At 70.6% G+C, this 54,030-nt stretch carries 57 protein-coding genes (1 of these 57 only partly in view); 33 read left to right on the forward strand and 24 right to left on the reverse strand.

The features are described 5' to 3' along the window. Positions 1-424: 424 nt before the first annotated feature. Positions 425-2,101, forward strand: a complete 1,677-nt coding sequence (locus AAHM41_RS04950; protein WP_342235406.1) for a sensor histidine kinase — start codon at positions 425-427, stop codon at positions 2,099-2,101. Between the two features lie 3 nt (positions 2,102-2,104). On the opposite strand, the gene AAHM41_RS04955 is transcribed toward AAHM41_RS04950, so the two are convergent. Beyond that, positions 2,105-3,142: a histone deacetylase family protein gene (locus AAHM41_RS04955; protein ID WP_342235407.1), complete on the reverse strand. Its 1,038-nt coding sequence runs from the start codon at positions 3,140-3,142 to the stop codon at positions 2,105-2,107. A gap of 61 nt (positions 3,143-3,203) precedes the next feature. Continuing rightward, entirely contained in the window at positions 3,204-5,171 is a 1,968-nt protein-coding gene (locus AAHM41_RS04960) for a calcium-binding protein (RefSeq protein ID WP_342235408.1), read from the reverse strand. Between the two features lie 113 nt (positions 5,172-5,284). Between AAHM41_RS04960 and AAHM41_RS04965 the strand changes: the two genes are divergently transcribed. After that, entirely contained in the window at positions 5,285-6,139 is an 855-nt protein-coding gene (locus tag AAHM41_RS04965; protein WP_342235409.1) for a helix-turn-helix transcriptional regulator, read from the forward strand. A 5-nt stretch (positions 6,140-6,144) separates the two neighbouring features. On the opposite strand, the gene AAHM41_RS04970 is transcribed toward AAHM41_RS04965, so the two are convergent. Continuing rightward, on the reverse strand, positions 6,145-8,022 hold the full coding sequence (locus AAHM41_RS04970; protein WP_342235410.1) for a potassium/proton antiporter: 1,878 nt from the start codon (positions 8,020-8,022) through the stop codon (positions 6,145-6,147). Between the two features lie 108 nt (positions 8,023-8,130). After that, the gene (locus AAHM41_RS04975; RefSeq protein WP_342235411.1) at positions 8,131-8,721 is read right to left on the reverse strand and encodes a TetR/AcrR family transcriptional regulator; all 591 of its coding nucleotides are present in this window, start codon (positions 8,719-8,721) and stop codon (positions 8,131-8,133) included. A gap of 103 nt (positions 8,722-8,824) precedes the next feature. On the opposite strand from AAHM41_RS04975, the gene AAHM41_RS04980 reads away from it, so the two are divergent. After that, on the forward strand, positions 8,825-9,679 hold the full coding sequence (locus AAHM41_RS04980) for a nuclear transport factor 2 family protein (protein ID WP_342235412.1): 855 nt from the start codon (positions 8,825-8,827) through the stop codon (positions 9,677-9,679). Here AAHM41_RS04980 and AAHM41_RS04985 read toward each other — a convergent pair whose 3' ends face one another. Then, a complete protein-coding gene (locus AAHM41_RS04985; RefSeq protein ID WP_342235413.1) occupies positions 9,680-10,867 on the reverse strand; it encodes a M20 metallopeptidase family protein in 1,188 nt (395 codons plus the stop codon). It abuts the gene before it with no gap. Between the two features lie 261 nt (positions 10,868-11,128). On the opposite strand from AAHM41_RS04985, the gene panE reads away from it, so the two are divergent. Both panE and AAHM41_RS04995 read left to right on the forward strand, forming a co-directional pair. Beyond that, entirely contained in the window at positions 11,129-12,052 is a 924-nt protein-coding gene (gene panE, locus AAHM41_RS04990; protein ID WP_342235414.1) for a 2-dehydropantoate 2-reductase, read from the forward strand. A 95-nt stretch (positions 12,053-12,147) separates the two neighbouring features. Further along, complete coding sequence (locus AAHM41_RS04995) at positions 12,148-12,372, forward strand: hypothetical protein (protein ID WP_342235415.1); 225 nt, start codon at positions 12,148-12,150, stop codon at positions 12,370-12,372. On the opposite strand, the gene AAHM41_RS05000 is transcribed toward AAHM41_RS04995, so the two are convergent. Continuing rightward, complete coding sequence (locus tag AAHM41_RS05000) at positions 12,369-13,436, reverse strand: quinone-dependent dihydroorotate dehydrogenase (RefSeq protein ID WP_342235416.1); 1,068 nt, start codon at positions 13,434-13,436, stop codon at positions 12,369-12,371. The two genes, AAHM41_RS04995 and AAHM41_RS05000, sit on opposite strands and share 4 nt — an antisense overlap. Further along, the gene (locus AAHM41_RS05005) at positions 13,433-13,789 is read right to left on the reverse strand and encodes a DUF952 domain-containing protein (protein ID WP_342235417.1); all 357 of its coding nucleotides are present in this window, start codon (positions 13,787-13,789) and stop codon (positions 13,433-13,435) included. Before AAHM41_RS05005 ends, AAHM41_RS05000 begins: the two co-directional genes overlap by 4 nt. Before the next feature lie 317 nt (positions 13,790-14,106). On the opposite strand from AAHM41_RS05005, the gene AAHM41_RS05010 reads away from it, so the two are divergent. Next, positions 14,107-14,310: a hypothetical protein gene (locus tag AAHM41_RS05010; protein WP_342235418.1), complete on the forward strand. Its 204-nt coding sequence runs from the start codon at positions 14,107-14,109 to the stop codon at positions 14,308-14,310. On the opposite strand, the gene AAHM41_RS05015 is transcribed toward AAHM41_RS05010, so the two are convergent. The 3 genes from AAHM41_RS05015 to AAHM41_RS05025 all read right to left on the reverse strand — a co-directional run bounded on the left by AAHM41_RS05015 (position 14,294) and on the right by AAHM41_RS05025 (position 18,516). Beyond that, entirely contained in the window at positions 14,294-16,291 is a 1,998-nt protein-coding gene (locus tag AAHM41_RS05015) for an MHYT domain-containing protein (RefSeq protein WP_342235419.1), read from the reverse strand. The genes AAHM41_RS05010 and AAHM41_RS05015 overlap by 17 nt on opposite strands. Positions 16,292-16,367: 76 nt before the next feature. After that, complete coding sequence (locus tag AAHM41_RS05020) at positions 16,368-17,840, reverse strand: sensor histidine kinase (RefSeq protein ID WP_342235420.1); 1,473 nt, start codon at positions 17,838-17,840, stop codon at positions 16,368-16,370. Beyond that, entirely contained in the window at positions 17,827-18,516 is a 690-nt protein-coding gene (locus AAHM41_RS05025; RefSeq protein WP_342235421.1) for a response regulator transcription factor, read from the reverse strand. The genes AAHM41_RS05020 and AAHM41_RS05025 overlap by 14 nt, the downstream gene beginning before the upstream one ends. 242 nt (positions 18,517-18,758) lie before the next feature. Here AAHM41_RS05025 and AAHM41_RS05030 point away from each other — a divergent pair, with 242 nt between their 5' ends. From AAHM41_RS05030 to AAHM41_RS05040, 3 genes are all read left to right on the forward strand, one after another. Further along, positions 18,759-19,655, forward strand: a complete 897-nt coding sequence (locus AAHM41_RS05030; RefSeq protein WP_342235422.1) for a LysR family transcriptional regulator — start codon at positions 18,759-18,761, stop codon at positions 19,653-19,655. A 74-nt stretch (positions 19,656-19,729) separates the two neighbouring features. Beyond that, the gene (locus AAHM41_RS05035; protein ID WP_342235423.1) at positions 19,730-20,917 is read left to right on the forward strand and encodes a YbfB/YjiJ family MFS transporter; all 1,188 of its coding nucleotides are present in this window, start codon (positions 19,730-19,732) and stop codon (positions 20,915-20,917) included. 11 nt (positions 20,918-20,928) lie between these two features. Continuing rightward, positions 20,929-21,297 carry a nitronate monooxygenase gene (locus AAHM41_RS05040; RefSeq protein ID WP_342235424.1) on the forward strand — a complete coding sequence of 123 codons (369 nt, stop codon included), beginning with the start codon at positions 20,929-20,931 and terminating at the stop codon, positions 21,295-21,297. On the opposite strand, the gene choX is transcribed toward AAHM41_RS05040, so the two are convergent. The 3 genes from choX to AAHM41_RS05055 all read right to left on the reverse strand — a co-directional run bounded on the left by choX (position 21,294) and on the right by AAHM41_RS05055 (position 24,053). Further along, positions 21,294-22,238: a choline ABC transporter substrate-binding protein gene (gene choX, locus AAHM41_RS05045; protein ID WP_342235425.1), complete on the reverse strand. Its 945-nt coding sequence runs from the start codon at positions 22,236-22,238 to the stop codon at positions 21,294-21,296. The genes AAHM41_RS05040 and choX overlap by 4 nt on opposite strands. A 40-nt stretch (positions 22,239-22,278) precedes the next feature. Continuing rightward, complete coding sequence (locus tag AAHM41_RS05050; protein ID WP_342235426.1) at positions 22,279-22,773, reverse strand: thioesterase family protein; 495 nt, start codon at positions 22,771-22,773, stop codon at positions 22,279-22,281. A 152-nt stretch (positions 22,774-22,925) separates the two neighbouring features. Then, on the reverse strand, positions 22,926-24,053 hold the full coding sequence (locus AAHM41_RS05055; protein WP_342235427.1) for a D-alanyl-D-alanine carboxypeptidase family protein: 1,128 nt from the start codon (positions 24,051-24,053) through the stop codon (positions 22,926-22,928). 369 nt (positions 24,054-24,422) lie between these two features. On the opposite strand from AAHM41_RS05055, the gene AAHM41_RS05060 reads away from it, so the two are divergent. The 6 genes from AAHM41_RS05060 (at position 24,423) to AAHM41_RS05085 (ending at position 29,024) form a co-directional block, all read left to right on the forward strand. Beyond that, entirely contained in the window at positions 24,423-25,052 is a 630-nt protein-coding gene (locus AAHM41_RS05060) for a S24 family peptidase (protein WP_342235428.1), read from the forward strand. 110 nt (positions 25,053-25,162) lie between these two features. Then, entirely contained in the window at positions 25,163-26,005 is an 843-nt protein-coding gene (locus AAHM41_RS05065; RefSeq protein WP_342235429.1) for a branched-chain amino acid aminotransferase, read from the forward strand. A gap of 15 nt (positions 26,006-26,020) precedes the next feature. Beyond that, positions 26,021-26,704 (forward strand): FkbM family methyltransferase, encoded by a 684-nt coding sequence (locus AAHM41_RS05070; protein ID WP_342235430.1) that lies wholly within the window; start codon positions 26,021-26,023, stop codon positions 26,702-26,704. Between the two features lie 10 nt (positions 26,705-26,714). After that, positions 26,715-27,668: a heparan-alpha-glucosaminide N-acetyltransferase gene (locus AAHM41_RS05075; protein WP_342235431.1), complete on the forward strand. Its 954-nt coding sequence runs from the start codon at positions 26,715-26,717 to the stop codon at positions 27,666-27,668. Between the two features lie 94 nt (positions 27,669-27,762). Continuing rightward, a complete protein-coding gene (locus AAHM41_RS05080) occupies positions 27,763-28,341 on the forward strand; it encodes a sigma-70 family RNA polymerase sigma factor (protein ID WP_342235432.1) in 579 nt (192 codons plus the stop codon). Further along, on the forward strand, positions 28,338-29,024 hold the full coding sequence (locus tag AAHM41_RS05085; RefSeq protein WP_342235433.1) for a DUF1109 domain-containing protein: 687 nt from the start codon (positions 28,338-28,340) through the stop codon (positions 29,022-29,024). The genes AAHM41_RS05080 and AAHM41_RS05085 overlap by 4 nt, the downstream gene beginning before the upstream one ends. 15 nt (positions 29,025-29,039) lie before the next feature. On the opposite strand, the gene AAHM41_RS05090 is transcribed toward AAHM41_RS05085, so the two are convergent. Next, a complete protein-coding gene (locus AAHM41_RS05090; protein ID WP_342235434.1) occupies positions 29,040-29,720 on the reverse strand; it encodes a DUF1223 domain-containing protein in 681 nt (226 codons plus the stop codon). Positions 29,721-29,866: 146 nt separating this feature from the next. On the opposite strand from AAHM41_RS05090, the gene AAHM41_RS05095 reads away from it, so the two are divergent. From AAHM41_RS05095 to AAHM41_RS05110, 4 genes are all read left to right on the forward strand, one after another. Continuing rightward, entirely contained in the window at positions 29,867-30,364 is a 498-nt protein-coding gene (locus tag AAHM41_RS05095; protein WP_342235435.1) for a hypothetical protein, read from the forward strand. Further along, a complete protein-coding gene (locus AAHM41_RS05100) occupies positions 30,361-30,858 on the forward strand; it encodes a hypothetical protein (RefSeq protein WP_342235436.1) in 498 nt (165 codons plus the stop codon). Before AAHM41_RS05095 ends, AAHM41_RS05100 begins: the two co-directional genes overlap by 4 nt. A gap of 83 nt (positions 30,859-30,941) precedes the next feature. Then, entirely contained in the window at positions 30,942-31,298 is a 357-nt protein-coding gene (locus AAHM41_RS05105; RefSeq protein WP_342235437.1) for a response regulator, read from the forward strand. A gap of 95 nt (positions 31,299-31,393) precedes the next feature. Then, positions 31,394-31,831: a nuclear transport factor 2 family protein gene (locus AAHM41_RS05110; protein ID WP_342235438.1), complete on the forward strand. Its 438-nt coding sequence runs from the start codon at positions 31,394-31,396 to the stop codon at positions 31,829-31,831. Between the two features lie 11 nt (positions 31,832-31,842). Here AAHM41_RS05110 and AAHM41_RS05115 read toward each other — a convergent pair whose 3' ends face one another. After that, complete coding sequence (locus AAHM41_RS05115; RefSeq protein WP_342235439.1) at positions 31,843-32,370, reverse strand: RNA methyltransferase; 528 nt, start codon at positions 32,368-32,370, stop codon at positions 31,843-31,845. 102 nt (positions 32,371-32,472) lie between these two features. Here AAHM41_RS05115 and AAHM41_RS05120 point away from each other — a divergent pair, with 102 nt between their 5' ends. Beyond that, the gene (locus AAHM41_RS05120) at positions 32,473-33,543 is read left to right on the forward strand and encodes an asparaginase (RefSeq protein WP_342235440.1); all 1,071 of its coding nucleotides are present in this window, start codon (positions 32,473-32,475) and stop codon (positions 33,541-33,543) included. Here AAHM41_RS05120 and AAHM41_RS05125 read toward each other — a convergent pair. The 6 genes from AAHM41_RS05125 to AAHM41_RS05150 all read right to left on the reverse strand — a co-directional run bounded on the left by AAHM41_RS05125 (position 33,540) and on the right by AAHM41_RS05150 (position 38,867). Then, entirely contained in the window at positions 33,540-34,166 is a 627-nt protein-coding gene (locus tag AAHM41_RS05125; RefSeq protein ID WP_342235441.1) for a LysE family translocator, read from the reverse strand. The genes AAHM41_RS05120 and AAHM41_RS05125 overlap by 4 nt on opposite strands. Before the next feature lie 105 nt (positions 34,167-34,271). Further along, positions 34,272-35,312, reverse strand: coding sequence for a hypothetical protein (locus AAHM41_RS05130; RefSeq protein ID WP_342235442.1), 1,041 nt, complete (start codon positions 35,310-35,312; stop codon positions 34,272-34,274). Between the two features lie 161 nt (positions 35,313-35,473). Then, entirely contained in the window at positions 35,474-36,253 is a 780-nt protein-coding gene (locus AAHM41_RS05135; RefSeq protein ID WP_342235443.1) for a GNAT family N-acetyltransferase, read from the reverse strand. Between the two features lie 13 nt (positions 36,254-36,266). Beyond that, complete coding sequence (locus tag AAHM41_RS05140) at positions 36,267-37,433, reverse strand: pyridoxal phosphate-dependent aminotransferase (RefSeq protein ID WP_342235444.1); 1,167 nt, start codon at positions 37,431-37,433, stop codon at positions 36,267-36,269. Positions 37,434-37,768: 335 nt separating this feature from the next. Beyond that, on the reverse strand, positions 37,769-38,032 hold the full coding sequence (locus AAHM41_RS05145) for an usg protein (protein ID WP_342235445.1): 264 nt from the start codon (positions 38,030-38,032) through the stop codon (positions 37,769-37,771). 154 nt (positions 38,033-38,186) lie between these two features. Continuing rightward, complete coding sequence (locus AAHM41_RS05150) at positions 38,187-38,867, reverse strand: GntR family transcriptional regulator (RefSeq protein ID WP_342235446.1); 681 nt, start codon at positions 38,865-38,867, stop codon at positions 38,187-38,189. Positions 38,868-38,978: 111 nt separating this feature from the next. On the opposite strand from AAHM41_RS05150, the gene AAHM41_RS05155 reads away from it, so the two are divergent. From AAHM41_RS05155 to AAHM41_RS05180, 6 genes are all read left to right on the forward strand, one after another. Then, positions 38,979-39,947, forward strand: a complete 969-nt coding sequence (locus AAHM41_RS05155) for a TRAP transporter substrate-binding protein (protein ID WP_342235447.1) — start codon at positions 38,979-38,981, stop codon at positions 39,945-39,947. Positions 39,948-40,014: 67 nt separating this feature from the next. Further along, on the forward strand, positions 40,015-40,539 hold the full coding sequence (locus tag AAHM41_RS05160) for a TRAP transporter small permease (protein ID WP_342235448.1): 525 nt from the start codon (positions 40,015-40,017) through the stop codon (positions 40,537-40,539). Beyond that, positions 40,539-41,819, forward strand: coding sequence for a TRAP transporter large permease (locus AAHM41_RS05165; RefSeq protein ID WP_342235449.1), 1,281 nt, complete (start codon positions 40,539-40,541; stop codon positions 41,817-41,819). The genes AAHM41_RS05160 and AAHM41_RS05165 overlap by 1 nt, the downstream gene beginning before the upstream one ends. Positions 41,820-41,955: 136 nt before the next feature. Then, positions 41,956-42,267 carry a co-chaperone GroES gene (groES, locus tag AAHM41_RS05170; protein ID WP_034840379.1) on the forward strand — a complete coding sequence of 104 codons (312 nt, stop codon included), beginning with the start codon at positions 41,956-41,958 and terminating at the stop codon, positions 42,265-42,267. Positions 42,268-42,315: 48 nt separating this feature from the next. Continuing rightward, positions 42,316-43,968: a chaperonin GroEL gene (gene groL, locus AAHM41_RS05175; RefSeq protein WP_342235450.1), complete on the forward strand. Its 1,653-nt coding sequence runs from the start codon at positions 42,316-42,318 to the stop codon at positions 43,966-43,968. 202 nt (positions 43,969-44,170) lie between these two features. Then, positions 44,171-45,349: a L,D-transpeptidase family protein gene (locus AAHM41_RS05180; RefSeq protein WP_342235451.1), complete on the forward strand. Its 1,179-nt coding sequence runs from the start codon at positions 44,171-44,173 to the stop codon at positions 45,347-45,349. A gap of 82 nt (positions 45,350-45,431) precedes the next feature. Here AAHM41_RS05180 and AAHM41_RS05185 read toward each other — a convergent pair whose 3' ends face one another. Further along, the gene (locus AAHM41_RS05185) at positions 45,432-46,082 is read right to left on the reverse strand and encodes a class I SAM-dependent methyltransferase (protein WP_342235452.1); all 651 of its coding nucleotides are present in this window, start codon (positions 46,080-46,082) and stop codon (positions 45,432-45,434) included. Between the two features lie 61 nt (positions 46,083-46,143). Here AAHM41_RS05185 and AAHM41_RS05190 point away from each other — a divergent pair, with 61 nt between their 5' ends. Together AAHM41_RS05190 and AAHM41_RS05195 are read left to right on the forward strand one after the other, a co-directional pair. Then, entirely contained in the window at positions 46,144-46,386 is a 243-nt protein-coding gene (locus tag AAHM41_RS05190) for a hypothetical protein (protein WP_342235453.1), read from the forward strand. Then, positions 46,383-46,724: a DUF488 domain-containing protein gene (locus AAHM41_RS05195; protein WP_342235454.1), complete on the forward strand. Its 342-nt coding sequence runs from the start codon at positions 46,383-46,385 to the stop codon at positions 46,722-46,724. Before AAHM41_RS05190 ends, AAHM41_RS05195 begins: the two co-directional genes overlap by 4 nt. Here AAHM41_RS05195 and ubiA read toward each other — a convergent pair whose 3' ends face one another. Together ubiA and AAHM41_RS05205 are read right to left on the reverse strand one after the other, a co-directional pair. After that, entirely contained in the window at positions 46,725-47,663 is a 939-nt protein-coding gene (ubiA, locus tag AAHM41_RS05200) for a 4-hydroxybenzoate octaprenyltransferase (RefSeq protein WP_342235455.1), read from the reverse strand. It abuts the gene before it with no gap. A gap of 82 nt (positions 47,664-47,745) precedes the next feature. Continuing rightward, positions 47,746-48,708 (reverse strand): GlxA family transcriptional regulator, encoded by a 963-nt coding sequence (locus AAHM41_RS05205; RefSeq protein ID WP_342235456.1) that lies wholly within the window; start codon positions 48,706-48,708, stop codon positions 47,746-47,748. An 84-nt stretch (positions 48,709-48,792) separates the two neighbouring features. Here AAHM41_RS05205 and AAHM41_RS05210 point away from each other — a divergent pair, with 84 nt between their 5' ends. The 5 genes from AAHM41_RS05210 to AAHM41_RS05230 all read left to right on the forward strand — a co-directional run. After that, positions 48,793-49,476: a DJ-1/PfpI family protein gene (locus tag AAHM41_RS05210; protein ID WP_342235457.1), complete on the forward strand. Its 684-nt coding sequence runs from the start codon at positions 48,793-48,795 to the stop codon at positions 49,474-49,476. A 62-nt stretch (positions 49,477-49,538) separates the two neighbouring features. Next, positions 49,539-50,297 (forward strand): 16S rRNA (uracil(1498)-N(3))-methyltransferase, encoded by a 759-nt coding sequence (locus AAHM41_RS05215; protein WP_342235458.1) that lies wholly within the window; start codon positions 49,539-49,541, stop codon positions 50,295-50,297. Between the two features lie 33 nt (positions 50,298-50,330). Further along, positions 50,331-51,695: a glutamate--cysteine ligase gene (locus tag AAHM41_RS05220; protein WP_342235459.1), complete on the forward strand. Its 1,365-nt coding sequence runs from the start codon at positions 50,331-50,333 to the stop codon at positions 51,693-51,695. 133 nt (positions 51,696-51,828) lie between these two features. After that, complete coding sequence (locus AAHM41_RS05225; RefSeq protein WP_342235460.1) at positions 51,829-53,241, forward strand: circularly permuted type 2 ATP-grasp protein; 1,413 nt, start codon at positions 51,829-51,831, stop codon at positions 53,239-53,241. A gap of 31 nt (positions 53,242-53,272) precedes the next feature. Then, positions 53,273-54,030: the 5' portion of an alpha-E domain-containing protein gene (locus AAHM41_RS05230; RefSeq protein ID WP_342235461.1), read on the forward strand. It continues 181 nt past the right edge of the window; only the first 758 of its 939 coding nucleotides appear in the window; its start codon is at positions 53,273-53,275; its stop codon lies off the right edge, out of view.

Genomic DNA, 54,030 nt, shown 5'->3' on the forward strand with positions numbered 1-54,030 from the left:
GGGGGCCGGGGGGGGGCGTGGGGGGGGGGCGCGGCGCCCCCCCCGCCTCCCCCCCCCCCCCCCCGCCCCCGGCCGCCCGTATCGCGACCGCACGCCGCAAGCGCCAGCGTGGCCGCGAGCACGATCATGGTGGGTTTCAACATCGTCTTCGTCTCCATCTCAAGCGCCGGTTACAGCCGGGCACTTCACCGCTGAAAAACAGGCCGTGCGACAGTTTGTTCCCGTATCCGGCAGTGACCAATCTGCGGCCCGGTGATGGCTTTTCCAAGGCCTGTGTCGTAGAACGCGCCGGCGGCCCGCCGTGCCGGCTCGGCGCGCAGGTCGGGGTTGGAATCGCGCGAGGCTCGCTTCAGGATGGGGCCGATGACGTCGGGGCAGGAAGCATGAGGCCGAGGATCAACGCCCCCCGCCGGCTGCCGTCGCGATGAACCTGCTGTCGCGCCTGTTCCTGCTGGTCGCCCTGGCCGTCGCGCCGGGCATCGCGCTGCAGGGCTACAACGAATACGCGCTGCGCATCGCCCGCACCAACGAGATCCAGGACGATGCGATCCGCCTGGCCAATGTCGCCGCCGGGGCGCAGTTCCGCATCGTCGACGGCGTCCGCCAGCTGCTGGCCGCGATGGCCCGGGTGCCGGCGATCCGCCAGGGCCAGGGCGGCCGCTGCACCGAGGTGGTCGACGAGTTGCGGACGGAGGTGAAGAGCCTGAACGCCATCGCCGTGGTCGATGCCGACGGCAACCTCTTGTGCGGCGCCAACATCACCGCGGCGATCTCGGTCTCGGTCGGCCATCAGGGCTTCTTCCAGCGGGCGCGGGAGATCCGTGGCTTCGCCGTCGGCGGCTTCGCCACCACCGACGCGGTCGGCGTCAAGGTGCTGCACGTCGCCTATCCGATCTTCGACGGCGACAGCTTCCAGGGCGCCGTGGTGGCGGCGCTCAATGTCGACGAGATGGTCAAGGCGATCACCATCGATACCGAATCGCGCAACGCGGTGATCATGATCACCGACCGCGCCGGGGTGGTGATGTCGCGCCTGCCCGGGCCGGACACCGCCTGGGTCGGCAAGCAGCTGCCGAACAAGTTCCTCGACCTCCTGGCCTCGCAGCAGGCCGGTTCGGTCACCAGCGGCGCGATCGACAACACCATGCGGATCTACGGCTACGTGCCGATGCGGTCGGAGGAGCTGGACCTGTTCGTGCTGGTCGGCATCGACCGGGCGGCGGCCTTCGCCACCATCGACGCCGCGACCCAGCGCGGCATCGCCCTGATCGTCGCCGGCCTGCTGGTCTCGCTCGCCGCCGCCGGCATCGGCGGCCGGCTGTTCCTGCTGCGGCCGATCGACCGGCTGCTGGCCGCCGCCCGCGACTGGCAGCGCGGCCGGCTCGACGCCCGCGTCCGGCTTCGCCACGGCCGCGACGAGTTCGGCCGCCTGGCCACCGCCTTCGACGCCATGGCCGACCGGATCGAGGAGAACCTGAAGCAGAAGGACCTGCTGCTGCGCGAGATCAACCACCGGGTGATGAACAGCTTCCAGCTCCTGTCCAGCCTGTTCGGGCTGCAGGCGCGCCGGGCACAGAGCCCGGAGGCGAAGCACGCCCTGGCCGAGGCGAACGACCGGATCCAGGCGCTGGCCATCGTCCACCGCCGGCTCTACGCCAATGTCTCGGTCGACCGGGTCGAGGTGAAGGACTACCTGACCGGGCTGTGCGATGACCTGTCGCGGGCGCTGCTGCCCGAGCACGGCGGCATCTCGATCGCGGTCGAGGCGGTGCCGGCCGAGCTGCCGCCGTCGCGGATCGTGCCGCTCGGGCTGATCGTCAACGAGCTGGTCACCAACGCCGTGAAATACGCCTTCCCCGATCGCCGCGAGGGCAGGGTGGAGATCCGGTTCCAGCCGCGGGAAGACGGCTGGCGCCTGGAGGTCGCCGACAACGGCGTCGGCCTGCCCGAAGGCAAGATGCCGGCGAATGGCAGCGGCCTCGGCATGATGGTGCTGCAGGCCCAGGTGCGCCAGCTCGACGCCGCCATCGACATCGACAGCGGGCCCGGCGGCACCCGTTTCACCATCGACATCCCGGCCCAGCGCGACCCGGAGGCGTGACGATCAGCCCGCCGCCCCCTCCAGCGCCTGCAGCAGGTTCGAGACGTTGACGCCCAGCGCGTCGACGGCGTAGCCGCCCTCCATCACCGTCAGGGTCGGCACGCCCAGGCCGCGGCCCAGGATCTCGCCCATGCGGGTGAAGTCGCCGCTGTTCAGCTTGAACTGCGAGATCGGGTCCTCCTGGAAGGTGTCGGCGCCGAAGGACAGCACCACCGCGTCCGCGCCATAGTCGCGGATCCGCGCCAGGGCGGCGTCCAGCGCCTCGCGGTAGCGGTCCCAGGTGGTGCCGAAGGGCATCGGCAGATTGAGGTTGAAGCCCTCGCCGGCGCCCTCGCCGCGCTCCTCGGCATAGCCGAGGTAATAGGGGTATTCGACATTCGGGTCGGCGTGCAGCGACACGAACAGCACGTCGTCGCGGCCGTAGAAGATCTCCTGCGTGCCGTTGCCGTGGTGGTAGTCGATGTCCAGCACCGCCACCCGGGCGGCGCCGTTGTCGCGGAACCACTGCGCCGCCACAGCGGCATTGTTGAAAAAGCAGTAGCCGCAATAGACATCGGTCGAGGCATGGTGCCCGGGCGGCCGGCACAGCGAGAACACCGGCCTGCCGTCAGCGGCCACCAGCTTCGCCCCGGTCAGGGCGACGTCGACCGAGCTCAGCGCCGCGCGCCAGGTGCCGGCGGTGATCGGCGTGCCGCAGTCGCTGGCGTAGTAGCCGAGCTTGCCGTCGATCGAGCTGGGCACGATCTGGCGCATGTTGCGCACCGCCCAGTTGGTCGGCAGCGCATCGATCTCGCCATGCTCGGCGCTCCACTCGTCCCAGGCGGTCTCCAGGAAGCGGATGAAGCCGCGGTCGTGCACCCGGGCGATCGGGTCGGTGCCGAAGCGCTCCGGCGCCCGCACCTCGCCAAGGCCGACAGCCTTGATCCGGGCCAGGATGGTCTCGGCCCGCTCCGGCTTCTCCACCACCGGGATGAAATGGCCTCCGGTCAGCTCGACCTTGCCGTGCTGCAGCCGGTGGTCCTCGGAATAGATCGTCAGCATCGCGTCCCCGCTGTCCCTGTCGCCGGCGACAGTAGCGGATGTGGCGCGGGGCCGGAACGGGTCAGAGCAGGAAATCCGCCGCGGTCAGAGGGTGGTCGGAGACGACGTTGATGGCGAAGTCGGAGGCCTTGTCGCCATTGACGTCGACATAGACCACCTGCACCGAGCCGTAGGTCACCACCCGCAGCTCGCCGGCATGGCGGGTGTAATCGCCGGTGCCGAAGCTGAAGGCGGTGTCGCCATTGGCCGCGTTGCCGTCGGCATCGATCGCCGACAGGTCGATCCTGTCGCCGGCCGTGAAGTCCGCGATCGTGTCCTTGCCGAGGCCGGAGACGGCGCTGTCGGACAGGACGGTGTAGACGAACCGGTCGTTGCCGGCGCCGCCCTTCAGCACATCGCCGTTGCCGCCGCCGGCGAGGACGTCGTCGCCGGCCATGCCCCACAGGGTGTTGGCATCGGAGTCGCCGGTCAGGATGTCGGCCTGGGCGGACCCCAGCACCTGTTCGATGCCGCTGAGCGTATCGCCCTGGGCATCCCCACCCGAGCTCGCGCCGGTGGCCAGGTTCAGCGCGACCCAGGTGGCGGAGGCGGCATAGTTCGCCGTGTCGATGCCAGCGCCGCCGATCAGCGTGTCCGCGCCGGCCCCGCCGTCGAGGGTGTCGTTGCCGTCGCCACCGTCGAGCCGATCGTCGCCGGCGCCGCCGGTGAGGCCGTCATGGCCGGCCTCGCCGAAGACCAGGTCATTGCCGGTGCCGGCATCGACCGAGTCGTTATCCGCGCCGCCATGGATGGTGTCGACACCGTCGCCGCCGACCAGGCGGTCGGCGCCGTCACCGCCATCGAGGCCGTCGTCGCCCGCCCCGCCGGAGAGCGAATCGTCGCCGTCGTTGCCGGCCAGCGTGTCGTCGCCGTTGTCGCCGCTGATGACGTTGCGGCGGCCATCGCCGGCCAGCCGGTCGTCGAAGCTCGATCCGGCGAGGTTCTCGATATTGGCCAGCGTGTCGCCGGCCGCATCCCCGCCCGAGGCGGTGTGGTTCAGCAGGTCCACGGCGACCGCGACCGATCCCCGGTAGCTCGCGGTGTCGATGCCATCGCCGCCGTCCAGCGAGTCCGCCCCGGCGCCACCATGCAGGCCGTCATCCCCGGCGCCCCCGGCCAGGGCGTTGGCGTTGCCGTCGCCATACAGCGCATCGGCGAGGGCCGAGCCGCTGAGATTCTCGATCGTCGCCAGCGTGTCGCCCTGGGCGTCGCCGCCCAGCCCGGTTCCGGCCGCGAGGTTCACGGTCACACCGGCGGTGGAGGCGGAATAGTCCGCGGTGTCGGTCCCTGCTTCGCCGACCAGCTGGTCCGCTCCGGCGCCCCCGACCAGGACGTCGCCGCCGCCATGCCCGTTCAGGAGATCGTCGCCGGCCCCGCCGGCCAGCCGGTTGGCGCCGCCGTCGCCATGCAGTGTGTCCGCCACGACCGACCCGATCAGGTTCTCGACCCCGGTCAGCGTGTCGCCGCTCGCCGCGCCGGCTGAGACCTGGGCGCCGGCCAGGCGCAAGTCGACGGTCACCCCGGCCGAGGAGTTGGTGTAGCTGACGGTGTCGGTGTCGGCGCCGCCGTCCAGCAGCTCGACAGTGGCGTCGGCGATCAGCGTGTCGTCGCCGGCATTGCCGTGCAGGGTCACGGCGCTGCCGCCGGCGGTCGTGGCCAGCACGTCGTTGAACACCGAACCCTGGAACTCCTCGATCCCGGCGGTGGCGGCGATGGTGCCGATCACGGTGCCGTCCAGGAAGCGGATGCCGCCGTCGATCTCGGAGATCACGACGCCCTGGCCGAAGGCGGAATAGTCGAGGATGTCGTAGCCGTCATAGCCGCCATAGCGGATGCCGGCGCTGGTCCCGATCATGATGTCGTCGCCGCTCAGCGCGGCGACCAGGTCGCCCGGGTTGAAGACGATGTCGGTGTAGCCCGGCGGGGCGACCAGCCCGTCCCCGGCGAGATGGATGAAATCCTTGCCGTCGGTGCCCCAGACAACCGCCATGAACAGCTCCCCTCGATCCGGTGGTGACGGCCCCTCCGGACCGGCGGATTCCAGCCGTCCCCCGTTGCTGCTAGCATCGGCAGGCAAGATCCTTTTCCGCAAGCGATGGATAGATGGATTCAACCGAGACCGGAATTACCCGAAAGGGTAAGGCAGGGGATATCCCGCTCCTCGAGGCCATCGTCGATCTCTACGCCGCCGAGCCGGACCTGCTGACGCTGCCGCAGCTGCTGTTCGCCAGTGTCCTGCCGCTGATCGACGCCGATGCGGTGACCTTTTCCGAGTTCCACCACCGCAGCGGCGAGTTTCGGACCCTGGCCTCGATCGAGGACGAGCCGGCGCGGCGCGTCCGGGCCGCGGAGGCGTATCGCCGCCACATGCACAGCCATCCCTTCTGGCAGCACGACCCCGACTTCTTCGGCGAGTGGGCCCTGCGCGAATCGGATTTCTTCACCGACGCGGAATACCATGCGCTGCCGATCGCGCAGGAGGCGTTCCTGCCGTCCGGGTCGCACCGGGTGATGGCCATCGTGATGCGGCACGACGACTATGTGCTGGCGGTGACCGGCCACCGCAGCGTGAACCGGCCGGCCTACAGCGACCTGGAGCGCGACCGGCTGCAGGCCTTCCGGCCGCATGCGCTGCGCGCCTACCGGCAGGCGCAGGGCCGGACCCTGGCCAAGCTGACGCCGGCGGGGCGGCTGCGGCTGGCCTATCCGGAGTTGACCCAGCGCCAGCTCGAGGTCGCGTCCTGGATCGCGCAGGGCAAGTCGAACGAGGATATCGCCACCATCCTCGGCGTCGGCATCGACACCATCAAGGCGCACGCCAAGGCCGTGCACGGCAAGATCGGCTCCGAAGGGCGCCGGGCGGCGGCGGTGATCGCCCACACCGTGCCGCCCTTCGCCCAGCTGCCGCCGCTGTGGACGCTGGATGTCGACGCTTGGGGCGGCCCCCGCCGGGCGTAGGCCCCCTAGTCCGGCCGGCCGGCCGGCGCCGTCTCGTCCGGCGGCGGCTTCGGCACCGGGGCCGGGGCCGGCGTCCGCCGGGCGCGGCGCTGGCGCAGCCAGCCGCGGATCCAGGCGGCGATCTCCGACAGGTTCTGGAACACCGGCAGCTTCGGCTGGGCGCCGCGGCTCGGCTCCAGCGCCAGCCCGACCTCGGTCACCTCGTTCTCCTCGTCGACGGCGCGGACGATCAGCTCGACCGCGCCGACCGGCAGCCGGTCGCCGACCTCGACCCGGCCGCCGAAGCCGTCCTGCAGGAAGGCGCCGACCGTCCGGGTCTCGCCCGGCTCGGGCAGGGCGAAGCCGTAGCTTTCCGCCACCTCGGCCAGCGGCGCCTCGGCGTGCAGGGTGAAGTCGCCGAAGAAGTCGCGATCGTCCTCGGCCAACCGGGCTGGGGTGGCGAACAGCCGGTCCAGCAGCCGCACCTGCTGCGGCGGGGTGAAGATGTAGACTTGGTCGCCGCCCTGCAGCCGGCCGGCATGATGGAAGTCGATCGACTGGCCGTCGCGCACGATCAGCGCCGGCCGGGCCCAGCGCGGGATGCGCTCGCCGCGCGCCACCGGGCTCTGCCCCGCGATGCGGTAGACCACCAGCTCGTGGTTGGCGCGGCCGGGCAGCTCCAGCTCGACGCGGTCGACCGGCCCGATCCGCGGCGGCACGATCAGGCCCAGCCACTTGGCCAGCGGCCGGATGGTCCAGCCCTGCAGCAGCAGCGAGACGATGACCACCAGGAAGACGCCGTTGAAGATCGTCCGCCCGTCCGGCAGCTGCGCGATCAGCGGCAGGATGGCCAGCAGGATCGACACCGCGCCGCGCAGCCCGACCCAGGCGACGAAGGTGGTCTCGTTGCGCGAGAAGCCGTAGGGCAGGAGGCACAGCCAGACCGCGATCGGCCGGGCCACGAAGGTCAGCGCCAGGGCCACGGCCAGCGCCGGCAGCGCCACGGCAGGGAACTGCGACGGCGTGGCCAGGAGGCCGAGGGTCAGGAACATGCAGATCTGGGCCAGCCAGGTCATGCCGCTCTGGAACCGGCGCAGCAGGGCCGAGGCGCGGAGCGTGGCGTTGCCGGCGACCACGCCGGCGACATAGACGGCGATGAAGCCGGACCCGTGCAGCATGCCGGTGGCGGCGAAGACCAGGAGGGCGAGGCTCAGCACGATCACCGGGTACAGGCCGGGGTCGAGACTGACCCGGTTGATCACGCGCACGATCAGGAAGCCGCCGGCCAGGCCGAGGGCGATGCCGATGCCGGCCTCCAGCGTGAAGCTGGTGAGCAGCGACCAGGTCAGGGTCTCCGCCCCGGTGCCCAGGCGCGCCGCCTCGACCAGCGCCAGCGTCAGGAAGATCGCGATCGGGTCGTTGCTGCCGGATTCGATCTCCAGCGTCGACCGCATGCGGTCGCGCAGGGTGATGCCGCCGACCCGCAGCAGGAAGAACACCGCGGCGGCGTCGGTCGAGCTGACGATGGCGCCGGTCAGCAGCGATTCGTACCAGCCGAAGCCGAAGGCGAGGCGGGCGGCCAGTGCGACGATGCCGGTGGTGATCAGCACCCCGGCGGTGGCCAGGGTCAGCGCCGGGGCGGCGGCGGCGCGGAGGCTGTGCAGCCGGGTCTCGAAGCCGCTGTCGAACAGGATCAGCGCCAGTGCGACGCTGCCGATGAAATAGGCCGCGGGCGCGTCGTCGAAATGGATCTGGCCGATGCCGTCCTCGCCGGCGCCGAGGCCGACCGCGAGGAACACCAGCAGCAGGGGGGCGCCGACCCGGAACGAGATCAGGCTGGTGAAGACGCTGAGCGCAATGAGGCCCGCCGCGACGAGAATGGCGAGGTTCATCGCCTCGATCATCGGTGCCTGTTCCTCACTCCGGGGGTCGCGGCCGCAGCCGCGCGACTCGCCTCCTGCAATCCACCCGAGAAAGGTGACGGAAATCGGGCCCGATGGCGAGGTTTCTGCTCAGTCCAGAACCTTCATTGCGGCGATGGCGGCCGCCAGCAGCTCCTCGCGGGACGCGCCGTCGCGGGCCTGCAGCGACAGCCCCTGCATCACCGTGCCGAAGAAGACTGCGAGGCCGTTGATGTCGGTGCCCGCCGGCAGGTCGCCGTCCTCGATGCCGCGCTGCAGCCGCCGGCGGATCCGGTCGATGGTCTCGCGCCGGAGGCCGGCCAGATGACGGCGCAGCCCGTCATTCTCCGGCAGGCCGTTGACCAGGCCGAGGATCAGCATGCAGCCGCCGCCCCCGGGCGAGGCGAGGGCGATCTCGGCGCTCGCCGTCAGCATGCCGAGGATCGACCTGCGGGCTGTCGTGTGGGTCTCCAGCGCCTGCATGCTGCTGGCGCCGTCGGTGGCCAGGTAGAGGTCGAGCGCCTCGCGGAACAGCGCTTCCTTGGAGCCGAAGGCGGCATAGAAGCTGGGCGGATTGATGCCCATCGCCGCGGTCAGGTCGACCAGCTGCGCCCCTTCATAGCCTTTGGCCCAGAACACCTCGATCGCGCGCCGCAGCGCTGTGTCGCGGTCGAAGCTGCGCGGCCGGCCCCGCGTCGCCATCCGTGGTCCTTTCTGTAGTTGTGTTTACATAATTCGCTTGACGCTCGCCGCGCAAGCCGACAATATTTCTGTAGTCAGAATTACCGAATTCTGGAGATCCGAGATGACGACCGGCCCTGCGCCTGATCCCGACCTGACGGAAGCCCGGCTGAAGGTGATCGATGCGTATTTCCGCGGCACGGACAGCCGCGACCCGGCCTTCCTCGACCTGTTCACCGAGGATGTGGAGCTGTTCTTCCCGAAATTCGGCCTGACCCGTGGCAAGGCGGCGGTGGCTCAGTTCGGCGCCCGGCTGACGGCCGAGCTGGAGAGCCTGGAGCACGACATCCCCGGGCTGCGCACCATCGTTGCCGGCGACACCATCGTGGTCGAAGGCACCGAGGCCGGCGTCACCCGCGCCGGGCTGCGCTGGCCGGACGGGGTGGTGTCGCAGGGCCGGTTCTGCGACGTGTTCGACTTCGCCGGCACGCTGATCCGCAGCGTCCACATCTATGTCGACCCCGACTTCACCAGCGCCGATCGCGACCGCATCCGCATCCTGCGCGGGGAGGCGGCGGCCGGCGGCGGGACGCGGGCGGCGCTCGAGCGCTACATCGCGGCGATGCGCTCGGACGCGACGCCGGAGGCGGTGGCCTCGCTGTTCACCGAGGACGCCGACTGGGACATCCCCGGCGCGGTCGACCGGGTGCCCTGGATCGGCCGCCGCCATGGCCGGGCGGGCGCCGCCGACTTCGTCCGTGCCCTGTGGGACGGGATCGAGCCGATCCGCTTCGACGTCACCGCCATCGCCGCCGAGGGCGACCGCGCCTTCGCCGCCGGCACGCTGGAATCGCGGGCGAAGCGCACCGGGCGGATCATGCGCAGCGACTTCGTCATCGACGCCACCGTACGCGACGGACTGATCTCTCGCTTCCGGCTGCTCGAGGACAGCTTCGCGGTGGCCGAAGCCGCCGGCTGATCAGGACAAGAGCTCGACCGCGCTGCGCGCCAGGGCGGCGGCGCCCAAGCCGATGCAGCGCTCGTCCGGCTGATAGTCGGAGTTGTGCAGATGGTCGTGGCGGCCGGGCTGGCCGGCGCCGACCCGCAGATGGAAGGACGGCACCCGCTCGGAGAAGAAGGCGAAATCCTCGGCGCCGAAGCCGGGCGCGGTCTCGTGCACCACGTCGCCGAACTGCGCCCGCACCGCGGCGACCGACGCCTCCAGCACGCGGCCGTCATTCATCAACGGCGGCACGCCCAGCTGATAGTCCAGCTTGCAGGTCACGCCCTGGGTCAGCTCGATGCCCTGCACGATCCGGCGGATGGCCGCTTCGGCCGCCGTCCGCGCCTCGGGCGACCGGGCCCGCACCGTGCCGCGCAGGGTGCAGGTGTCGGGGATGATGTTGTGGGTGGCGCCACCGGCGATGCTGCCGACCGTCACCACCGCGCCCTGGGCCGGGTCGATGGTGCGCGACACCACAGTCTGCAGCTGGGTCACCAGATAGGCCGCGGCGACGATCGGGTCGGCGGCGTCCTGCGGCCGTGCCGCATGGCCGGACCGGCCGCGCACGGTGATGTCGAAGGTGTCGGCCGAGGCGGTGCTGGCGCCGCGGAGGTAGCCGAACTGGCCGGTCGGCATGGTCGGGCTGTTGTGGAAGGCCAGCGCCATGTCGACGCCGTCCGCCGCGCCGTCCTCGATCATCGCCGCGGCGCCGCTCTCCGGCGTCTCCTCGGCCGGCTGGAACACCAGCCGCACCGACCCGCGTAACCGCGGCGCCAGGTCCTTCAGCACGGCGCCGACGCCGATCAGCGTCGCGGTGTGGATGTCGTGGCCGCAGGCATGCATCTTGCCCGGCACGGTGCTGGCGAAGGGCAGGCCGGTCATCTCCTGGATCGGCAGCGCATCCATGTCGGCGCGGATCAAGAGGCAGGGGCCGGGGGCGCCGCCCTCGATCTCGGCGACGATGCCGGTGCGGCCGATCCCGGTGCGGTAGGGGATGCCGAGCTTGTCGAGCTCCGCCGCCACCACGCCGGCGGTGCGCTCGACCTCGAAGCCGATCTCCGGATGGGCATGGATATCGCGCCGCACCTCGATCAGGCCGGGGGCGACGGCCTCGACCGCCGTGTCGATCGAAGCGCCGATGTCGTTGATGCCGCGCATATCCATGGATCGATGAGCTCCCCTTGGCCGGATGAATCGCGTCGTGCCGAGGGCGGCGGGCAGGGCCGGGGCCGGTCGGGCCGACGAGGACCCGAGTCATTGCACCCGAAGGGAACGGCGTCCACCCCCGCGATTCGCAGCCCAGGCAACGCCCGCGGTCCGGCGCGACGTCGCCGCGCCTTCTTTACATCCTGCCGGGCGGATCCCAGCTTGGCCGGGAGGGGCGCGACCGCCCGGGCTCGGGCCACGGACAGAACGGAGCAAGCGATGCGGTTGTTGGTAGTCGGCGCCGGCGCGACCGGCGGGTATTTCGGCGGCCGGCTGGCCCAGGCCGGCCGCGACGTGACCTTCCTGGTGCGGCCCGGCCGCGCCGCCGCGCTGCGGGCGGATGGCCTGCGCATCGTCAGCCCGCATGGCGACGCCACCCTGGCGCCGCGGCTGGTCACCGCCGATGCAATCGACGGCCCCTACGACGCGGTGCTGCTGGCGGTGAAGGCCTATGGCCTCGCCGGAGCGATGGCCGACCTCGCCCCCGCTGTCGGTCCGGAGACGATGATCCTGCCGCTGCTGAACGGCATGCGGCATATGGAGCTGCTGTCGGCCCGCTTCGGGTCCATGGCAGTGCTCGGCGGAGTCTGCAAGATCGCCGGCACGGTCGATGCCGAGGGCCGCATCGTGCAGCTGGCCGGCTTCCACGAGCTGGCCTATGGCGAGCGGGACGGCACCCTCTCGGCCCGCACCGACCGGCTCGATTCGGTGCTGCGCGGCGCCGGCTTCGACGCCCGGCTGACGCCCGAGATCGAGCGCGAGATGTGGGAGAAATGGGTGATGCTGGCCGCGCTGGGCGGCATCACCTGCCTGATGCGCGGCAGCACCGGCGAGGTCGTGGCCGCGCCCGGCGGCGCCGATTTCGCCGGCCGCTTCCTGGACGAGGTGGTGGCGGTGGTCGGCGCGGTCGGGACCGCGCCCGGCAGCGCCTTCCTGGCGACCACCCGGGCCTTCCTGACCGAACCCGGGGCCGGCCGCACCTCCTCGATGTACCGCGACCTGCAGCAGGGCGGTCCGATCGAGGCCGACCAGATCATCGGCGACCTGCTGGTCCGTGGCCAGGCGGCCGGGATCGACACCCCGCTGCTGGCCCTGGCCGCGACCCATCTCGCCGTCTATCAGCGCCGCCTTGCCGGCGGCTAGGCGATCAGCGTCCCACCGCCAGGCGGGCGACGTCCTGCCAGCGCTCCCAGCCGGCGAGCCGGCTCGCATATTCGGCCCGCAGCATCTCCAGCCCGGTGCGGGCCGAAGAACACCCGCAGCGGCGGCTCGGCGGCATCGACGATGCGCAGGATGGCCGGTTCGGCGTCGCGCCAGCGCAGCAGCCGGCCGACGCCGATGACGTGCTGCTGGCGGCGGCCGCCAGCGTCTGGTCGACCGCCGGCCAGCCCGATTGGCGCCAGCGCTCCGGCCGGCTGCTGCGGCTGGTGCTCGATGGCCTGCGCTACCGGCCGAACGGCTAGCGCAGGTCGGCGCCGACCGCCTCGGCGACCGAGCGGAAGCCGTCGGCGCGCAGCCGGCCGGCCAGGTCGCGCTTGATCTCGCCGACCAAGCCGGGGCCGCGATAGGCCAGGGCGGTGTAGAGCTGCACCAGGCTGGCGCCGGCGCGGATCTTGGCATAGGCGTCGGCGCCGCTGGCCACGCCGCCGACCCCGACCAGCGGCAGCCGGCCGGCCACCAGCTTCGCCATCCGCCGCAGCACCGCGGTCGAAGGCTGCATCAGCGGCTTGCCGCTCAGCCCCCCAGGCTCGCCGGCCAGGTCCGGCGGCAGGCCGGGCGGGCGGGCGATGGTGGTGTTGGACACGATCAGCCCGTCGATGCCGGCGGCCAGCGCCACCTCCGCCACGTCTTCCAGGTCTTCCGGCGTCAGGTCGGGGGCGATCTTGACCAGGATCGGCGGCCGCGCCATGCCGTCGGCCCGCGCCGCGGTGGCGGCGGCCAGCAGGCGCTGCAGCGGCTCGCGGCTCTGCATCGCCCGCAGCCCCGGCGTGTTCGGCGAGGAGATGTTGACGACGAGATAGTCGGCCAGCCGGGCGAAGGCGCGGATGCCGGCGGCATAATCCGCCTCCGGGTCGCGGCTGTCCTTGTTGCGGCCGACATTGATGCCGAGCAACCCTGGTGCGGCCGCGCCATTCAACCGCCGCGCCTCCAGCCGGGCCACGGCGGCGGCGTGGCCGCGGTTGTTGAAGCCGTAGCGGTTGATCAGCGCCTGCTGGTCCGGCAGCCGGAAGGCCCGCGGCCGCGGATTGCCCGGCTGGGCCCGTGGCGTGACGCTGCCGATCTCGACGAAGCCGAAACCGAGCCGCAGCATCGGGTCCACCACCTCGGCATCCTTGTCGAAGCCGGCGGCGAGGCCGATCGGGTTGGCGAAATCGCGGCCCCACAGCGTCACCGCCAGGACCGGGTCGTCGGGCTCGCGGACGACGGGCCCGAGGCCCAGCTTCAGCGCGGTGATGGTGGCCCGGTGCGCCGTCTCGGGCGGCAGCGCCTTCAGCACCGGCGCGGCCAGGGCGAACAGGCGGCTCACGGGGCGGCGATGGTCGGGAACAGCCGCGGCGGGAAGACGTGGCGGCCGTCGACCAGCGGCAGCGGCGCCACGCCCTGCACCGCGGTCAGCGGGAGCTCGGCATAGAGATGCGGGAACAAGGCCCCGCCGCGCGACGGCTCCCACCGCAGGGCATCGCCCAGCTTGTCCGGATCGATCGCCACCAGCACCAGCCCGACCTGGCCGGCGAAGTGGCGGGACGCGGTCTCCTCGGCCTGCTCGGCGCTCGAGAAGTGGATGAAGCCGTCCTGGTGGTCGACGGCGGAGCCGCGATAGGTGCCGGCGGCCTCGGCCGCCGCCCATTCCGCGGCGCTGCAGATCTTGTAGATGGTCATGGCGGCCGACCCTAGGGAAGCGGTCCCCGGCCGTCAATCGCGGGGTCCGATCGATGGATCGTGAGCGTTGCAGAATGCGAATCGTATGTGGCTGTGCGTTGCAAATTGCGAGTGTCACAACAGGTTCAAAATGTGCAGCGAAATGGAAATTTCCGCCTAGGTTAGATTTTTGAAACTTAAGTTCAGATTTGCCCATGTGACCCGAGTCTCACCTGCCCCATCCCTGCCACCAGGGCCGGTCCGGCCACTTGGCACGGCCCTTGCGCTGTTGGCTGGCATCAAACTCAGGGGAGAGGCCCAAAATGGGCGACATTGCGATGACGGATAATCTGGCGGTTGTCGAGCTGAAGACTCCGATGACCTACGCCCTCGACATGGTGACGGCGATGGGCGACCCCGGCATCACCACGGTTCCGACCAAGCCGACCGCCGGCATGCTGGCGGCGGGCGCTCGGGCGGGCGGTGTCACGGTCGAGGTCGCCTGGCGGGTGTTCCAGTCGATGATCAACGCCGCCGACTGACCGGGCGGCCGATGCTGAGTGGCGGGGGCTGGATCACGGCCCCGCCGCCAGCCTCCTCGCCCATGGCCTCCGCGCCGGTCGGCAGCAGGATGGTGATGCGGGTGCCGACCCCGGGCTTGCTGTCGATCATCAGCATGCCGCCATGGCTCTGGACCAGGGCCTTGGCCAGAGGCAAGCCGAGACCTGACCCTTCGCGCGGCCGGCGCGACAGCTTGCGCGCCTGGCGGAACGGCTCCAGCGCCAGGGCGATCTCCTGCTCGGTCATGCCGATGCCGGTGTCGGCTACGGTGATGCGGACCGACCGGGCCACGGCGACGGCGTCGATGGTGACGCGGCCGTCATCGGGCGTGAACTTCACAGCGTTGGTCAGCAGATTGATCAGGATCTGGCGCAGCCTCAACGGGTCGGCGCTCAGCAGCGGCAGGTCGCGCGCCACGTGCTGCTCGATGGTGATGCCATGGGCCTCGGCGCGCTGCGCCACCAGGCTGACCGCGTCCTGGATGTCGCTGGCCAAGTCGATGGGCTCCGGCTGCAGCTCGATCCGGCCGGATTCGACCCGCGAGAGGTCGAGCACGTCGTTGACCAGAGCCAGCAGGTGCTGGCCCGAGCGGTGGATATCCTCGGCATAGCCGCGGTAGCGCTCCGGCAGCGGTCCGAGATGTGCGTCCCGGATCAGCTCCGAGAAGCCGAGGATGGCGTTCAGCGGCGTGCGCAGCTCATGGCTCATATGGGCCAGGAAGGTGGTCTTGGCATTGTCCGCCGCCTCGACCGTCCGCATCGCCTCACGCATGCGGTGCTCGGCCACACGCTCGGCGGTGATGTCGAGATGCGCCACCACGGCGCCGACCGCGCGGCCTTCGGCGATCGGGGCCGCCAGCAGGCGGATGGTCCGGCCGGCCGCCCCGGCGCCGATCATGTATTCCACCGGGGCCGCCGGCTGGATGCCCAGGACCACGCCGGCGAGATGCACCCGCACCTCGGCGCCCGCCGCGCCGGAGCCGCCGCACAGCGCGAAATAGTCCTCGCCAGGGCGCGAACCGCCACCGACGAAGCGCTCGCGCTCGCCCGGCCATTGCCAGGGCGGATTCGCGGTCAGGATGGTGCCGCGCTCATCGATCAGCGCCAGCGGCATCGGCAGCGCGTTCAGGGTGGCGGCGTGGCGCTCGTCGAGCACGTCGAGCTGGCGCTTGGCCTGCAGCTCCGAGATCCGTCGGTCCAGCCGGGTGGCGATCACGGCCAGGGCGAGGACGACGATGGTGGCCGCGGCGATCAGCCCGGCCAGGATCGTGGGTGGCACCGGGGTGCCGGCGACGCCGGCCTGGGCGGCAGGGTCGGGGACGAACCGCGCCGCTGCCATGCCGATGAAGTGCATGCCGCTGATGGCGGCCCCCATCACCAGGGCGGCCAGGATCCGCCGGACCCGCCCGATCTCGGACAGGGCCAGATGCAGCGCGGCGGTGGCGGTGATCAGGGCGATCAGCACCGACAAGGCCAGGGCGGTCGGGTCGTAGGCGATGCGGCCGGGGGCCAGGATCGCGGCCATGCCGACATAATGCATGCCGGCGATGCCGAGCCCCAGGCACAGGCCTCCGGCCAGCAGCGGCAGCGGGGACGCACGGCCCTGAGGCGTGGTCCCGTCCGGCGCCGTCTGGCCGAGCGTGGCCACGGCGAAGCCGGCGCCGGTCGCCACCGCGGCGATCAGCAGCGACAGCAGGGTCAGCGGCAGGTCGTAGGCGAAGCCGACCGGCAGGTGCAGGGCCAGCATGGCGATGAAATGCATCGACCAGATGCCGCCGCCCATGGCCACGGCACCTCCGGCCAGCCACAGCAGCCGCGCCGCGCCGCGGGCGACGCGGATGCGCTGCCCGAGATCGAAGGCGACGAAAGAGGCGAGCACCGCGACCAGGATGGCGAGGGCCACCAGCCAGGGGTCGTGGCCGGGCAGCAGGGAATGGGAGAGAGTCTCGCCGGTGAAATGCATCGCCGTTCCGGTCGGGCGGCCGGAAAAGCCCGGCCATCCAGCGCGTTAGGAGCATATCGCCGGTGCGGCGGCGTGGCTACGGGCGACGCAGCGGCGCCGCGACGGAGCCGATCCCCTGCGGCCGGTCGGCTGCCGCGCGGGCACGCCGGCCTTCCGTCCCGGGCTTCACCGCCGATACGGGCTCGGCCGCCTCGGCGAAGTCGAGCGTCACCGCCAAGCCGGGGTGGTTGTCCGACAGCGCCAGACGGATCTCGTGCAGCTGGGCCACCGCCGCCACCAGGCTGAGGCCGAGGCCGCTGCCGGGGGTCATCCGGCTGGCGTCGAGCCGGAAGAAGCGCTGGAACACCTTCTGCTGCGCCGCCTCCGGGATGCCGGGGCCGGTGTCGCGCACCTGCCCGAGCGGGCCGTCGGGGCCTGGCGCCAGCGACACCGTGATCCCGGTGCCGGGCGGGGTGTGGCGGATCGTGTTCTCCACCAGATTGGCCAGCATCTGGGTCAGGAGCTGGCGGTCGCCGCGGATCCGCTGGCCGGGCGCGACCGTGCCGGTCAGCCGGTGCCCGGAATCGTCCGCGACCGGGCCGTAGGTGTCGATGATGGTCTCGAACACCCCCGACAGATCGATCGGGGCAAAGCCCTCGCGCCGTGCGCCGGCCTCGATCTGGGCGATCCGCAGCAGCGCCGCGAAGACGCCGAGGATGCCGTCGATATCGGCCACGGCCCGCTCCACCGCGGCATCGTAGTCGGCGGCCGAGGCGGCCTTGAGCCGGGCCAGCTCCAGCCGCTGGCGCATATGCGACAGCGGCGTGCGCAGGTCGTGCGCGATGTCGCTGGAGACCTGGTGCAGCCCCTGCATCAGCTGCTGGATGCGGTCCAGCATGGCGTTCAGGTTGGCGGCCAGGCGGTCGAACTCGTCGGCCTTGCCGCGGCTCGGCACGCGCTCGTCGAGATGGCCGTCCATGATGTGGCGGGCGGCGACGTTCACCGCCTCCACCCGGCGCAGGAAGCGGGCGCTGAGCACCAGGCCGCTGGCCAGCGCCAGCAGCACCGTCGCGGCCGCGCCGGCCAGGAAGAAGCGGGTGATGCCCTCCTGCAGCACGTCCAGGTCGTGGGTGTCGCGGCCGATGAACAGGTGCAGCTCGGGCGTCAGGTCGACGCCGAGGCCGCGGATGGTGTGGCGTTCGCGGTAGCCGTCGCCGTCGATCGTCTTCAGCGGGATGTCGGCCCAGCCGGTGATGGCCGGCAGCGGCCGCAGGTTGCCGGCCAGCACGCCGCCGTCGGAATCCTGCAGCGCGTAGTAGAAATAGTCCGGGTCGATGTCGGTGAGACGGTCGTTGATCGCCTTGACGATCTCGGGGGCGGAGGCGCCGGCCAGCGAATCCCGGATGGTCTTCACCTCGGCGCTGATCGAGAGATCGATCTGCTGGTCGGAATACCGCGTCATCGCCACGTAGACGATGCTGGACACCGCGATGATCGAGACGCTGAACAGCGCGGCGAAGCCGGCCGCCAGCCGGAAGGTCGCGGTTCTGACGAGCCTAGCCAGGATCACGGAGGCAGTATCCAACGCCGCGGATGGTGTCGAGCAGGGGCGCGTCGAAGCCGCGGTCGATCTTGCCGCGCAGCCGGCTGATATGGGTCTCCACCACCGTCGTCTGCGGCTCGAAATGGAACTCCCACACATGCTCGAGCAGCATGGTCCGAGTGACGATCTGGCCGGAGTGCCGCATCAGGTACTCCAGCAGCTTGAATTCGCGGGGCTGCAGGTCGATCGCCTGGCCGGCGCGGGTGGCGGTGCGCTTCAGGAGGTCGATCTCGAGATCGGCGACGCGCAGCGCGGTCTCGACCGTGGCGGTGCCGGCGCGGCGGGTCAGGGCCTCGATCCGGGCCAGCAGCTCCGCCAGGGCGAAGGGCTTGACCAGATAGTCGTCGCCGCCGGCGTTCAACCCTTCGACCCGGTCGCTGACGCCGCCCAGCGTGGTCAGGAACAGGATCGGCACCGTGCTGCCATCGCCGCGCAGCCGGCGGGCCAGGGTGATCCCGTCGATGTCCGGCAGCATGCGGTCGATGATCAGCAGCCGGTGACCGCAGCCGGGGCGGGCGGCTGCGGCGCGGGCCAGCCCGTCGGCTCCGGTCAGGCTGTGCTCGACCGTGTGGTCGGCCTCCCGCAGCGAGCCGATGATGTGCTGGGCCGTCTCGGGGTCGTCTTCGATCAGTAGGATCTGCATGGGCAGGCTCTCGGACAGCGGATCGCTGGCGTGACGAACGGACCACGCCGAGAGAGCTTTGCTCCCGCCGGACCGTTGCACGCCGAGACGGTGCCGCGGGCGTTTGACCCGGCCAGGAGAGTAGGAGCAAGGCCGATGGCGGCGTACTTACGTTTTGGTAATCAGGAGTCCATGTCGCCGGACGGGCCTGTCCTCCGATACAATCGTGGCGTCCTTCCCGGACGCGGCTTGCGGGGCGCATCGTGAACGACAGGGATCTCAAGGTGTTCGAGGCGGTGGCCCGCACCGGCGGCATCGGCCGGGCGGCGGCCGAGCTCAACACCGTCCAGTCCAACGTCACCGCCCGGATCCGGGCGCTGGAGGAGGAGCTGGGCACGCCGCTGTTCGAGCGGCACAGCCGCGGCGTGGTCCTGACCGCAGCCGGGCGGCGCCTGCTGCCCTATGCCGGCCGGGTCCGGCTGCTCCTGGACGATGCCGCGCGGGCGGCCCGCGACGACGGCACGCCGGGCGGGCCTCTGACTCTCGGCGCGCTCGAGACCACGGCGGCGCTGCGGCTGTCGCCCGCCCTGGCCGCCTATGCCGCGGCCTATCCGGCGGTCGATCTGGCGCTGCGCACCGGCACCACCGCCGAGCTGGTGGCCGAGGTGCTGGCGCGGCGCGTCGACGGCGCCTTCGTCTGCGGCCCGGTGCATCATCCCGATCTCACCGCCGAGGTCGTGTTCGAGGAGGAGCTGGTGTTGTTGACCGCGCCCGCCGCCGGCGGGCTCGACCGGCTGCTGGCCGAGGGCGCCGCGTCCGGCGGGCTGCGCCTCGTCGTGCTGCGGGCCGGCTGCTCCTACCGCCAGCGGCTGGAGGAGGTGCTGGCGCGGCGCGGTGCGGTCGGCCTGCGCCTGCTCGAATTCGGCACGCTGGAGGCGATCTTCGGCTGCGTCGCCGCCGGGCTCGGCGTCACCTTGCTGCCGCGCGCCCTGATCGGCCCGGTCTGGGCCGCCGGGCGGGTGGCAGTGCACGGCTTGCCGCCGGCCGAGGCGCGGGTCGAGACGTTGTTCATCCGTCATCGCGACGCCCTGGCGACCAGCGCGCTGACCGCCTTCCTCGACCTGTTCCGCGGCGCCGGCGCGGTCCGGGCGGCGGAGTAGGTATCTGCCATGGTGATGGCGACGATCAGAAGTAGCCATTATTCGAGAATGATCGGCCTCCCTATCCTGGCGGCATGTCCTCCGCCGCGCTCCCTCGCCCGATCCTCTCCGCCCTGTGCGCCAGCCTGGTCGGCATCGGCCTGGCGCGCTTCGCCTACACGCCGCTGATTCCGCCGCTGATCGCCGCCGGCTGGCTAACCCCGGGCGGGGCGGCCCAGCTCGGCGCCGCCAATCTCGCCGGCTATCTGGCCGGGGCGCTGAGTGCCCGGCGTCTCGCCGCGCCGGCCGGGCCGGTGCCGCCGCTGCGCGGCATGATGCTGCTCGCCGCCGTCGCCTTCCTGGCCTGCGCCGTGCCGCTGTCGCCGCTGTGGCTGCTGGCGTGGCGCTTCGCCGCCGGCCTGGCCGGCGGAGCGATCATGGTGCTGGCCGCGCCGGCGGCGCTGCCGCTGGTCGAGCCGGCGCATCGCGGCCGGGCCGGCGGACTGATCTTCGCCGGAGTCGGGCTCGGCATCGCCGCTTCCGGCACGCTGGTGCCGCTGCTGCTGCAGGCAGGGCTGGCGGCCACCTGGGCCGGCCTCGGCGTCCTGGCCCTGGCGCTGACGGCGCTGGGCTGGGGCGGCTGGCCACAGGCGGTCGCGCCGATCGCGGTCGAGGCTGCGTCGCCGGCCGCGCGCCCGCCCGCCGCGGTGCTGGCCGGCCTGACCGTGGAATACGCGCTGAACGCCGTCGGGCTGGTGCCGCATATGGTCTTCCTGGTCGATTTCGTGGTCCGCGGCCTCGGCCGCGGCCTGGCAGCGGGCGCCGTCGACTGGGTGCTGTTCGGCCTCGGCGCGGTGGCGGGGCCGGTGCTGCTCGGCCGGCTGGCCGACCGGGTCGGCTTCCGGGCGGCGCTGCGCCTGGCCTTCCTGGTCCAGGCCGCGGCGGTCGGCCTGCCCGCCGTGGCGAATGGCAGCGTGGTCCTGGCCGCCTCCAGCCTGATCGTCGGTGCCTTCGTCCCCGGCATCGTGCCGCTGGTGCTGGGCCGGGTCCAGGCGCTGGTCGCCGATCCGGTGGCCCGGGACGCCGCCTGGCGCCGGGCCACCGTCGGCTTCGCCGTTGGCCAGGCGGCCGCGGCCTACGGCTTCTCCGCCCTGTTCGCCGGCGGCTTCGGCCATGCCCTGCTGTTCGCGCTCGGCGCCGCGGCGCTGGTCCTGGCCTTCGTCCTCGACCTGGCCCTGGACCGCGTGTCCCGCCGGGACCACCCTGCCTTGGCTGTCCGCTAGAGGATCCGACCATGTCCGTCGTCACCCCGCTGATGCAGCGCTTCGGCCTGCGCCACCCGATCCTGCAGGCGTGTCCGACGCCTACGAGGCCGCGATCCTCGCGGCGCGCGAGCCAGGAGACCCGGCTGACCCGCGCCTTCAGCGGCCGGCCGGCCCGCGGCATCGTCAACCGCTTCATGACCGCGATCGAGCCGCCGGGCGAGACGTCGGCGGCGCTGCCCTTCCCGCTGCAGAACGCGCTGACCCGGCCGCTGCGTGGCGCGGCCGGGAAGGCGGGGCGGGCGGAGTTCCTGTCGCTCTGGGCCGGGCAAGGGCTGCGCCTGGCCCGGCGCCAGCCGGCGGCCGAGACCGAGGCGGCGATCGCCCGGCTGAAGGCCTAGCTGCTCTTCAGCGACGCCTTCACGGCATCCAGCCCCGGCTTGCCGTCGATAGTGGTGACGCCGTCGAGCCATTTGGTCAGCAGCTCGGGGTGCTCGCTCAGCCATTTCCGGGCGGCGGCGTTCTGCTCCATGCCCTCGTCCAGGATCATCGCCATCATCTTGTTTTCGGTGTCCAGGTCGAACACCAGCTGCTTGGCGAATTTCCGGAGGTTCGGGCAGCCGGCCAGCCATTTCTGGTTGGCCAGGGTGCGCACAGTGGCGCCGCCGTAGTTCGGGCCGAAATAGGCGTCGCCGCCGCTCAGATAGTCGATCTTGTACTTGATGTTCATCGGATGCGGCGCCCAGCCCAGGAACACCACCCATTCGCCGCGCCGCGTGGCCCGGTCGACCTGGGCCAGCATCGCCTGCTCGCTGGCCTCGACCAGGTTCCAGTCGCCGAGGCCGAACTCGTTCTTCCCGATGATGGTCGACAGGTTCTTGTTTGCCGAGGATCCGGGCTCGATCGAGTAGATCGACTTGCCGAACTTGTCGGCGAACTTCTGCAGGTCGGCGAAGTCCTTGACCCCGGCCTCATAGGCCTCGTGGTTGACCGCCAGAGTCACCTTGGCGTCGTCGAGATTGGTGCCGACCAGCTCGACGCCCTGCTTCAGATAGGGGTCGACCATCTCGGTCTGCGACGGCATCCAGTTGCCGAGGAACAGGTTCACCTGATTGTTCTTGAGCGATTCGAAGGTGACCGCGACCGACAGCATGTTGACGTTGGGCTCGTAGCCCAGACCGCTCAGCACGGTGCTGGCCAGCGCGGTGGTCGAGGTGATGTCGGTCCAGCCGACATCCGACAGCTTCACGGTCTTGCAGGCCGCGTCGTCGGCCAGGGCGCCGCCGGCCGGGGCCAATACGGCGACCGCCGCTGCGGCGAAAAGGAAACGTCTCGCGTTCATCATTGCCTCCTGTCTGTCCTCATGGGAACGGGGGGCGTTGTCAGCCCTTCTCGTCCTCCGCGGCGGCCTCGTGGGCGGCGCGGATCTCGCTCAAACGGTCATGGATCTCGGCCTCGAACGGCGCGACCTTCGGGATGGTCGCGTCGATCGACAGGTTCAGCACCTCGCTCTCGGCCAGCACGGTGCCGGACGCGGCGTGGTGCATGGTGTGGTGGAGGGTGAAGCGCTTGGCGTCCAGCGCGCCCAGCCGGGTCTCGACCGCCACCTCGTCGCCGGCATGGGCCTCGCGCCGGTAGCGGATCTTCATCTCGCCGGTGAAGACGGTGCGTCGGCTGCGCACCCGGTACGCGGCGTCGATGCCGGCGAATTCCAGGAAGGCGTCGGTGGCGTGGCTGAAGATGACGGCGTAGTAGCCGTCGTTGAGATGGCCGTTGTAGTCGGTCCATTCCACCCGCACCGCCTCGCGGTGCAGCCGCAACGGCACCGCGATCGTCCGGTCGGACAGGGATGTCGGGTTGGCCGCGGTCGCTGGCATCCGCCGGTTGGTCCTCACCTGCGGCCCGTCTCTGTTCGGACGGGCTCGGATGCAGGCGATGCTACGCGGCGGAGGCGCGCCTCATTGACCGAAGGCGACGCCGACCTGATCGAAAGCGCCGCCCCTCCGCCGGGACGGAGAGGGTTCGCGGCTCAGAGGCCCAGCAGCAGGCCGAGCTTCATGCCGAGGGCGCGGAAGATCGAGGCCTCCGGCATGTCCTGGGCGGCGACCAGCGGCACCTTGCGCACCGGCCCGTCCGGCGGCGCGATGTCGATCTCGCCCAGCACCTGGCCCTTGGCGACCGGCGCCTCGATCGGCTCCTGGAACCGGGCGGTGACCGTCATCTTGTCGAAATCGGCGGGCTGCATGGTCATGGCCAGGTCTTGCGCCACCGTCACCGGCACCTTGTCCTCGGCACCGAGCCAGACCGTCGCCTCGTCGACCGGGGCGCCGGCCTTGAACAGCGGGTACAGGCGGAACTGGTTCCAGCCCCATTCCAGCAGGCGGGCGCCTTCGTCGGCGCGGGCCTGCATGCTGGGCAGCCCGTTGACCACCAGGATCAGCCTGCGGTTGTCGCGCACGCCCGAGGCGGTCAGGCCATAGCCGCCGGAATCGGTGTGGCCGGTCTTGATCCCGTCCACCCCCATGTCGCGATACAGCAACGGGTTGCGGTTGCCCTGCTTGATCTTGTTCCAGGTGAACTCCCGCTCGCCGTCGTAGCGGTAGTATTGCGGAAAGTCCGAGATCATCCGCTCGGCCAGGATCGCCAGATCGCGCGCGGTCGAATAGTGCTCCGGGTCGGGCAGGCCGTTGGAGGTGACGAAGTGGCTGGCGTTCATGCCCAGCTTTTTCGCCATCTCGTTCATGCGGTCGGCGAAGGCGGTCTCCGACCCCGCCAAGCCCTCGGCCAGCACCACGGCGGCGTCGTTGCCGGACTGGATCAGCAGGCCGCGCAGCAGATCCTCGACCCGGATGGTGTCGTTGATCTGGACGAACATCTTCGATCCGCCGGTCTGCCAGGCCTTCTTGCTGACCGGGAATTTGGTGTCCAGCGTGATCCGGCCGTCCCGCAGCGCGTCATAGACCAGATAGGCCGTCATCATCTTGCTCATCGACGATGTCGGCATGCGCTCGTCCGCGGCCTTCTCCATCAGCACCGTGTCGGTGGTGGTGTCGATCAGGATCGCCTGCCTGGCGATGGTGTCGACCGTGGCCGCATGGGCGGGCAGCGCGGCAAGGGCGGCGAGAAGAACGGTGGCACGGAGGAGGAGGGCCGGCATCGCGATCTTGATCATGGGACGGGGCATGGACCGCAGGGATAGCGTCAACTGAGGCCGCTGCCAACCAAAGCCTGTCACGATGGCCCCGCGGCGAAGCGCACAGGCGCATGGACGCGCCGGCGAGAGGACATACATAGGAAACCTGAACCTATCTCCTTACTCGCTCTCCTATCCCTTTCGGGTCATAGCGCAAAGGTCGCGTCGCTTGTACAATGCCAAGTGTGGTGGGGGCCACGTCTGTCGAATAGGCGAGATGCAACATGGGGGAGCACAGGGCGCTAGGAAAACAAACATATTCATTTTTAGGTAAGTTTTATGAATAATTACGCTCTTACACGTGGCTCAACGCCCCCGGGAGACATTGTTCCCATGCTGAAGCACGCCGACATCTGGGCGGCGATCGACCGTCTCGCCAAGCTCAACGGGTTGTCCGCCTCCGGCCTTGCGCGTCGCTCAGGGCTCGACCCCACGACCTTCAATCCCAGCAAGCGCCAGTCGAGCGACGGCAAGCTGCGTTGGCCATCCACCGAGAGCATCTCCAAGATCCTGGATGCGACCGGCAGCTCGATCGCCGCCTTCGTGCGGCTGATCGACGACGGTTCGGGACTGCCGGCCCGCCGCATCCCGGTCGTCAGCCGGGCCCAGGCCGCCGCTGAAGGGCTGTTCGACGATGCGGGCCGTCCGGCCGGCAAGGGATGGGATGAGGTGGACTTCCCCAACCTGTCCGACCCCACCGCCTATGCGCTGGAGATCGCGGGCAACGACATGGCGCCGATCTACCGGGACGGCGATGTCGTCGTGGTCTCGCCGGCCGCCGGGCTGCGGCGTGGCGACCGGGTGGTGGTCAAGACGGTCGGCGGCGAGCTTCTGGTCGGCGAGCTGGTGCGGATCAGCGCCAACCGGATCGATCTGAAGCCGCTGTCGGGCGACCAGGCGCCGCAATCGCTGAAGCTGTCCGACGTGGCCTGGAAGGCCCGCATCGTCTGGTCGAGCCAATAGGCCGCGCCCTGCGTCGGGCGCAGGGCTGGGCCATCTGCCGGGCGGTGTTGGCGCCGCCCGGCCGCTCGCCTATGCTCCGGCGTCACACGATGCGGGATCGGACGGACGACATGGCGAGACAAGCGTGGACCTTCCTCGACGGCTCCTGGCAGGAGGGCAATCCCCCGATCATGGGGCCGCTGACGCATGCCGCCTGGATGGCCTCGATCATCTTCGACGGCGCCCGCGGCTTCGAAGGCGTGGCGCCGGACCTCGACCGCCATTGCGTCCGGGCCGTGGCCTCGGCCAAGGCCATGGGGTTGGAGGCGACCTTGCCGGCCGAGGAGATCGAGGCGCTGGCCCGCGAGGGGCTGCGCCGCTTCCCGGCCGATGCCGCGGTCTATATCCGGCCGATGTTCTGGGCCGAGGATGGCTGGATCGAGCCCGACCCGGCGGCGACGCGCTTCTGCCTGTCGATCTATGATTCGCCGCTGCCGCAGCCGGGCGAGGACAGCGCCTGCTTCGCCCAGGGGCTGCGCCGGCCGTCGCCGGAGATGGCGCCGACCCGGGCCAAGGCCGCCTGCCTCTACCCGCAATCCGGCATGGCCATGCGCCAGGCCAAGCAGCGCGGCTTCACCAATGCGGTGATGCTGGACCCGATCGGCAATGTCGCCGAATTCGCCACCGCCAACATCTTCATGGCCAAGGACGGCGCCGTGCACACCCCGGCGGCAAACGGCACCTTCCTGGCCGGCATCACCCGCCGCCGGGTGATCGAGCTGCTGCGCCATGACGGGGTCGAGGTGGTCGAGCGCGCGATCCGGCCGGACGAGCTGGCGGATGCCGACGAGATCTTCCAGACCGGCAACTTCGCCAAGGTGCTGCCCTGCACCCGACTGGAGGACCGGCACCTGCAGCCGGGGCCGTTCTACGCCAAGGCCCGCAAGCTGTATTGGGAGTGGGCGCATTCCTGACGCCGAGCAGGCCCGATGAGTGACGCTGTTCCGCCCGAGCCGGTTTCCAAGGACACGCGCAATCTGGTCCGGGTGCTCGAGCACCAGGGCATCACCCTGGTGTTCGACGTCGGCGCCAATGTCGGCCAATACGCGCAGCGGCTGCGGCGCGGCGGCTATGCCGGGCGGATCGTCTCGGTCGAGCCGCTGTCCGCCGCCCATGCCGCGCTGACCGCGGCGGCCGCCGGCGATCCAGACTGGGTGGTCGAGTCGCGGCTGGCGCTGGGCGACGGCGACACGCCGGTGACGCTGCAGGTCTCGGGCGAGAGCGACATGAGCTCGGTGCTCGACTTCACCGCCGAGATGGCGGATCTGCTCGATGGCTCGGCCTATGTCGGCACCGAGGTGGCGTCGCAGGCGCGGCTGGAGCGGATCTTCCCCCGCCATGCCCGGCCAGGCGACCGGGTGCTGCTGAAGATCGACACCCAGGGCACCGAGCGCCGGGTGCTGGACGGCGCGCGCGGCGTGCTGCCGCGCATCGCCGCGGTGCAGATGGAGCTGTCGATCGTGCCGGTCTATGACGGCGAGCCGTCCTATCGCGACAGCATCCAGCACATGGCGGAGCTCGGCTTCGTGCCGGCGCTGTTCATCCCCGGCTACTTCAACCGCCGCACCGCCCGGCTGATCGGCATGGACGGCGTGTTCGTGCGGCCGGGCTAGCCCGAACCCGATGTCGGACGCCCCGCCTCCCGGCCGCCTGCCGGTCATCGACCTGCTCCGCGGCCTGGCGCTGCTGGCGATGGCGCTCTACCACCTGTCCTGGGACCTGAGGTTCTTCGGCTTTGTCGACTGGGACTTGGTGGCCGGCACCGGCTGGATCGCGGCGCGGTACCTGATCGCCGGCAGCTTCCTCGCTTTGGTCGGCGTCGGCCTGGTGCTGTGGCATGTGCAAGGGCGCGATTGGCGGCGCTGGGCCATCCGGCTGAACAAGGTGGTGGCCGGTGCCATCGCGGTTACGGTCGCGACTTGGTTCGCGATCCCGGACGAATTCATCTTCTTCGGCATCCTGCACTGCATCGCCGTCGCCAGTATCCTCGGCCTGCTGTTCCTGCGGCTGCAGCCGGCCGTGACTCTCGTCCTCGGCCTCGCCGTGATCGCGCTGCCGATCCTGTGGCGTTCGACTCTGTTCGATCAGTCCTGGCTGCTGTGGACCGGGCTGGGCACTCTGCCGCCGCGCAGCAACGACTATGAGCCGCTGTTCCCCTGGTTCGGGCCGGTGCTGCTGGGCATCGCCGCGGCCCGCTGGTGGCTGCGGGCCCACGCCCCCGGAGGCGCCGTCGATGGCGGCGCCCCGGGCCGGCCGCTGCGCTGGGTGGGGCGGCACAGCCTGGCCGCCTACCTGATCCACCAGCCGGCGCTGATCGGCCTCCTGCTGCTGATCGGCATGGCGCTCGGCCGCGACCCGCAGGCGATGCTGTCGCCGCCGCCGGACCCGGCGCCGCTGCTGATCGACTGCCAGGTGCAGTGCGAGCAGCGGGGCGGGAGCGCCGAGGGGTGCCACGCCTATTGCGGCTGCATGGTCGATGGGGTCGCGGCCCAGACTCTGTGGCCGGCGCTGCGGCCGGATGCAACGCCCGAGCTCAAGGATCGCCTGCTCGGCCTGGCCGCATCCTGCAGCCGCTGAGCGTGGCGGCGGCCGGCCGAAAATTCGCTCGCCTGCCATCGACCGCGGCCCTAGTCTCGGCGCCGATGTCCGGATTGCCCCGCCGACCGCTGCCATGAGCCCACCTGACGAGGACACCCCGTCCGGCACGGCGCGGGATGTCGGCTGGTCGGCGCTGATGGTTGCGGCGCAGGCGGGCGACCGGGCCGCCTATCACCGGCTGCTGATCGAGATCACCCCCTATCTGCGGGCGCTGGCCCGCCGGTCGCTGCACCGCCCGGCCGATGCCGAGGACGCGGTGCAGGACGTGCTGCTGACCCTGCACAGCATCCGCCGGACCTATGACCCGACCCGGCCGTTCCAGCCCTGGCTGGTGGCGATCGCGCGGCGGCGGATCGTCGATCGGGTGCGCATCCAGATCCGCACCACCGGCCGCGAGACGACGATCGAACCGTTCCAGGAAACCTTTGCCGCCCCCGAAACGAATGAGATGGGGATGGAAGCCGATTCGATCACGCTGCGACGCGCGATCGCGGAGCTGCCGCCGGGCCAGCGCCAGGCGGTGGAGCTTCTGAAGCTGAAGGACATGTCGCTGAAGGAGGCATCGGCGGCCAGCGGCGCGTCGGTGCCGGCGCTCAAGGTCGCGATGCATCGCGCGCTGAAGGCGTTGAAGGGGGCGTTGGGACCGAAATGACGGAGACGGGGCACACTCGCACCGAAGATCTGATCGCGCAGCTTGCCGCCGATGCACGTCCGGTCCGCCCGCTGCGGCCGCCGATGCTGCGGGCCGCCCTGTGGTTGCTGATCGCCGGCCTGGTGATCGCCGGCGTGGTCGCGCTGAAAGGTGTCCGGCACGAGCGGATGCAGGAGATGGCGGAGACCTCCTACCAGCTCGAATGGGCCGGCGCGATGCTGACCGGCATCCTTGCCGCCATCGCCGCCTTCCATGTCAGCCTGCCCGACCGGTCGCGGCGCTGGGCCCTGCTGCCCGTCCCGGGGCTGGTCTTCTGGCTGGCCTCGATGGGCTATGGCTGCCTGACCGACTGGATCCGCTTCGGCCCGGACGGCTTCGTGCTCGGCACCAGCTTCCGCTGCTTCATGAACATCCTGATGGTGAGCATTCCGCTCTGGGCGCTGTTGGTGGTGATGCTGCGCTTCGCCGGCCCGGTGCGGCCGACCGCCACCATCGTCACCGGCATGCTGGCCGCATCGGCCCTTGTCTCCTGCGGCGTGTCGCTGTTCCATCCGCTCGACACCACGATCATGGTGCTGATCTGGCACGGCGGCTCGATCGCGCTGCTGGTCGGGCTGGCCAGGCTGTTCAACCGGCCGCTGTTCGCGCTGTTTGCGCCGCGCCCGGTCGGCCAGGCCAGCTGAGCGGACGGCCCGGCACTACACCCGGGCCGCCCCCAGGATCCGGCCGTCCGCCCCCTGCAGCAGCACGGCCGTCCGGTCGCCCTCGGGCCTGGCCGCGGCGACCGTGCCGCCGGGTTTCCACCCGTCCAGCCGGGTCAGGCTGCGCACGACGTTGCGGTTGACCAGGGTCCGGCCGGCATTCTCCCCCCGCCGAACCGGCGTCTCGTGCCGGTCGTCGAAGCCGACCAGCCACAGCACCGCATCCGCCGGGGCGGCGGGGCCTACCGCCACCTGCAGCGCCGCATCCGACGCGGTCAGCGTCAGCGGCACCGACGGGTCGGACCGGGCGGCGGCGATCGCCGATTCCAGCGCCTCGCGGTCGGAGCCGACGACGTCGCGGCCGCCATCGACCACCGCCTGCGGCGTGTAGACCTGGCTCGACCCCATCTGCAAGGCATAGGCACTTTGCCGCGCCGTGGCCCAGGCGCTCGAGAACGGGTCCACCCAGCCCAGCCGGTTCCAGTAGTCGACATGGAAGGCCAGCGCCAGCACCTCCGGCCGGTCGGCCAGCGTCGCCAGCAGCGCGTCCGCGGGCGGGCAGGAGGAGCAGCCCTGCGAGGTGAACAGCTCCACCACCACCGGCCGCTCGGCGGCGGCGGCGGGGAGGCTGGACAGGGCGGCCAGGGCGAGCAGGCCGGCGAGAAGCGGTCGGGTCATGATGTGTCCCTGAAGCGGAAACATGTCTCCGGTTCGGCCCGGTCGGCTGCCGGGTTACGAGGCGGATGCGCCCGGAAACACATCGGCTCTTGATTCGCGATTGATAATCGTTCTCAAATAGGGCGCCGTTCAAACGGGAGCCCAGAATGGACGAGGACCAGATCACCGAGCCGAGCGACCGTCGCGCCCTGCCTTTTGCCGAACAGCTGGTGCTGTGGGCGCTGCGGCTCAGCGTCGTCGGACTGAAGACCGGGGCGCCGACCGACCATCCGGTGCTGCTGGCCTTCCGCAAGGTCGGTGCCGAGGCGGCGGCGGAACGGGTCGGCCTCTTGACCCGCATCATCGGCTTCGGCGCCGAGCGGCGGGTGCAGATCGGCGTGCCTTGCGCCTTCACCGTCACCGAGGACGAGCGCCGGATCCTGGATCTGGTCGCGATCGGCCAGTCGGGCGTGTCGGGCACGCTGATGCTGCGCGGCATGCTGTCACCGGCCGCCTGCCGCGCCGCCGCCGGCCTGTGCGCCGAGCTCGGCGGCCTGCTGGCCGAAGCGGGGGTGACGCTGCAGCGGCCGGCCGCGCCGCCGCGGCCGCTGCGGATACCGGCCAATCTCCCCTCCTTCGGCCTGGTCCGGGCAGCGCTGCCATGAGCGACGAGGTGCATGACTGCGACGATGCCGGCGCACCGCCGCTGACCCGGGCCGAGACGCTGGTGCTGTGGGCGATCCGCGCCTGGGTCGCCGGCCATCGCCACGGCATTCCGGTGCTGGCCAACCTGCGCACCGCCTTCCGCAACGAGGGCGCGCCGGCGGCGGCCGAGGCGGTGGACGACCTGATGGGCTTCATCGCCAACGGCGCCGGCCGCACCATCCAGGTGAACTGCCCGCGCTGCCGCCAGGTGACGGAGGATGAGCGGCTGCTGCTCGACGTCGTGGCGCTGCACCAGCAGGGCGAGACGCTGTGGGTGCCATTCCTGGCCCGCGCCATCCTGACGCCGGCCGCCACCCGGCTGTGCGGCCCGATCTTCGCTGCCGTCGCCGACGCCCTGCAGGATGGCGGCATCGCGCTGCCGCCGGTGGCCGGCCAGGTGCCCCCGCCGGAGGCCGCGGCCCACACGGTCCCGGCCGGAACCACGATCCACTGACGAGCGCGGCCAAGGAGGGTTGCCCCCGGCCCGGTTTGCCGCCATGAATCAGGCCGGGATTGCAGGAAGCGAACAACCATCCGATGCGTGGCGGACGTGTGTTGCTGGTCGAGGACGATGTGCTGGTGCGTCTCCTCGCCGTGGAGGCCCTGGTCGATGGCGGCTTCGACGTCGCCGAGGCCGCGGACGGGCCGGAAGCGCTGCGCCTGCTCGACGGCGGAGAATTCGACCTGATGATCACCGATGTCGGCCTGCCGGGCATGTCGGGCGCCGAGCTGGCCGTCCAGGTGCGGCGCGAGCGGCCGGCGCTCAAGGTGCTGTTCACCACCGGCTACGGCGTCGAGGACGGGGTGCCGGCCGACCTGCCCACCCTGCGCAAGCCCTACGCCGCCGACGCCCTGGCCTCGACCGTGCGGTCGCTGCTGGCTGCGGGCGCGTAGCACGCAGCAAGAAACGGACAGGCGAGTGCCGATCCGAACCCTAGGTTGACGATCGAGGCCGTTCCCGCGGCCGTATCGGACCACAGGGGAATTGGATGACCCATCAGCCCGGCGACCAGCATTCCGCCATGCAGCTCCTGGAGCGCATGTTCGCGGTGGAGATGGCGTTCCTGAACGCGGAGACCGAGGACCTCGAGGCCCTCGCCGTCGCGTTCCACCCGGATGTCGTGGTGCATGAGCCGTCGTCGCTGCCCTATGCCGGGGACTGGAGAGGGCTTGCAGGAGTCGGTGCCCTGTTCCGCCGGATGCGGGAAGTCTGGAGCGACATCGGGGTGGAGCGGATGGAGGCCGTCCGCGCCGGCGACACCGTCCTCATGACCTGCACGCTGCACCTGACGGCGCGGCGCAGCGGCGAGGCCGTCAGCCAGCCCTTCGCCGAGGTGCTGCGCTTCCGTGACGGGCGCCTGACCGACGGCCTGCCATTCTACCACGACACCGGTGCGCTGGCGGCGGTGCTCGCACCAAGCCCCTGACAGCAGGCCTCTCAGTTGTCTCCCACGATCGGGCCGCCATGGACATGCGGCGGCAGCTCCTCGGTCGGGCCGCCGGGCATGATCGGCCTCGGCGCGAAGCGGCCGAGCGAGACCAGCCGATCATACATCACCAGCGCGCCGGCCAGCGACAGGTTCAGCGAGAAGCGGGTCGGGATCTGCACGATGTGGTCGCAGCGCGCCACCATCTCCGGCGACAGGCCGCCGCGCTCCGATCCCAGCACATAGACCGCCCGGCGCGGGTGGCGGAAGCTCGGCAGGGCGACGGACTCGGCCATCAGCTCGATGCCGACCAGCGCGCAGCCCTGCGGCAGGATCAGGGAGGCGACGTCGGGATAGGTGTAGAGCGGCACCGTGCCGGCGGCGCTGGAGGTGTCGCTCCAGCCGAAATCGACCGTCTCGGTCACCGGCGCCACGGTGAAGCAGAAGGCCGCGCCGAAGGCATGGCCGGTGCGCAGCAGGGCGCCCACATTCATCGGCTTGCTGATGCCTTCGCAGCCGATCGCGAAATAGCCTTTCATCCGATCCCGTCCGTGTCGTCCGGCTCCGAACTTGCCTCGCGGCGGGCGCGAGGGCAAGGTGCGGGCCAGAACGGCCCGTGCCGCCATCCCGCCGAGACGACCATGACCGACCATCACGCGCACGATCACGACCACAGCCATGCCGCCGGAACCGCCGACCTTGCCGGCGGCGGCGCGCCGATCCTGGTCGAGGTCACCCGGGGCTCGGTGGTCGAAAGCCGGCATCGCGGCAGCGCCCTGATCGTCGACCGCGGCGGCGGGGTGCACGGCCATTGGGGCGATATCGGCCGGCCGGTCTATGCCCGCTCGGCGATCAAGTCGCTGCAGGCGATCCCGCTGGTCGAGAGCGGCGCCGCCGATGCCTTCGGCCTGGGCGACGAGGAGCTGGCGCTGGCCTGCGCCTCGCATGGCGGCGAGCCCGGCCATGTCGAGCGGGTGGCCGCCTGGCTGGCCAGGATCGGCCTGTCCGAATCCGACCTGGAATGCGGCACCCACCTGCCGTTCCATGAGGGCTCGGCCCATGCTCTGGTGTGCGGCCACGAGCATCCCTCGACCCTGCACAACAACTGCTCCGGCAAGCACACCGGCTTCCTGACCACCGCGGTCCATCTCGGCGAGAAGACCAGGGGCTACATCCGCTACGACCACCCGGTGCAGCAGCGCATCCTCGGCGTGCTCGAGCAGATGACCGGCTGCGGCCTCGGCGATGCGGCCTGGGCGGCCGATGGCTGCTCGATCCCGACCATCGCCATCCCGCTGGAAGGCCTGGCCTTCGCCATGGCCCGGATCGCCGATCCCGCCGACCTGCCGGAGCAGCGGCGCGACGCGGTGCTGCGGATCCGCAAGGCCTGGGCGGCGCAGCCCTTCCTGGTGGCCGGCACCGGCCGCTTCGACACCGAGATCATGCAGGCCTGCCGCGGCCGGGTGATGACCAAGGTCGGGGCCGAGGGCGTGTTCTGCGCCGCGCTGCCGGAATACGGGCTCGGCGTGGCGCTGAAGATCGAGGACGGGGCGGAGCGGGCGGCGAATGTCGCCATGGCCGCGATCCTGAAGCGGATCGGCGCGCTGGACGACGCCGACCCGGAGATCGCCGGCCGCTGGCTGGCGCCGGAGATCAAGACCCGCCGCGGCGTGACCGTCGGGGCGGTGCGCGGCGCCGAGGGGCTGGCTTAGTTCGCCCGGTTCCAGGCGGCGGTGGCGAAGCCGGCGGCGACCAGCACGCCGGCCCCGGCCCGGTTGATCAGGCGCAGCACCGAGGGCTTGCCGATGGTGTCGCGCAGCCTGGCGCCGATCCAGGCATAGGCGGCGGCGTTCAGCGCGGCGAGGGTGACGAAGGTGCCCTCCAGCACCGCCATCTGCGGCAGCAGCGGCGCCTCCGGATGCACGAATTGCGGCAGGAAGGCGACGAAGAAGACGATGCTCTTCGGATTCAGCGCGGTCACGGCGAAGGCGTGCAGCAGCATGGCACGGGGCGACCGCCCGGCGTCCGGCGCCACCAGGCCGTCCGCCTTGGGCGCGGCGCGCCACAGCTTGACGCCGAGATAGACCAGATAGGCGGCGCCGATCCATTTCAGCACGGTGAAGGCGCCGGCCGAGGCGGCCAGCAGCGCGCCAAGCCCCAGCAGCGACAGGGTCATCGCCGTCAGATCGCCCAGCGCCACGCCGGCGACGATCCACCAGGCGTGCGCTCGGCCGCGGCCGAGCGCATAGGACAGCACCAGGGTGACGGTCGGGCCGGGGATGATCAGGACGATGAAGGCGGCGAGCAGGAAGGCGAACCACAGGTCGAGCGACATGGCGACGGCTCCTTATGCGAGCGGCCAGCAATCCATGGCGCCAGAGATTTGTCCAGCGGCGCGACGGCCGCGCCGCTGGACCCACACATCAATCGTGCCAGCCCCTCAATCGTGCCAGAACGAGTCGCGGGTCACCTTGACCTTGCCGGATTCGATGTCCGAGACCTTGATCGCCGGATAGCCGACGGTCCAGTCGCCGCTGGCCTTCCAGGCGTCGATCACCATGTCGCGCATCTCGGCCGCCCCGGCCGCGACGCGCTGGGTGACGAAGCCGACTGCCGCCGGGGTCGGGGTGGTATAGTTGTTGGTCGAAGGCGCCAGCTGATAGGCCCGCTCGACCGTGCCCAGCGTGGTCTGCAGATAATCATGCACGCGCTGCTCGATTTGGCAGCCGCAGTCGCGATAGCGCGGCAGGGCGGCGCGGACCGCCCGCTCGCCGACGAAGCTCTTGACGAAGCTGCCCTCGAACGGCGCGTGGATCGGGGCATTGGTGTAGTTGTTCGGGTTCGGATAGTTGCCCCAGCCGTTGAAATGCACCGAGACATGCATCGGCTGGCTGCCATCGGCCACGTAATGGCCCCAGACACCGATGTCGCGCAGCAGCAGCCGGCGGCGCAGATCCAGCTGCTCCTGGAAGAACTCGCGGTCGGCGCGGTTCGAGGCGGTGCGCAGGCCCACGGTCAGCGCCCGCATCCAGGCGAAATCCATGCGGATCTGCTGCCAGCCGTCGATCAGGCTGTAATAGAGGTATCCGGCGCCGTACTGGGTCTGGCCGCCGGCGCGCAGCGCCGTGTCGTAGTCGCGGCGCGACACCGGCATGGCATTGAAGTCGACGCCGCCCAGCACCTTGCCGGCATCGTCGATGTCGATGTAGTGGCCCGGGTCCCGTTCGAAGTCATGGGTCTGGCCGGCGCCCTTGGAGACGTCGAGCTCGGCGTTCCATTCGGCGATGGCCGAATCCACCGACCGCCAGTCCAGCATGGCCTTGATCTGCCAGGGCAGGCTGTCCGCGACCACGGCGCCGATCTCGACATGGCCGGTGTGGCCCCAGGCCCAGGCCCGGTTCTCGGTGGCGACTGCGGCGAGAACCAAAGCCGACACCAGACCGAGGGCGCGCAGCGCGCGCCGCTTCCCTGCACGATTCATCCTGTCCCCCAATGTCGGTTTCCGAAGGGTTTCGCCGAGCGAAGCGGCGAAATCAGGATGCTCGTAGCAGTCTTCGTGGGACGTTCCTATGAAGGTTCGGTGACGAATGCGGCGCCGAGATCTTTCGGCTATTTTCAGAATATAAAAGTCGGTCTGGAAATCTATTTGAAATGGCTGCCGGTTCCGGCGGAGCCGAAGTTCAACTGGGTGCCGACCGGGCGGAAGCCGAGCTTGGCGTAGAGCGGCTCCGCCCCCGCAGCGGCGGACAGCCAGGCCAGGTCGCCGCCGGCGAAATAGGCATCGAGCAGCTGGCGGCACACCGCCTGTGCCAGGCCGCGGCGGCGGAAAGCCGGCCGGGTGCCCACCGCCGCCAGCTCGGCGGTGTCGCCGCCGATCAGCAGCAGCCCGCTGGCGGCCGGGGTGCCGTCGAGGCGGGCGAGGGCGGCCCGCCGGCTGCCGCGGGCCAGGCCCTGCCGCAGCCGGGCACGGAAATCCGCCTCGCCGGCGGCGTCCAGCGGCTGGTCGAAGGCCTCGTGCTGGACCAGCATCAGCCCGTCGAGCGCCGCCTCGTCCTCCGCCGCCAGCAGCCGCGCCGGGCCGTCCGGCGCGGGCCGATAGGCGTCGCGATGCAGGATCATCAGCGGCGCCTCCATCTCGCGCTCATAGCCCATGGCATAGAGCGTCGGGGACAGAGCGGGGTGCAGCTCGCGGAAGAACTCGATGCGGAAGCGCCGGCCAGCGGCGTCGAAGGCCTGCTGCAGCTCGACCACCGCCGGCCGCCAGTCCGGCGCGGGCGCGACCGGCACGGCGAAGCTCTGGATCGGGTCGTCGCTGGCCTCGGAGACGAACAGCGCGAAGGGGCCGACATCGGCGCGCTGCCGGCCCTCTGTCGCGGCCGCGAGGGTGTTGGGGACCAGGCGCTGCAGCAGCGCCCGGTTCACGGCCTCCCCCTGCTCACGACAGGGCGGGCAGCAGGCGGTCCATTGCGGTCTGCAGCCGCTCGACCGAGCCGGCGAAGCACAGCCGCAGATGGCCCTCGCCGCCGGGCCCGAAGGCCGAGCCGGGGGCGAGGCCGACATTGGCCTCGTGCAGCAGGCGCAGCGCCAGGGCCCGGCTGTCCGGCTCGCCCTCGACCCCGAAGAACAGGTAGAAGGCGCCGTCCGGGCGGGTCAGCCGGACCCGCGGCGACTCCGACAGTCGGCCGACCACCAGGTCGCGCGCGGTGCGGCAGCGGTCCACCTGGCTCTGGATGAAAGATTCTCCCTGCTCGATGGCGGCCACCGCACCGTGCTGCAGGAAGGTCGGCACGCCCGAGGTGTTGAACTGCTGCAGGTTCTCATAGACCTGCCCCAGCTCCTCCGACGCCACCACCCAGCCGATTCGCCAGCCGGTCATCGCCCAGTTCTTGGAGAAGGTGTTGACCACCACCAGCCGGTCCTCCGGCGCGGCGATCGACAGGAAGGACGGCGCCACTGGCCGGTCGTAGACGAAGCGGGCATAGACCTCGTCGGCGACGATCCAGATGCCGCGGGCGCGGCAGAAGTCGAGGATCGCCTTCTGCTCCTCCGCCGTCAGGGTCCAGCCGGTCGGGTTGCCCGGGCTGTTCAGGAACAGGGCGCGGGTGCGCGGCCCGCAGGTGGCGAACAGCCGGTCCAGGTCCAGCCGCCAATGGCCGTTCTCGACCCCGATCGGCACCGGCACGGTGCGGCCGCCGGCGATCTCGACGGCGCTGAAGATGTTCGGCCAGACCGGGGCGGGCAGGACCACCTCGTCGCCCGGCCCGACCAGCGCCTGCATGGTCATCATGATGGCCTGCATGCCGCCGACAGTGACGTAGATCCGGCCCGGCGGCACCGTGGCCCCGGCGATCCGGCCGACATAGCCGGCCAGCGCCTCGCGCAACGGCGGGATGCCGCGCTGCCAGGTGTAGAAGGTCTGGCCCTCGAGCAGGGCCCGGTTGGCCGCCTCGGCGATGAAGCCCGGCGTCGGCTGGTCGCCCTCGCCGACCCACAGCGGGATCAGGTCGGGCTTGCCGCGCCCGGCATTGACCACCTCGACGATGCCGCTTTCCGGCAGCCGTGCGATGTCGGGTCGGATACCGCCCAGAAGACCCGCCGCCATATGTCCGTCCACGCTGACCTCTCCCTGACTTTGCGGCGGAGGGTAGCAAGACGGGGCGGCGGGCGTCATCCGCGGCCGGCGCATGGGCGTCGCGCGGCCGATGCGATTCTCCGGGAACCGATCGGAGACCGCATTGTTAGGAAGGGTGAGGCCCCAACGGCGCTGGTTCGCGAGCGGCTTCGGTCGCCCGACAGTGGCGGGCCTCGGCGGCCCGGCGGAGTCCCTCCCCGCCGCAGCCGTGTGATGCAGGACCCCGTGACCGGATCCCCCCTCCAGGTCACGGGCGGCGGCGGGGTATTTGACGGCCCCGCCGCCGGCCTGCCTCCTCGTCCCGCTCAGTGCAGTCGGAATTCGGCGCTGCATAGCCGCAGATCGGCCGGCTTGACCACGCCGGTCGAGGCGACCCGGACCGAATGCAGCCTGCCCTCGATGCTGTGGCTCCAGAAGTCGAGGAAGCGCTGCAGCTCCGGATAGCGCGGCGCCAGGTCCAGCTTCTGCCACACGAAGCTCTGCAGCAGCCCGGGGTGGTCGGGCAGGTGGTAGAGGATCTCCGCCGTGGTCAGGCGGTAGCCCTGCAGCTGACGTTCCAGATCGGTCATTCCCTTCGCCATCCCTTTCCGCACGGCCGGCCTCGCGTGTCCGGTCCATGAAGGAAATGTGATGTGGATTTCCGATCCGTACAAGGGTATATCTAGTAAAATCAATGTGTTAGCAGCGCTCGGGCAGGAGTGCTGCCAGACCTTCCGTGGCCGCTCACGCGAACAGGTCGCGGTGCTCCCGCTGCACTGTCGGCAAGGCCCGCAGAATCTCCGACAGATGCGCCCGCAGCGCCGCCTCGGCGCCGTCCGGGTCGCGCCGGTCGATCGCCGCGAGGATGGTGCGGTGCTGGTCGATCAGCCCCGGCAGGGACGAGGCCGAGGGCAGCGTCAGGTGGCAGACGCGGTCCATATGCGCCTTCAAATCCTCGATCACGGTCCAGGCCGACGGGCAGCCGGCGCCCTCGGCGATCGCCGCGTGGAAGGCCTCGTCGGCGCGCTGGAACTCGTAATGCTCGCCCGCCGACGCCGCCAGCTCCTGGGCGTCGAGATGGAAGTCGATGCGGGTGCGCACCCGGGCGTCGAAGCGCTCGCAGGCGCGCCGCACCACAGCGCTCTCCAGCGATTCGCGGACGAAGCGCGCCTCCAGCATGCGCTCGACCGAGATCTTGACCACGAAGGTGCCGCGCCGCGGCAGAATCTCGACAAGGCCGGAGCGGGCGAGGGCGATGAAGGCCTCCCGCACCGGCTGCCGCGACACGCCGTAGCGGACGGCGATCTCCTGCTCGGACAGCGGCGCGCCGGGCTTCATGGCCAGGGTGACGATGGCCTTGCGGATCTCCAGCTCGATCAGGCGGGCGATGCTGGTGGTCGGGTCGAGCAGATCGAGTGGCGCCATGCGGTCACGCTCGCAAGGGATATTGCATCAGGTCAGGTACCATACTAGGCTCCCTCTTACCATACTAGACGGCGGCCTGATCTACCAGGCCGATCAAAGGGGAGGCGTTCCGTGAAATCCATTGCGGCATTGGTCCTGGGGGCGGCGCTGTCGCTGGCTGCCCTTCCGGCTTCGGCGCAGACGCTGCGCTCGGCCGACATCCATCCCGACGGCTATCCGACGGTCGACGCGGTCAAGTATCTCGGCGAGCTGATGGAGCAGCGCACCGGCGGGCGGATCAAGATCCAGGTCTTCAACAACGCCCAGCTCGGCGCCGAGAAGGACACGATCGAGCAGACCCGGTTCGGCGTGATCGACATGAACCGGGTGAATACGGCGCCGTTCAACAACCTGGTGCCGGAGACGCAGGTGCTGGGCCTGCCCTTCCTGTTCCGGTCGGTCGACCACATGCACAAGGTGGTGGACGGCCCGATCGGCGACGAGATCTTGAAGGCGTTCGAGCCGCACGGCCTGGTCGGCCTGGCCTTCTACGATTCCGGCGCCCGGTCCTTCTACACCACCAAGACCGCGATCCGGTCGATCGAGGACATGAAGGGGCTGAAGCTGCGGGTCCAGCAATCCGACCTGTGGATCGCGATGATGCAGGCCTTCGGCGCCAATCCGACGCCGATGTCCTTCGGCGAGGTCTATTCGGCGCTGGAGACCGGCGTCGTCGACGGCGCCGAGAACAATTGGCCCTCCTACGAATCGTCGCGCCATTTCGAGGTGGCGAAGCACTACACCCTGACCGAGCACTCGCTGACGCCCGAGGTGCTGGTGATCTCCAAGATCGCCTGGGACAAGCTGTCGCCCGACGACCAGGCGGTGCTGCGCCAGGCGGCCAAGGAATCGGTGATCAAGATGCGCGAGCTGTGGACCGCGCGCGAGAAGCAGTCCGAGGAGAAGGTGCGGGCCGGCGGCGCCGAGATCATCACCGTCGACAAGGCCGCGTTCTCGGCCGCGATGGGCCCGGTCTACGACAAGTTCGTCACCACCGACGCGATGAAGTCGCTGGTGGAGCGCATCCGCGCGGTGCAGTGAGGCTGTGCCGCCCGGCCGGCCCTGCGATGCGCGGGGCCGGCCCTTCTGTCATGGGAGATCGGCCGGAATGGCTTCCGTCCTGGCTCTGACCCGCCGGACCCTCGGCGTCCTGTCCACCGGCGCCCTGTGGCTGGCCGGCTTCGGCATGCTGGCGATGACCGTCACCGTGGGCTGGCAGGTCTTTGCCCGCTACGTGCTGAACGACACACCGAGCTGGGCCGAGCCGGTGACGCTGCAGCTGATGGGCTGGTTCATCCTGCTCGGCGCCGCGGTCGGGGTGCGCGAGAGCTTCCATCTCGGGCTCGATTTCCTGCAGCAGGTGCTGCCGGCGGGGCTCAACCGGGTGCTGGAGGCGGTGAACCTGCTGCTCATCCTCGGCTTCGGCGCCGCCATGGTCTGGTATTCGGTCGAGCTGGCGATCGGCACCTGGACCGCGACCATCCCGGTGCTCGACCTGCCGGGCGGCTTCGACTTCATTCCCCTGATCATCGGCGGTGCGCTGATCGCGCTGTTCGCCGCCGAGCGGTTGTTCGAACAGATTGCCGGCGTCGAGCACGAGGCGGCGGTCGAAGGCGTGCAGGAGCTGGCGTGATGGAGTTGTGGATCCTGTTCGGCGGTTTCACGCTGCTGATGTTCATGGGCATGCCGATCGCCTTCTGCCTCGGCATCTCCTCGCTGGCGACGGTGCTCTATATGGGCCTGCCGCCGGTGGTGGTGTTCCAGCAGATCAACTCCGGCATGAACGCCTTCGCCATGATGGCAATCCCGTTCTTCATCTTCGCCGGCGACCTGATGATCCGCGGCGGCATCGCGGCGCGGCTGATCCGCTTCGCCGCCAGCCTGGTCGGCCATATGCGCGGCGGCCTGGGCCAGGTCAACGTCGTCGCCTCGACCCTGTTCGGCGGCATCTCCGGCTCGGCGGTGGCCGACGCCTCGGCGATCGGCGGGCTGATGATCCCGCAGATGGCCGCGCGGGGTTACGCCCGGGACTATGCCGTCAACGTCACCGCCAATTCCGCGATCATCGCGCTGATGATCCCGCCGTCCAACAACATGATCCTCTATTCGATCGCGGCGGGCGGCAACGTCTCGATCGCCGACCTGTTCACCGCCGGCATCATCCCCGGCCTGCTATTGGCGGCCGCGCTGATGGTCGCCGCCTATGTCGTCGCCCGCCGGCGCGGCTATCCCGCCGATCCGTTTCCGGGGCTGCGTGCGGTCGGCCGCTACCTCGTGCTGGCGCTGCCGGGCATCCTCCTGATCGGCATCATCTTCGGCGGCGTCCGCTCCGGCGTCTTCACCGCCACCGAAAGCTCCTGCATCGCGGTGGTCTACGCCTTCCTGGTGGCGCTCCTGGTCTATCGCGAGCTCGACTGGCGCGGCTTCGTCGAGGCGGTGCAGGGGGCGGTGCGCACCACCGCCATGGTGCTGCTGGTGATCGGCACGGCCGGCGCCTTCGGTTGGCTGATGGCGCTGCTGCAGGTGCAGACCGCGACGGTGCAGGCGATCAACGCCATCTCCAGCGATCCGCTGACGGTGCTGCTGCTGATCAACGTGGCGCTGCTGATCCTCGGCACCTTCATGGACATGGCGCCGATGATCATCATCTGCACCCCGGTGCTGCTGCCGGTGGTCAAGGCCTTCGGCATCGATCCGGTGCATTTCGGCGTGATCCTGATCCTCAACGCCGGCATCGGCCTGAACACGCCGCCGGTCGGATCGGTGCTGTTCGTCAGCTGCGCCGTCGGCAAGATCACCATCCGCGAGGCGATGCGCACGATCTGGCCGTTCTTCGGCGCCTCGATCGCGGTGCTGCTGGCCGTGACCTACATTCCGGCGCTCTCGCTCTGGCTGCCCGCGGTCTTTCGCTGAGAGAATCTGCGCACGGGCCTTGACCGGCTTCCGGCATCCCCTTAAATGCGTAGCACTCACCGGCCGAGAGTGCTAACGACCGGCCGGGGCAGGCCCTGAACGCAGATCTCTAAAACAGAGAGAGTGGGAGAGAACGATGCAATTCCGTCCCCTGCACGACCGTGTGCTGGTGCGCCGCATCGAGCAGAACGAGAAGACCGCTGGCGGGATCATCATCCCGGACACCGCCAAGGAAAAGCCCCAGGAGGGCGAGGTGATCTCGGTCGGCGCCGGCATCCGCGACGAAGCCGGCAAGCTGCAGCCGCTGGACGTCAAGGCCGGTGACCGCATTCTGTTCGGCAAGTGGTCCGGCACCGAGGTCAAGCTCGACGGTCAGGATCTCCTGATCATGAAGGAGAGCGACATCCTCGGCATCATCACCGTGAAGAAGTCGGCCAAGGCGGCCTGATCCGCCCCGTCGCCTTCACCGGAATCCCGATAGACAAGGAATAAAGAGATGGCTGCGAAGGACGTTAAGTTCTCGCTCGACGCCCGCTCCCGCATGCTGCGCGGCGTCGATATCCTGGCCGATGCGGTCAAGGTCACCCTGGGCCCGAAGGGCCGCAACGTCGTGCTCGACAAGTCGTTCGGCGCGCCGCGGATCACCAAGGACGGCGTCACCGTCGCCAAGGAGATCGAGCTTTCCGACAAGTTCGAGAACATGGGCGCGCAGATGGTGCGCGAGGTCGCGTCGAAGACCAACGACCTGGCCGGTGACGGCACCACCACCGCGACCGTGCTGGCCCAGTCGGTCGTCCGCGAGGGCGTCAAGGCGGTTGCCGCCGGCCTGAACCCGATGGACCTGAAGCGCGGCATCGACAAGGCCGTCGAGGCCGTCGTCGCGGACCTCAAGACCCGGTCGAAGGTCATCAAGACCAACGCCGAAGTCGCCCAGGTCGGCACCATCTCCGCCAATGGCGAGCGCGACATCGGTGAGATGATCGCCAAGGCCATGGAGAAGGTCGGCAACGAGGGCGTGATCACGGTGGAAGAGGCGAAGAGCCTCGACACCGAGCTCGAAGTCGTCGAGGGCATGCAGTTCGACCGCGGCTACCTGTCGCCGTACTTCATCACCAATGCCGAGAAGATGATCGCGGACCTCGAGGCTCCGTACATCCTCCTGCATGAGAAGAAGCTGTCGAACCTGCAGGCCATGCTGCCGGTGCTCGAGGCTGTGGTGCAGTCGGGCAAGCCGCTGCTGATCATCGCCGAGGACGTCGAGGGCGAGGCCCTGGCCACCCTGGTGGTCAACAAGCTGCGCGGCGGCCTGAAGGTCGCGGCGGTCAAGGCCCCGGGCTTCGGCGATCGCCGCAAGGCGATGCTCGAGGACATGGCCATCCTGACCGGCGGCCAGGTCATCTCCGAGGATCTCGGCATCAAGCTCGAGAGCGTCACGCTCGACATGCTCGGCCGGGCCAAGAAGGTCCTGATCGCCAAGGAAGAGACCACGATCGTCGACGGCGCCGGCGCCAAGAAGGAGATCGAGGGCCGCTGCAACCAGATCCGGGCGCAGATCGAGGAGACCTCCTCGGACTACGACCGCGAGAAGCTGCAGGAGCGTCTGGCCAAGCTGGCGGGCGGCGTCGCGGTGATCCGCGTCGGCGGCGCCACCGAGGTCGAGGTGAAGGAGCGCAAGGATCGCGTTGACGACGCGATGCACGCGACCCGCGCCGCGGTCGAGGAAGGCGTGGTCCCGGGCGGCGGCACCGCCCTGCTCTATGCCTCGAAGGCGCTGGACAAGGTCAAGCCGGACAACGACGACGAGCGCGTCGGCATCGACATCGTCCGCCGTGCCCTGCAGGCGCCGATCCGGCAGATCGTCACCAACGCGGGCGGCGACGCCTCGATCGTTGTCGGCAAGCTGCAGGACAAGAACGACAAGAACTGGGGCTACAACGCCCAGACCAGCGAGTATGGCGACCTGATCAAGGCCGGCGTCATCGACCCGACCAAGGTCGTCCGCGCCGCGCTGCAGAACGCCGCGTCGGTGGCCAGCCTGCTGATCACCACCGAGGCGATGGTGGCCGAGCATGTCGAGAAGAAGCCGGCCGCTTCGGCGCCGGGCGGCGGCATGGGCGGCATGGGTGGCATGGGCGACATGGACTTCTGATCTGCGGATCGGATCGTCCAAACGTCGAATTGTGGAGGGGCGCTCTTCGGAGCGCCCCTTTTTTGCCATATCGACCAGCGATGCAAGACCTCGTGGGGCCACTGCAGTCTTTCGATTGCCGGGCCGAGTACCGGCAACTAAATGAATGCAACGGCCCCGGGCACGACCGGCCCGGCGGTCCGCGACGGAAGGGGAATTCGTGATGACCGCCTGTCCCAAGAACGCGCCGCACCACCGCGGGCCGATCGCCCGTGCTGCCCTGGCGGTCGCCTCGATCCTGGTGCTGGCCGCCTGCGTGCCGGCCGGGACGCAGCAGACCGCCAGCCTGCCGGCGCCGGAGCAGCCCGCGCCGCCGCCCGTGTCCCCCTTCGTCCAGGCGATGCGCGACGCCGGCGTCAACGTCGCGATCCCGGCGCGCGGCAAGTTCATCCTGGTGAACATCCCGTCCTATGAGCTGATCGCCTTCCAGGACGGCGCCCCGGTGATCCGCAGCAAGGTCGTGGTCGGGGCCGCGGGAACCTCGACGCCCGAGCTGATGTCGAACATGTACGCGATCAAGTACAACCCCGACTGGACGCCGACGCCGTCGATCGTCCGCAACGAGGCCAGTGAGTACATTCCGTCGGGACCGCGCAGCCCGCTCGGCCGGATCAAGCTCGAGCTCGACAACGACCAGTCGATCTATCTGCACGACACGCCGCAGAAGAGCTATTTCGGCCACGAGAAGCGGGCGCTGAGCCATGGCTGCGTCCGGGTCCAGCAGGTGCGGGAGCTGGCGGCCTGGGCCGATGGCGTCAGCGTCGACGAGATCGACCGCAAGATCCGCACCGGCCGGATGTACAGCGAGCGCCTGCCGGAGGAGATCCCGGTCTATATCGGCTACTACACCCGCTTCCCGGACGAGTTCGGCCAGCCGGTGGACCACCCGGACGTCTACGCCAACAAGGACGAGGCCCGGCGGGCCTATCTGGCCCGCGCCGCCGGCCGCCGCGCAGCCGCGGCGAGGAAGGCGGCCGAACCGCCGGCCCAGCCCCCGGCCGAGATCATCCCGGGGCAGACCGTGCCGGGGCAGACCGTGCCCGTGGCGCCGGGCGGCGAGACCACCGTGCCGCCAGCCACGGCCCCGGGCGAGACGCTGCCCGCGGCCCCGGCCCAGCCCGCCGCGCCGGCCACCACGGCTCCGGCCGCGCCGGCTGTCCCCGCCGCGCCGGCGCAGACCCCCGCGGTTCCTGCGGCCCCGGTCGTGACCGAGCCTGCCGTTCCGGCGGCTCCGGCCACGACTGCTCCGGCCGCTCCGGCGTCTCCCGCGGTCACGCCGCCTCCGGCAACCGCCCCGGCCGCCCCCGCGACCACCACGCCGGCGGCGCCGACTGCCAATTGACGCAGGTTGGGTTCGCGGACGCGAACCCAACAATTTCCAGGCGGTGCGATGTTGGGTTCGCCTGGCGAACCCAACCTGCGGCCTATCCCGGCAGCACGCGCCAGACCACGGCCTCGCGCACGGCGCGGTCCTCGATCTCGACGCTGGTCGGCACCTGGCGGCGGGCGATCTCCTCCAGCCCGTCCTGCGGCCGGTAGGCGCGGCCGGGATCGCCCAGCAGCACGGTCTTGCCGGCGGCGGCCAGGGCGCGCAGCCAGGGCATGACCCGGTCGGACATCGGCTTCTCGTAGCAGACGTCGCCGGCGCAGACGATATCGATGCCGGTCAGCGCGTCGCCGATCCGGTCGCCGCTGTCGGCCTCGACCGCGCAGCCATTGGCTGCCGCGTTCAGCCGGATCGCGGCCACTGCAATCGGGTCGATCTCCGCCGCCGTCACCGCCGCGGCGCCGGCCCGGGCCGCGGCCAGGGCGACGATGCCGGAGCCGGAGGCGAAGTCGAACACCCGCTTCCCGGCGACGCTGTCCGGATGGTCCAGGATGTATCGCGCCACCGCCTGGCCGCCGACCCAGGCGAAGGCCCAGTAGGGCGGCGGCAGTCCGGTGCGGCGCAGCGACTCCTCGGTCGCCTGCCACAGCGGCGTCACCTCGGTGGCGAGATGCAGCAGCAGCTCGGGCAGCAACGGCGGTCGGGTCGGCGCCGTGTTGGCGCGGATGAAGGCATCGATGTCGTCCATGGCCCCCTTCCTATCCTGCAGGGCGGCGTTGAGCCACGGAGTCTTGATGTCGAGCGCCGGAATGCGGAAGATTCAGGGAACGGCGACGGCGCAGACCGTCGCTGCAGACGAGGAAACGAACGAGATGGCGAGCCGCCATGCCCCGGCCCGATCGAAGGACGGTCCGGCCGAAGACGAGATCGGGGAATGTAGCTCCCCGCCCTGCTATCTGCACGAGATCGACCCGGCCTATGCCGGTCTGGACCCGAAGCCCAAGGCAAAGCCTTCGCCCAAGGCCCGGAAGCGCGACGAGGCCGGCTCATGATCCGGGTCAAGCGCGTCTACGACCCGCCCGAAGAGGGCGACGGCTATCGCATCCTGGTCGACCGGCTGTGGCCGCGCGGCCTGACCAGGGAGCAGGCGGCACTCGACCTCTGGCTCAAGACCGTGGCGCCGAGCGACGAGTTGCGCCAATGGATGCATCAGGGGCCGGAGAGGTGGCCGGAATTCTGCCGCCGCTACCATGCCGAGCTGGATTCCCATCCGAACGCGGTGGCCTTCCTGCGGCAGAAGAGCAAGGACGGCTGGGTCACGCTGCTCTACGCCAGCCGCGACGAGCGCCACAACAACGCCGTCGCCCTGGCCAAGTATCTCGGCGGCTGATCAGGCGAGAGCGCGTCCGGCCACGAGGCCGGCCAGGACCATGAGGCCGAACCAGCGGTTCGAGTTGAATTTGGCCAGGCAGTCGGCCGGCCGGTCTGGGACCAGCGCCGCCACCTGCCAGGCCAGCTGCGCCGCGCCGACCGCCAGCGGCAGGAGGAAGGGCAGGGGCGCCAGCCCGGCCAGGAAGCCGGCAATGCCGATCCCGAGCACGGTCAGCGCGTGGAAGCCGGCGATCCAGCGTCGCGCGGCGGCGCCGAACAGCCGGGCGGTCGACTTGATGCCGATGCGGGCGTCGTCCTCGATGTCCTGCAGCGCGTAGATCGTGTCGTAGCCCAGCGTCCAGCAGATGCCGGCGGCGAAGAGGATCAGCGACGGCAGGGCCAACTCGCCGGTCACCGCGGTCCAGCCGACCAGCGCCCCCCAGTTGAAGGCCAGGCCCAGGAAGAATTGCGGCCACCAGGTGATCCGCTTCATCAGCGGGTAGGTGAAGACCACCAGCAGCGAGGTGATGCCGAGCCCGACGGTGGTGCTGTTGAATTGGATCAGGATCAGGAAGCCCAGCAGCAGTTCGGCGATCAGGAACAGCACCGCCTGGGTCGGGCTGATCGCACCGCTGGGGATCGGCCGCGTGCGGGTGCGCGCCACCCGGGCATCGAAGTCGCGGTCCAGGATGTCGTTCACGGTGCAGCCGGCGCCGCGCATCACCACCGCGCCGATCGCGAACAGCACAGCGTACCAGAGGTCGGTCCAGCCGAATGCGGCCCCGCCGATGCCCATGGGCCTCGGCGCCATCGCCAGCCCCCACCAGCACGGGTAGAGCAACAGCATGACCGGCTTCGGTCGGTCCAGCCGGGCGAGCATCAGATAGGGCCTGACGGCGGGCGGCGCCCAGCGGATCAGCCAGCTCTCGGCCCGGATGTCGGAGGCGGTGTCGGTCATGGTCCTGTCGCGGATGGCGCGCTGTGGCGCATCAGTAGCGCCGTTGCAGGCCGCCGGCAAAGGCCGAGATACGGTGGGACGGTCAAGGATGCATCGCCGGTGCCGCCGTCCGTCTTCCCCGCCGCATCGCCTGCGGCGGCTGGCCGAAGCAGCGGATGAAGGCCCGGCGCATCCGCTCCGGGTCGGCGAAGCCGACGTCGCGCGCCACCGCCTCGATCGGCTCGGCGCCGTCCTCGATCCGCGGCCGGGCGGCTTCGGCGCGCAGCCGCTCCACCGCCTTGGCCGGGGTCTGCCCGGTCTCGGCCAGGAAGGCGCGGCCGAACTGGCGCGGGCTCAGGCACGCCGCCTCGGCCAGTCGGTCGACCGGCAGCGGCTCCCGCAGATTCTCGCGTGCAAAGCTGAGGGCGGCCTGGATCCGGTCCGAGGCCGGGGCAAGGTCGAGCAGGGCGGAGAACTGCGACTGCCCGCCGGAGCGGCGGTGGTAGACCACCAGGGTCCGGGCCACGGCGCGGGCGGCGTCGACGCCCAGATCCTCCTCGATCAGGGCCAGGGCCAGGTCGATCCCGGCAGTGATCCCGGCCGATGACCAGACCGGCCCGTCCTGGACGAAGATCCGGTCCATCTCGACCCGCACCCGCGGGTGCAGGCGCTGCAGCGCCGCCGCCTGCAGCCAATGGGTGGTGGCCCGGCGACCGTCCAGCAGGCCGGCCGCGGCCAGCAGGAAGGCGCCGGTACAGACGCTGGTCACCCGCCGCGCCGTGGCGGCCTCGCGGATGAAGGCCAGCAACCGCGCCGATTCCAGCGCCTGCGGCACCCCGCGCCCGCCGGCCACCACCAGCGTGTCCAGCGGCTCGTGATGGCAAGGCTGCGTCAGCACCGGCAGGCCGGCGGAGCTCGCGACCGCGCCGCCCAGCTCCGACATCACCTGCAGCCGATAGGCCGGCGGCGACAGGTCCCGTGATGCGGTGTCGAACGCCGCCAGCGGCCCCGACAGGTCGAGGATGTTGAAGCCGGGAAAGACCACGAAGCCGATCGCGCGAGTCATGGCGGTAAATGAGGGAACAATGTCGTTTCAGACATCACCCTGCGCGGCGATACTGCAGCTGTCAATCCCGTCCCGGAGGCCGCCATGGACACCGTCATCGTCTTCCCGATCTATCCCGGCGTCACCCATCTCGACTTCACCGGTCCGCACCAGGTGCTGGCGCGGCTGCCCGGCGCCAGGACCGTCGTCGCCTCGATCGGAGGGGAAGCGGTCAGCGTCGACGGGCTGACCTTCGCCAACCTCGCCCGGCTGGAGGCGGTGGAGCGCTGCGACGTGATCTGCGTGCCGGGCGGCTTCGGCTGTGTCGATGCCATGCGCAACGACGCTTATCTCGGTGAGATCCGCCGGCTTGCCGCCGCGGCCCGCTACGTCACCTCGGTCTGCACCGGGTCGCTGATCCTGGCCGCCGCGGGGCTGCTCGAGGGGCGGCGGGCGGCCTGCCACTGGGCCTGGCGGGACCAACTGGCCCTGTTCGGCGCCATCCCCGATCCCGGCCGCGTGGTCCGCGACGGCAACATCGTCACCGGCGGCGGCGTCACCGCCGGCATCGACTTCGCCCTGACCCTGGCCGCCGAGCTGGCGGATGAGACGGTGGCCAAGGCGATCCAGCTCGGGCTCGAATACGCGCCGGCGCCGCCCTACGACTCCGGCCGCCCCGAGACCGCCTCGCCGGAGATCGTCGAATTGGTCACGGCCCGCAACCAGGCCCGGATGCCGGATCGCCAGGCGATCATCGAGCAGGTGGCAAGGGAGCGGCGCCGGGCCTGAGCCCCCGGCGTTTCCTCCCAAGGATCCGTTGCCGGCCGGTCGGACAGCGGCTAGCGTCGCGCATGACTTCCGACGCCCTGCCGCGCACCCGCCTGTATGTCGACGCCCCTCTTGCGGAGGGGCAGGCCGCGGCGCTGTCCGAGGCCCAGGCGCACCACCTGCGCGGCGTGCTGCGGCTGACGCCGGGCGTCGGGCTGCGCCTGTTCAACCCGCGCGACGGCGAATGGCTGGCGCGGCTCGATGTCCTCAGCAAGGCCGGCGGCAGCGCCCTGGCCGAACGGCAGCTCCGACCGCCCGAACCTGTCTCCGATCTCTGGCTTTGCTTCGCCCCGGTAAAGAAGGACGCGGTCGACACGGTGGTGGAGAAGGGGACCGAGCTCGGCGCTGCCGTGCTGCAGCCGGTCTTCACCCGCTTCACCGATGTCCAGCGCGTCAATCTCGACCGGCTGCGCGCCCATGCCGTGGCGGCGGCCGAGCAATGCGAGCGGCTGGACGTGCCGGATCTGCGCGACCCGGTCGGGCTCGACGCCCTGCTCGCCGCCTGGCCCGCCGGCCGGACGCTGCTGGTCTGCGCCGAGGCCGGAGCGGCCCGCCCCATCGCCGAAGCCGCGGCGGAGGTCTCCGGCCCCACGGCGCTCCTGGTCGGTCCCGAAGGCGGCTTCGCGGCGGCGGAGCTGGACACTCTGCTTTGTCACGAATTTGTTCGACCCGTCGGCCTCGGCCCTCGTATCCTGCGCGCCGACACGGCGGCCATCGCCGCGCTCGCGGTCTGGCAGATGCTGGCCGGCGACGGGCGCGGCCGGCCGCCGCATCGCGTCTGATACCCCAACGTTCCGACACCCGAGTACCCGCCCATGTCCGGTCCCCAGAGCGCCAGCGCCGCACCGATCGAAAGCAAGGCGCAGCTCGTCGACTATCTCGCCGCCGGGTCGAAGCCGCCCGAGGACTGGCGGATCGGCACCGAGCACGAGAAGTTCGCCTTCCGCCTGTCGGACCTGCGGCCGCTGCCTTATGACGGGCCGGACGGCATCCGCGCCGTGCTCGAGGGCCTGGCCGGCTGCGGCTGGGAGCGGGTGGAGGAGAACGGCAACCTGATCGCGCTGATCCGCGACAAGGCCTCGGTGACGCTGGAGCCGGGCGGTCAGGTCGAGCTGTCGGGCGCGCCACTGCGCAGCATCCACGACACCTGCGCCGAGGTGGCCGACCATCTGTCCCTGGTGAAGAAGGTCGGGGAGCAGCTCGGCATCGGCATGATCGGCCTCGGCTTCCAGCCGAAATGGCGGCGTGAGGACATCGGCTGGATGCCGAAGGGCCGCTACAAGATCATGCGCGACTACATGCCCAAGCGCGGCTCGCTCGGCCTCGACATGATGAGTCGGACCTGCACGGTGCAGGTCAATCTCGACTTCGCCTCCGAAGCCGACATGGTCAAGAAGTTCCGCGCCAGCCTGGCGCTGCAGCCGATCGCCACGGCGCTGTTCGCCAACTCGCCCTTCACCGAGGGGCGGCCGAACGGGTTTCAGAGCCTGCGCAGCCACATCTGGACCGACACCGACCCGGACCGCACCGGCGACCTGCCCTTCGTGTTCGAGGACGGCTTCGGCTTCGAGCGCTATGTCGACTACCTGCTCGACGTGCCGATGTACTTCGTCTACCGCGACGGCCGCTACATCGATGCTGCCGGGCACAGCTTCCGTGCCTTCCTGAAGGGCGAGCTGGCGGTCTATCCCGGCCAGCTGCCGACCCTGAACGACTGGGCCGACCACCTGACCACCGCCTTCCCCGAGGTGCGGCTGAAGAAGTACCTGGAGATGCGCGGCGCCGACGGCGGGCCCTGGTCGCGCCTGTGCGCCCTGCCGGCGCTGTGGGTCGGTCTGCTCTATGACGGCACGGCGCTCGACGCCGCCTGGGACCTGGTCAAGGACTGGACCACCGCGGAGCGGGCGGCGCTGCGCCGCGACGTGCCGCGCCTCGGCCTCGCCACCCCGTTCCGCGGCGGCACGGTGCGCGACGTGGCGCTGCAGGTGCTGGCGATCGCCCGGCACGGCCTGGCTGCCCGGGCCGCGACCGACGCCATCGGCGGCACCGAGGAGGGCTTCCTCAACGATCTGCAGCGCATCGCGGATTCGGGCGAGACCCAGGCCTCGGAGATGCTGCGCCGCTACGAGACCGAATGGGGCGGCTCGGTCGACCCGGTCTTCACCGCCTACGCCTACTGACACTTACGCCTATTGGCCCGGCAGGCTTTGCTGGAATTTTAGGCATCCTTCGCCGGCCGCCGCAGAATTTTGCTTGCGGTCCGTGGCACATGCCTTGCTTGATGTTCTGGTCGAGCAGGGACATGCCGGAGGGATGGTGCAGGCATTCGACGAGATGGGCGGGGATCCGGTCCGGTCCCCCTATGCGGCCCTGGCGGATTGGCTGGCGGCGACGCCGGCCTCGGTCTTCGATCTCAAGCGCCGGGAGGCGGCGGCGCTGTTCCGCCGCATCGGCATCACCTTCGCGGTCTATGGCGAGGGTGGCGACCCGGAGCGGCTGATCCCCTTCGACATCATGCCCCGGGTGCTGGACGCCGCCGAATGGCGGCAGCTGGAGCAGGGGCTGGTGCAGCGGGTGAAGGCGCTCAACGCCTTCCTGCACGATGTCTATCACGACAAGGAGATCTTGCGCGCCGGCCAGGTGCCGGAGCGGCTGGTGCTGCACAATCCCGGCTATCTGCCGGAGATGCAGGGGCTGGACCCGCCCGGCGGCATCTACACCCACATCGCCGGCATCGACATCGTCCGCGTCGGGCCGAACGACTTCTACGTGCTGGAGGACAACGCCCGCACGCCGTCCGGCGTGTCCTACATGCTGGAAGGCCGCGAGATGATGATGCGGCTGTTCCCGGACCTGTTCGCCCGGCACAGCGTCGCGCCGGTCGAGCACTATCCGCAGGAACTGCTGGCGACCCTGACCTCGATCGCGCCGCGCAACTGCGAGGGCGAGCCGACGGTCGCCCTCCTGACCCCCGGCATCTACAACAGCGCCTATTTCGAGCACAGCTTCCTGGCCGACCGCATGGGTATCGAGCTGGTCGAGGGGCCGGACCTGTTCGTGCGCGACGCCGTGGTCTACATGCGCACCACCCGCGGGCCGAAGCGGGTCGACGTGATCTACCGCCGGATCGACGACGAGTTCCTCGACCCGTTGGTGTTCAACCCGGATTCGGTGCTCGGCGTGCCCGGCCTGTACCACGCCTACCGCGCCGGCAACGTGGCGCTGGCCAACGCCATGGGCACCGGCATCGCCGACAACAAGGCGATGTACATATACGTCCCGGCGATGATCCGCTTCTATCTGGGCCAGGAGCCGATCCTGAAGAACGTCCCGACCTGGGACTGCTCCAAGCCCGACGAATGCGCCCATGTGCTGGGCAAGCTCGACGAGCTGGTGGTGAAGGAGGTGGCCGGCTCGGGCGGCTACGGCATGCTGGTGGGACCGACCGCCAGCCGGGCCGAGCGCGCGGCCTATGCCGAGCGGGTCAAGGCCCAGCCCGACCTGTTCATCGCCCAGCCGACCCTGGCGCTGTCGACCTGCCCGACCTTCGTCGACCAGGGCGTGGCGCCGCGCCATGTCGACCTGCGCCCCTTCGTCCTGACCGGCCGGGACCAGGTCCGGATCGTGCCGGGCGGCCTGACCCGGGTGGCGCTGCGCGAGGGCTCGCTGGTGGTGAACTCCAGCCAGGGCGGCGGCACCAAGGACACCTGGGTGCTGACGGCATGACGGCGCAGGATATCAAGGCAGGACGATCGGGATGCTGAGCCGCACCGCCGACAGCCTCTACTGGCTTGGCCGCTACATCGAGCGCGCCGAGAACCTCGCCCGCATCCTGGAGGTGGCCGACCGCATGACGCTGACGCCGAACAGCGGCAGCGCGCGGCAGGACGAATGGCACTCCGCCGTCGTCATCTCCGGCTGCCAGGAGGGCTTCTACAAGACGCATGAGCGGGCGACCCCGGCCGCCGTGGTCGACTACATCGCCCGCAGCCCCGACAACCCGGCCAGCATCCGCTCCTGCCTGCAGCTGGCGCGGACCAATGGGCGGGCGGTGCGCGCGGCGCTGACCCGGCCGATGTGGGAGACGCTGAACGCCACTTGGCTCGACCTCGACGGCAAGGAGGCGCTGATCGCCAGCGGTGACCTGCGCGACTTCCTGGAATGGGTCAAGGAACGGGCGATGCTGTTCCATGGCGCCGTCGCCGTCACCATGCTGCGCGACGACGCCCATATCTTCCTGCAGCTCGGCACTATGCTGGAGCGCGCCGACAGCACCGCCCGGCTGCTCGACGTGAAGTACCACGTGCTGCTGCCGGCGGATGAGGAGGTCGGCGGCGGCCTCGACTTCTACCAATGGGCGGCGGTGCTGCGCGGCGCCTCGGCGCTCGGCAGCTACGCCTATCTCTACCGCGACGGCATCAAGCCCTCGCAGGTGGCCGAACTCCTGATCCTGCGGCCGGAGATGCCGCGCTCGCTGGTCGGCTGCCTCGGCGAGATGATCGACCTGCTCGGCCA

The sequence above is a fragment of the Inquilinus sp. OTU3971 genome (assembly GCF_038440215.1).

Excerpts from the sequence above, each read along its gene's own strand:
- AAHM41_RS04950 (WP_342235406.1), top strand. The coding sequence starts at position 425 with ATGAACCTGCTGTCGCGCCTGTTCCTGCTGGTCGCCCTGGCCGTCGCG.
- AAHM41_RS04955 (WP_342235407.1), bottom strand. The coding sequence starts at position 3,142 with ATGCTGACGATCTATTCCGAGGACCACCGGCTGCAGCACGGCAAGGTC.
- AAHM41_RS04960 (WP_342235408.1), bottom strand. The coding sequence starts at position 5,171 with ATGGCGGTTGTCTGGGGCACCGACGGCAAGGATTTCATCCATCTCGCC.
- AAHM41_RS04965 (WP_342235409.1), top strand. The coding sequence starts at position 5,285 with ATGGATTCAACCGAGACCGGAATTACCCGAAAGGGTAAGGCAGGGGAT.
- AAHM41_RS04970 (WP_342235410.1), bottom strand. The coding sequence starts at position 8,022 with ATGATCGAGGCGATGAACCTCGCCATTCTCGTCGCGGCGGGCCTCATT.
- AAHM41_RS04975 (WP_342235411.1), bottom strand. The coding sequence starts at position 8,721 with ATGGCGACGCGGGGCCGGCCGCGCAGCTTCGACCGCGACACAGCGCTG.
- AAHM41_RS04980 (WP_342235412.1), top strand. The coding sequence starts at position 8,825 with ATGACGACCGGCCCTGCGCCTGATCCCGACCTGACGGAAGCCCGGCTG.
- AAHM41_RS04985 (WP_342235413.1), bottom strand. The coding sequence starts at position 10,867 with ATGGATATGCGCGGCATCAACGACATCGGCGCTTCGATCGACACGGCG.
- panE (WP_342235414.1), top strand. The coding sequence starts at position 11,129 with ATGCGGTTGTTGGTAGTCGGCGCCGGCGCGACCGGCGGGTATTTCGGC.
- AAHM41_RS05005 (WP_342235417.1), bottom strand. The coding sequence starts at position 13,789 with ATGACCATCTACAAGATCTGCAGCGCCGCGGAATGGGCGGCGGCCGAG.
- AAHM41_RS05010 (WP_342235418.1), top strand. The coding sequence starts at position 14,107 with ATGACGGATAATCTGGCGGTTGTCGAGCTGAAGACTCCGATGACCTAC.
- AAHM41_RS05015 (WP_342235419.1), bottom strand. The coding sequence starts at position 16,291 with ATGCATTTCACCGGCGAGACTCTCTCCCATTCCCTGCTGCCCGGCCAC.
- AAHM41_RS05025 (WP_342235421.1), bottom strand. The coding sequence starts at position 18,516 with ATGCAGATCCTACTGATCGAAGACGACCCCGAGACGGCCCAGCACATC.
- AAHM41_RS05035 (WP_342235423.1), top strand. The coding sequence starts at position 19,730 with ATGTCCTCCGCCGCGCTCCCTCGCCCGATCCTCTCCGCCCTGTGCGCC.
- AAHM41_RS05040 (WP_342235424.1), top strand. The coding sequence starts at position 20,929 with ATGTCCGTCGTCACCCCGCTGATGCAGCGCTTCGGCCTGCGCCACCCG.
- choX (WP_342235425.1), bottom strand. The coding sequence starts at position 22,238 with ATGAACGCGAGACGTTTCCTTTTCGCCGCAGCGGCGGTCGCCGTATTG.
- AAHM41_RS05050 (WP_342235426.1), bottom strand. The coding sequence starts at position 22,773 with ATGCCAGCGACCGCGGCCAACCCGACATCCCTGTCCGACCGGACGATC.
- AAHM41_RS05055 (WP_342235427.1), bottom strand. The coding sequence starts at position 24,053 with ATGCCGGCCCTCCTCCTCCGTGCCACCGTTCTTCTCGCCGCCCTTGCC.
- AAHM41_RS05060 (WP_342235428.1), top strand. The coding sequence starts at position 24,423 with ATGCTGAAGCACGCCGACATCTGGGCGGCGATCGACCGTCTCGCCAAG.
- AAHM41_RS05065 (WP_342235429.1), top strand. The coding sequence starts at position 25,163 with ATGGCGAGACAAGCGTGGACCTTCCTCGACGGCTCCTGGCAGGAGGGC.
- AAHM41_RS05070 (WP_342235430.1), top strand. The coding sequence starts at position 26,021 with ATGAGTGACGCTGTTCCGCCCGAGCCGGTTTCCAAGGACACGCGCAAT.
- AAHM41_RS05075 (WP_342235431.1), top strand. The coding sequence starts at position 26,715 with ATGTCGGACGCCCCGCCTCCCGGCCGCCTGCCGGTCATCGACCTGCTC.
- AAHM41_RS05080 (WP_342235432.1), top strand. The coding sequence starts at position 27,763 with ATGAGCCCACCTGACGAGGACACCCCGTCCGGCACGGCGCGGGATGTC.
- AAHM41_RS05085 (WP_342235433.1), top strand. The coding sequence starts at position 28,338 with ATGACGGAGACGGGGCACACTCGCACCGAAGATCTGATCGCGCAGCTT.
- AAHM41_RS05090 (WP_342235434.1), bottom strand. The coding sequence starts at position 29,720 with ATGACCCGACCGCTTCTCGCCGGCCTGCTCGCCCTGGCCGCCCTGTCC.
- AAHM41_RS05095 (WP_342235435.1), top strand. The coding sequence starts at position 29,867 with ATGGACGAGGACCAGATCACCGAGCCGAGCGACCGTCGCGCCCTGCCT.
- AAHM41_RS05100 (WP_342235436.1), top strand. The coding sequence starts at position 30,361 with ATGAGCGACGAGGTGCATGACTGCGACGATGCCGGCGCACCGCCGCTG.
- AAHM41_RS05105 (WP_342235437.1), top strand. The coding sequence starts at position 30,942 with ATGCGTGGCGGACGTGTGTTGCTGGTCGAGGACGATGTGCTGGTGCGT.
- AAHM41_RS05110 (WP_342235438.1), top strand. The coding sequence starts at position 31,394 with ATGACCCATCAGCCCGGCGACCAGCATTCCGCCATGCAGCTCCTGGAG.
- AAHM41_RS05115 (WP_342235439.1), bottom strand. The coding sequence starts at position 32,370 with ATGAAAGGCTATTTCGCGATCGGCTGCGAAGGCATCAGCAAGCCGATG.
- AAHM41_RS05120 (WP_342235440.1), top strand. The coding sequence starts at position 32,473 with ATGACCGACCATCACGCGCACGATCACGACCACAGCCATGCCGCCGGA.
- AAHM41_RS05125 (WP_342235441.1), bottom strand. The coding sequence starts at position 34,166 with ATGTCGCTCGACCTGTGGTTCGCCTTCCTGCTCGCCGCCTTCATCGTC.
- AAHM41_RS05130 (WP_342235442.1), bottom strand. The coding sequence starts at position 35,312 with ATGAATCGTGCAGGGAAGCGGCGCGCGCTGCGCGCCCTCGGTCTGGTG.
- AAHM41_RS05140 (WP_342235444.1), bottom strand. The coding sequence starts at position 37,433 with ATGGCGGCGGGTCTTCTGGGCGGTATCCGACCCGACATCGCACGGCTG.
- AAHM41_RS05145 (WP_342235445.1), bottom strand. The coding sequence starts at position 38,032 with ATGACCGATCTGGAACGTCAGCTGCAGGGCTACCGCCTGACCACGGCG.
- AAHM41_RS05150 (WP_342235446.1), bottom strand. The coding sequence starts at position 38,867 with ATGGCGCCACTCGATCTGCTCGACCCGACCACCAGCATCGCCCGCCTG.
- AAHM41_RS05160 (WP_342235448.1), top strand. The coding sequence starts at position 40,015 with ATGGCTTCCGTCCTGGCTCTGACCCGCCGGACCCTCGGCGTCCTGTCC.
- AAHM41_RS05165 (WP_342235449.1), top strand. The coding sequence starts at position 40,539 with ATGGAGTTGTGGATCCTGTTCGGCGGTTTCACGCTGCTGATGTTCATG.
- groES (WP_034840379.1), top strand. The coding sequence starts at position 41,956 with ATGCAATTCCGTCCCCTGCACGACCGTGTGCTGGTGCGCCGCATCGAG.
- groL (WP_342235450.1), top strand. The coding sequence starts at position 42,316 with ATGGCTGCGAAGGACGTTAAGTTCTCGCTCGACGCCCGCTCCCGCATG.
- AAHM41_RS05180 (WP_342235451.1), top strand. The coding sequence starts at position 44,171 with ATGACCGCCTGTCCCAAGAACGCGCCGCACCACCGCGGGCCGATCGCC.
- AAHM41_RS05185 (WP_342235452.1), bottom strand. The coding sequence starts at position 46,082 with ATGGACGACATCGATGCCTTCATCCGCGCCAACACGGCGCCGACCCGA.
- AAHM41_RS05190 (WP_342235453.1), top strand. The coding sequence starts at position 46,144 with ATGCGGAAGATTCAGGGAACGGCGACGGCGCAGACCGTCGCTGCAGAC.
- AAHM41_RS05195 (WP_342235454.1), top strand. The coding sequence starts at position 46,383 with ATGATCCGGGTCAAGCGCGTCTACGACCCGCCCGAAGAGGGCGACGGC.
- ubiA (WP_342235455.1), bottom strand. The coding sequence starts at position 47,663 with ATGACCGACACCGCCTCCGACATCCGGGCCGAGAGCTGGCTGATCCGC.
- AAHM41_RS05205 (WP_342235456.1), bottom strand. The coding sequence starts at position 48,708 with ATGACTCGCGCGATCGGCTTCGTGGTCTTTCCCGGCTTCAACATCCTC.
- AAHM41_RS05210 (WP_342235457.1), top strand. The coding sequence starts at position 48,793 with ATGGACACCGTCATCGTCTTCCCGATCTATCCCGGCGTCACCCATCTC.
- AAHM41_RS05215 (WP_342235458.1), top strand. The coding sequence starts at position 49,539 with ATGACTTCCGACGCCCTGCCGCGCACCCGCCTGTATGTCGACGCCCCT.
- AAHM41_RS05220 (WP_342235459.1), top strand. The coding sequence starts at position 50,331 with ATGTCCGGTCCCCAGAGCGCCAGCGCCGCACCGATCGAAAGCAAGGCG.
- AAHM41_RS05225 (WP_342235460.1), top strand. The coding sequence starts at position 51,829 with ATGGTGCAGGCATTCGACGAGATGGGCGGGGATCCGGTCCGGTCCCCC.